Raw genomic sequence first — 43,576 nt, 5'->3', positions numbered from 1 at the left:
GCCGCGCTCTCCCACGCGAGGGTTCGCGCCGGTTCGACGGCCACCGGAGAGGCGGCGTCGGCGGACCGGCCCGGAGCCGCCGCCGGTGCGGGCCGCAAGGCAGTGGCCGACGTGGCGGCCTCCGTCGCCGGGCGGCCGTGGCCCTGAAACCCCCGAAATGGGCGCCGCCCGCCGGAAGAGCGTGCGTAAAACCTTGTAGAGGGGTTATTGGGGGGAGTCGAAGGGGGCGAGGAGCAGGCGGAGGAGGGCGGCGAGGGAACGCTGGTCGGCGGGTTGGAGGCCGGAGAGCAGGTCGCGCTCACGCCGCAGCAGGTCGGCGAACGCCGCGTCCACCCGCGCCACCCCCGTGTCCGTCAGCGAGACCAGCACGCCGCGCCGGTCCTCGGGGTCAGGTCGCCGCCGTACCAGACCCGCCTGCGCGAGCCGGTCGATGCGGTTGGTCATCGTCCCGGACGTCACCAGTGTGGCCCGTAGCAGGGCCCCGGGACTCAGCTCGTACGGCTTCCCGGCCCGCCGCAACGCGGTGAGCACGTCGAACTCCCAAGGTTCCAGATCATGTTCGGCGAACGCCGCCCGCCTGGCGCGGTCGAGATGTTTGGCCAGCCGTGACACCCTGGAGAGGACCTGGAGGGGCTCGACGTCGAGATCGGGCCGCTCGATCCGCCATGCCGCGACCAGCCGGTCGACCTCGTCATCCTGTGGCGTCATGACACAGAGTCTACTGTCTTGACATCGAGATATCTCTCTCGATATCAATTATCTCTATGTCAAGAGATATCTGGGACCCGGTGACCTACGCCGTCTACGCCGACGAGCGGTCGCGGCCGTTCATCGAGCTGATGTCCAGAGTCGGTGCGGTGGCTCCCGATTATGTCGTGGACGCGGGTTGCGGCAGCGGCGAACTCACCGTCATGCTGGCCGAACGCTGGCCGGACGCCACCGTCGAGGGCTTCGACGCCTCGCCCGCGATGATCAGCAAGGCTCGCAAGCTCACCGGCTCGGTGCATTTCGCCGTGGCCGACGTCGACACCTGGCACCCCGACCGTCCCATGGACGTGATCGTCTCCAACGCCGTCCTGCAGTGGGTGCCCTCCCACCACGGCGTGCTCGAACACTGGCTGGAGGAGCTGGCCCCCGGCGGCTGGCTGGCCTTCCAGGTGCCGGGCAACTTCGACGCCCCGAGCCACGTCGCCATCCGGGAGCTGTGCGCCTCCCGCGCCTGGTCCGACCGGCTCAGCGACCTCAACAGGACCAACCCGGTGGACGACCCGATCCAGTATCTCGACTTCCTCAACGACGGCGGCTGCCAGGTGGATGCCTGGGAGACCACGTACGTGCACCTGCTCCAGGGCGAGAACCCGGTCCTCGACTGGGTCTCCGGCACGGCCCTGCGCCCGATCTTCGACCGGCTCGACCCGGCGGAGCAGCGGCGGTTCAAGGCCGACCTGGCCGGGCCGCTCGCCGAGGCCTACCCGGCCAGAAGCTACGGCACCCCCTTCCCTTTCCGTCGAATCTTCGTAGTCGCCCAGAAATGACCGGGGCTCAGGAACGACCCGTGGAGACCCAGACATGACGATCAAAGCTCTGCACCACGTCCAACTCGCCGCGCCCAAGGGCAGCGAGCCCGAGCTGCGCGCCTTCTACGGCGACGTGCTCGGCCTGCGCGAGGTCCCCAAGCCGCCGGAGCTGGCCAAACGCGGCGGCGCCTGGTTCCGCGGCGACGGCGTGGAGATCCACCTCGGCATCGAGGACGACTTCAGGCCCGCGCGCAAGGCCCACCCGGCGTTCCTGGTCGAGGACCTCGACGCCTACGCCGCCAGGATCCCCGGCGCGGTGCCCGACGACCTCTTCCCGGGCTACCGCCGCATCTACGTCACGGACCCCGTGGGCAACCGCATCGAGCTCCTGCAGGCCGTGTGATGTTCACCTGCAGGTGGCATCATGGTCCGATATCGGACACTTGTGAGGTGCAGTGGGCATCGAGATCGAGGACAAGTTCGACGTTCCGACCGACTACACGATCCCGGACCTGAGTAGCCTGGCCCAGGTCACGGGCCCGCGCAGTCATCAGCTCGTGGCGCTCTACTACGACACGGCCGACCTGCGGCTGGCCGCGCGCGGCGTCACGCTCAGACGCAGGCGCGGCGGCGACGACGCGGGCTGGCACCTGAAGCTGCCCAAGGCCAGGGGCGTGCGCCAGGAGATCACCTGCCCGCTCACCCGCAGCACCAAGGTCGTGCCGCCGGAGCTGGCCGAACTCGTCCGGGCCTACGCCAGGGGCGCGGAGCTCCAGGTGGTGGCCGAGCTCGACACCCGACGCAGCGTCACCCTGCTGCACGACGGCGGCACCCGGCTGGTCGAGATCGCCGACGACCGCGTGAAGGGCACCGTCCACCGGGACGGCAAGGTGCTGCGGTGGCGCGAGGTCGAGGCCGAGCTGCTGGCCGAGGATCGGCGCGACCTGCTGGCCAAGGTGGGCAAACGGCTGCGCAAGGCCGGGGCGAGCCCGGCGGGCAGCGCCAGCAAGCTCGCCCGGCTCCTCGAACCCGCCCCGCCCGCCAGGGCCGCCACCGAACCCGGCACGGCGGGCGAGACCGTCATCGACTATCTGTCGAGCCAGGTCGCCGCCCTCCTCAGCCAGGATCCGCGGGTGCGCAGGGCCGAGGAGGACGCCGTCCACCAGATGCGGGTGGCCTCGCGCAGGCTGCGCAGCGCGCTCAAGGCGTTCAAATCGGTGGTGACCGGCACGGAGCAGGTCCAGGAGGAGCTGCGCTGGCTCGGCACGGTGCTCGGCGAGGCCCGCGACCTGGAGGTGATCAGGGCCAGGTTCGCCGGGGAGTTGTCCGGCCTCGCCCCCGAGCTGGTCACCGGCCCCATCCAGACCCGGCTCGGCGCGGACCTGCGCGGCCGCGAGCAGGAGGCGTACGAGCGCATCAAGGACGCGCTCAGCGGCGACCGCTACTACACCCTCCTGGACGCCCTCGACGCCCTGATCGCCACCCCCGAACTGGGCAAGGCCGCCGCCAAGCCGGCGAAGGACAAGCTCACCGCCCTCGCCGCCGCCGGCTGGGACCGCGTGACCAGGGCGTACGAGGTAGCCCAGGCTACTGAGGACCCCGGACGCCGCGAGATCGCCCTGCACGACGTCCGCAAGGCGGCCAAACGCGCTCGATACACCGCCGAAGCCCTCGAACCCACCCTCGGCAAGGGCATGGCCAGGCTGGCCGAGCTGGCCGAGAACGTCCAGGAGGTGCTGGGGGCGCACCGGGACGGCGTGGTCGCCCAGGAGACGCTGGCCAAGGAGGCCGAGGGCGCCCGGCAGGCGGGCGAGGACACCTTCACGTACGGGCTGCTGATCGGGATCGAACGCAACACCGCCGAACGTGCCGAGGCCGATTTCCCCAGAGTCTGGGCGGAAACCGTGAAGGCGGTTAAGAAGGTTCTATGACGAACCTTCCGGCAATACCCTTCGCGCGCAGCGACCCCCTCGACGTTCCGGCGGCCTACCGGGAGCTGCGGGCGAGGGAGGGCATCGCGCGGGTGCGCACCGCGGTGGGCGACGAGGTCTGGCTGGTCACCGACTACGAGCAGGCACGCAGGCTGTTCACCGACAGCCGGCTGGGACGTTCCCACCCCGAGCCCGAGCGGGCGCCGCGCGTGTCGAACTCGGCCCTGCTCGGCGGGCCGCAGGGCGAGGCCGCCACCGAGAAGGCCGACCACGAGCGCCTGCGCAAGCTGCTCGCGCCCTCCTTCTCGGCCCGCCGGATGAGGCGGCTGGCCGGCGAGGTCGGCGTCCTGGTCGAGGAGCGGCTGGACCGCCTGGCCGGGCTGACGCCGCCGGCCGACCTGCACGCCGAGCTCTCCTTCCCGCTGCCCGTGCTGGTCATCTGCCGGCTGCTCGGCGTCCCGTACGAGGACAGGGAGTACTTCAGCGGCGTGTCCGCACGCATGGCGGACCTCCAGGACGAGGCGGCCGGCGTCGCGGCACGGGCGGAGCTGAGCGCCTACATGGCCGGGCTGATCGCCCGCAAACGGCACGAACCGGCCGAGGACGTCCTGTCGGACCTGGCGGGCGAGCTGGACGACGACGGCAAGATCGCCGAGCTGGCCGCCGGCCTGCTGTTCGCCGGGCACGAGACCACGGTCAACCGCATCGACCACGGCGTGCTCCTGCTGCTGGCCAACCCCGGCCAGCTCGACCTGCTGCGGTCGGACCCCGGGCTCGCGCCCGCCGCGGTCGAGGAGATCCTGCGCATGGCCGTGCCGAGCCTGCACGGCCTGCCCAGGTACGCCCACGAGGACATCGAGATCGACGGCCGCACGATCCGCCGCGGCGAGGCCGTCGTCCTCAATACCGGCGTGGCGAACCGGGACGAACAGGTCTATCCCGATCCCGACACCTTCGTCATCGGCCGTCCTGCGACCGACCCGCATCTCGCCTTCGGGTACGGCCCGCGGTTCTGCGTCGGCGCGAGCCTGGCCAGGGTGGAGCTGGAGGCGGTGTTCAGCCGGCTGTTCCAGCGTCTCCCCGGACTGCGCCTGGCCGTGCCGGTCGCCGAGCTGCCGCGCAACGAGGGCAGGGTCACCCAGGGGTTCGCCCGTCTGCCGGTCACCTGGTGAGCCGTCAGGTCGCGTAACGCTTTACCTGGTGAGCCGTCAGGTCGCGTAACGCTCCACGCCGACGACGCGCCCGCCGACCCGGTGCAGCACCGCGAACGCGCCCTTGCGCAGGTGCACGTCCTTGCCGCTCAGCGCGTGGATCAGGTGTGGCAGGACCTTGCCGTGGCTGCACACGGCGGCGGGCACGGCGAGGTCGCCGACCAGTCTCGGCGTCTTGTGCGGGTCCTGGCCCTCCTCGCTGAGCAGCGGCTCGGTCCTGATCTCGGTCCTGATCTCGGCCCCGTACGGCTCCAGCGTCTGGACGCACCGCCGGCTGGGCGAGCTGACCAGCAGCTCGGGCCGGTACGCGGGCAGCACGGTGGCCAGGGCGGCGGCCTGGGAGCCGCCGTGGTCGTCCAGCGGGCGCAGCGCGTCGTCGCCGTCCCACCGGCTCCTGGACCCGGCCGTGGCGTGCCGGACGAGCACCAGCGGCACGGTCGCGAGCGGCGCGGCGGCCAGGGCGCGCAGCAGCCCGGCGTCCCACTCGTAGGTCAGCAGCTCGCGAGCCCGGTCGACGGGCAGCCAGCGCAGCCCGTCGACCTCGTCGCCCGGCTCGAAGCCGGCGTCGGAGGCGACCCGCGCCGTCCAGTAGTCGACGCGCTTGAGCCGGCCGCCGCTGAGGTAGTGGATCGGCGGCAGGGCCCGGCCCAGGACGGCCGTCAGGCCGGTCTCCTCGGTGACCTCGCGCAGGGCGGCGGCGATGACGTGCTCGCCGCTCTCCAGCTTGCCCTTGGGGAAGGTCCAGTCGTCGTAGCGCGGTCGGTGGATCACCGCCACCTCGGGGCTGCTCTCCGCGCCCCTCCAGACCACGGCTCCGGCGGCCCGGAGCAGGTCAGTCGTCAACGGTCCTCCATCGCCTGGTGCCGACGAGGTGGCTCTGCAGGTCCTCGCCCTGGTGGCGGATCCAGGTGCCGTCGGAGTTGAGCCACCACGCGTTCGTGGTGTCGGCCATGGCCAGGTCCATCAGCTCGATCAGGTACGCCTTGTGCTGCTGGGAGGTCACCTTGACCAGCGCCTCGACGCGGCGGTCGAGGTTCCTGCGCATCAGGTCGGCGCTGCCGATCCACACCTCGGGACGCCTGCCGAGGCCGAACTCGTACACGCGGGAATGCTCCAAAAAGCGCCCCAAAACCGACCTTACGCGGATATTTTCGGACAAATTGGGGATTCCGGGGCGAAGGATGCAGATTCCGCGCACCCACAGGTCCACCGGCACCCCAGCCCTGGACGCCCGGTAGAGCGCGTCGATGATCGGCTCGTCCACCAGCGAGTTCGTCTTGATCCTGATCCGCGCCGGGCGGCCCGCCTGCTGGTGGGCGATCTCCCGGTCGATCCTGGCCAGCAGGCCGCTGCGCATCGAGTGCGGCGCGACCAGCAGCCGGCGGTAGGCCGAGTGGTTGGAGTAGCCGGTCAGGTGGATGAACAGGTCGGTGACGTCCTCGCCCACCAGCGGGTCGGCGGTGAGCAGGCCGAAGTCCTCGTACTGGCGGGCCGTCTTGGGGTTGTAGTTGCCGGTGCCGATGTGGCAGTAGCGGCGCAGCTCGCCCGAGGGCTCCTGCCGTACGACGAGGGCCAGCTTGCAGTGGGTCTTCAGGCCGACCACGCCGTAGACCACGTGGCAGCCGGCCCGCTCCAGCTTCCTGGCCCAGGAGATGTTGGCGTGCTCGTCGAAACGGGCCTTGATCTCCACGACCACGACGACCTGCTTGCCCGCCTCGGCCGCGTCGATCAGCGCGTCGACGATGGGGGACTCGCCGCTGGTCCGGTAGAGGGTCTGCTTGATCGCCAGCACCCGCGGGTCGGCCGCGGCCACCTCGATGAAACGCTGCACGCTGGTCGCGAACGAGTCGTACGGGTGGTGCAGCAGCACGTCGCGCTCGCGCAGGGTGGAGAAGAGGTCGTCCTCGGCGTTGATCACCTCGGCCGGCACGAACGGGCGGAAGCTCAGCTCGCCGCGGTCGAGGTCGGCGATGGCGTGCAGGCCGGTCAGGTCGAGCGGGCCGGGCAGCCGGTAGATCTCGTGCGGGGCCAGCTCCAGCTCCTCGATGAGCGGGGCCAGCACCTCCGGCGTGATCGTCTCCTCGACCTCCAGCCGCACGGGCGGCCCGAACCGCCGCTTGAGCAGCTCCTTCTCCAGCGCCTGCATGAGGTTCTCGGTGACGTCCTCGTCGACGTCGAGGTCTTCGTTCCTGGTGACGCGGAAGACGTGGTGCTGGAGGATCTCCATGCCCTTGAAGAGCTGGCCGAGGTGCGCCGCGATGACGTCCTCCAGCGGCACGAACCGGTCCTTCGACGCCGGCACGAACCGGGGGAGCTGCGAGGGCACCTTCACCCGCGCGAAGACGGTGTGGTCGGTGATCGGGTTACGCACCAGCACGGCCAGGTTGAGGCTGAGCCCGGAGATGTAGGGGAACGGGTGCGCCGGGTCGACCGCCAGCGGCGTCAGCACCGGCCTGATCCGCTCCCTGAACAGCTTGCGCAGCTCCGTGCGCTCCTCGCGGCCCAGGTCGTCCCACCGGACGATCTCGATGCCCTCGGTCGCGAGCTGGGGGCAGACGCGGTCGTGGAAGGCGGCGGCGTGCCGCTTGGCCAGGGAGTCGGCGATCGTGGCGATCCGGGCCAGCTCCTCGCGCGGCTTCAGCCCGCTCTTGGTGCGCAGCAGCAGCCCGGTGGCCATGCGCCGCTTGAGGCCGGCCACCCGTACGCGGAAGAACTCGTCCAGGTTGCTGGCGAAGATGGCCAGGAAGCGCACCCGTTCGAGCAGCGGGATCGACGGGTCCTCGGCCAGTTCGAGGACGCGCTCGTTGAACTGGAGCCAGCTTTCCTCGCGGTTGAGGAACCGCTCCTGTGGCAGGGGCAGGTCGTTTCCCGATTGCAGCGGTTCCGCGGACATATGGCCTATATTGCCCCGATTGGTTGAACGGAACGTTAACGTAGCCGCAACGAACTCACTCTGGCTGTTCGGCCTGCTCCAGGCGTGCGGCGCGCTCGGCGAGCCTGGCCTCCCGCTGACGGATCTTCTCCTCGCGCTCGCGGGCCTTCTCCGCCTCCTTCAGCAGCCGCTCGCGCTCCTTCAACTCTCGTACCCGGGCTTTCTCCGCGTCACGCAACTCTCGCTGGCGAAGCTTCTCGGCTTCCTTGAGCTCCTTCTCGCGGGCCTTCTCGAATTCGCGCAGATCCTTGTCGCTGACGCGCGGTTTGGCGGCGGCGGCGGCCTGGTTGCGGGTGGCCACCGAGATGACCGGGCTCGGGTTCAGCCCGGTCAGTCCGTTCCACGCCAGGTTCACCAGGTGCGCGGCGACCTCCTCGCGGCCCGGCTTGCGCACGTCCAGCCACCACTGGCCGGTCAGCGCGACCATGCCGACCAGCATCTGGGCGTACATCGGGGCGAGCTTGGGGTCGTAGCCGCGGCCGGCGAACTCGTCGGCCAGGACGTCCTCGACCTGGCTGGCGATCTCGCTGATCAGGCTGGCGAACGTGCCCGTGCCCGAGGCCGCGTGCGAGTCGCGCACCAGGATGCGGAAGCCCTCGCTGCTCTCCTCGATGTACTGGAGCAGGGCCAGGGCGGCCCGCTCCAGCTTGATGAGGGAGTGGGAGGCGGCGAGGGCCGAGGTGATCATGCCCAGCAGCTTCTGCATCTCGCGGTCGACGACGACCGCGTAGACGCCTTCCTTGCCGCCGAAATGCTCGTACACCACAGGCTTCGACACCTGCGCGGTGGCGGCTATCTCCTCTATAGAGGTCCCGTCGAACCCCTTCTCGGCGAACAGCGTGCGGCTGATCAGGATCAGCTGCTCTCTGCGCTCTCTACCGGACATGCGCCTGCGAGATCGGGGTTCGGTCACGGGTTCCATAATGACGGCCACGGACGAATGGCCGTTCATCGGCTGATTCTCGTCAGGCAATGCGCTTCGCCGCCAGGCGTTCTGGCGTCGGCCAGCGCACGTCGTACACCCAGCCCGCCCGTTCGAACAGGCGGATCAGGCCGGCGCTGAGGTCGATCTGGCCCTTGAGCGCGCCGTGCCGGGCGCAGGTGGGGTCGGAGTGGTGCAGGTTGTGCCAGGACTCGCCGAACGACGGGATGGCCAGCCACCAGACGTTGCGCGACTTGTCACGCGTCTGGAAGGACTCCTCGCCGAAGACGTGGCAGATCGAGTTGATCGACCAGGTCACGTGGTGCAGCAGGCCGATGCGGATCAGCGAGCCCCAGAACAGCGCGGTCAGGCCGCCCTGCCAGGACCAGGTCAGCAGCAGGCCGAGCACGCCGGGCAGCAGGACGGAGACGAGGGCCAGCGTGGGGAACCACTTGTGCAGCTTCTGGATGTCCTCGTCCTTGCACAGGTCGGGGGCGTACTTCTCGCGGTTGGTGCGCTCGCTCTCGAACAGCCAGCCCATGTGGGCGTACAGCAGGCCCTTGGACATCGACCTGAAGCCGGGGCCGAAGCGCCACGGCGAGTGCGGGTCGCCCTCCTTGTCGGAGAACTTGTGGTGCTTGCGGTGCGTGGCCACCCAGTCCAGCACGGACATCTCCAGCGACAGGCTGCCCGCGATGCCCATCGCGATCTTCAGCGGCCGCTTGGCCTTGAACGAGCCGTGCGTGAAGTAGCGGTGGAGCCCGACGGTGACGCCGAGCCCGGAGACGACGTAGAAGACGAAGGCGATGACGATGTCCGTCCAGCCGAGTCCCCATCCCCAGGCCAGCGGGACCGCCGCCGCGAGCGCGACCAGGGGCAGTCCGACCACGAGTGCGAACGTGATGATCTCTGCCCTGGACTTCGGTTCTTCTTCGAAGTCGGGCTTCGGGGCGGGGGAGGAACGCTCGGCGAGAACGGTCATGGGCTACCTCCAACGACATGTATGAGGATGTATGTCCAGGCTACGCCACCGTAACCTACGCCATCGTAAGTAAGGAAGCCCTAAGTGTGGATGTCACTTAGCTGACGGCCGGCGCGCCCAGGTGAGTGGGTTTCGTGGCTTGCGGCTTTTGGGGCGGTCTGTTATGTGACCAGCGCGCCGACTACCCCCGCGTGTCCCCGGTATTCGCGGCACCGGAGATGTGCGAGAGAATTGGGGGCGCATACGCCCGTGCGGGCTCGGTATCGTAGGGCTGTGTGTCGGACGCCACGGCGTCCGGTCCGTCCCGGATCGTCTAATCGGCAGGACAAGTGGTTTTGGTCCACTTTGTAGGGGTTCGAGTCCTCTTCCGGGAGCCTTGACAGCCATCCCGCGACTCCCCGCGCGAGAGAGTTCCGAACCGGGCAGGTATCCTCACGGTGTCGGGAGGGTTGCGGCGCGGTAGCCGCGCCGACGACCCTGATCCGTCCAGTCACAGGGAGCCTCAGTCCGTGAGTGTGCCGCGCCCGGCAGCCGTCATCGTCCTCGCCGCGGGCGAGGGCACCCGGATGAAGAGCCAGACCCCGAAAGTCCTCCACGAGCTGTGCGGCCGCGCGCTGGTCGACCACATGCTCGCCGCCGCCCGCGACCTCGATCCCGAGCGGCTCATCGTGGTCATCGGCCACGCGCTCGAACAGGTCGGCGGCCATCTGGCCGCCACCAGCCCCGACGCGCGCGCCGTCGTCCAGCGTGAGCAGCGCGGCACCGGCCACGCCGTCCGCACCGTGCTCGAAGAGGTCGGCACGATCGCCGGCACGATCCTGGTCACCTACGGCGACGTGCCGCTCATGCAGGCCCGCACGCTCGCCACGCTGCTGGCCAAGCACGCCGCCGACGGCAACGCGGTCACCGTGCTGACGGCCGAGGTGCCCGACCCGACCGGCTACGGCCGGATCGTCCGCGACCCCTCCGGCGCCGTGCTGGAGATCGTCGAGGAGAAGGACGCCGACGACGAGCAGCGCGCGATCAAGGAGATGAACTCCGGCATCTATGCCTTCGACGGCCTGCTGCTCGCCGACGCCGTCAAGCGCGTGTCCACCGACAACGCCCAGGGCGAGGAGTACCTCACCGACGTCCTCGGCATCCTGCGCGGCGACGGCCACCGGGTCGGCGCCTGCGTGGCCGCCGACTACGTCGAGGTCGAGGGCGTCAACGACCGCGTCCAGCTCGCCTTCGCCCGCAAGGTGCTCAACCAGCGGCTGCTGGAGCAGCACATGCGCGCCGGCGTCACCGTCGTCGACCCGGCCACCACGTGGGTCGACGTGGGCGTCGAGATCGGGCCCGACGCCGTCGTCCACCCCGGCACCCAGCTCCACGGCCGCACGGTCATCGGCGCCGGAGCCGAGGTCGGCCCGGCCACCACGCTGACCGACACCCGCGTCGGCGAGCGCGCCGTCGTGCGCAACGCGGTCTGCGACGGCGCCGAGATCGGCCCCGAGGCCAACGTCGGCCCCTACGCCTACCTGCGCCCCGGCACCGTGCTCAGCCGCAGGTCGAAGGCGGGCACGTTCGTCGAGATGAAGAACACCAAGGTCGGCGAGCGCTCCAAGGTGCCCCACCTCACCTACGCAGGCGACGCCACCATCGGGGAAGACGTCAACATCGGCGCCTCCACCGTCTTCGTCAACTACGACGGGGTCGACAAACACCACACCACCGTGGGCGACGGCGCGTTCGTCGGCTGCGACACCATGCTCATCGCCCCCGTGACGATCGGCGAAGGCGCCAACACCGCGGCCGGGTCCGTGATCGTCAGCGACGTACCCCCAGGGGCGATGGGCGTGGCCAGGGCGCGACAGCGCAACATCGAGAAATGGGTCCTGCGCAAGCGCGCGGGCACCAAGTCGGCCGCCGCCGCCGAACGGGCGCTGGCCGAGCGAGCACAGCAGGAGAACGAACAGTGACCAGCATCAAACAGCCGGGCGAGAAGAACCTCATGCTCTTCTCCGGCCGGGCCTATCCAGAGCTGGCCGAAGAGGTCGCCGAGCACGTCGGCGTCTCACTCACCCCCACCAAACTGATCGACTTCGCCAACGGCGAGATCTACGCCCGCTACCTGGAGTCCGTCCGCGGCTGCGACGCGTTCGTGATCCAGAGCCACACCGGTCCCATCAACAAGTGGATCATGGAACAGCTCATCATGGTCGACGCGCTCAAGCGGGCCTCGGCCAAGCGCATCACCGTGGTCATGCCGTTCTTCGGCTACGCCCGCCAGGACAAGAAGGGCCGCGGCCGCGAGCCCATCACGGCTCGGCTGATGGCCGACCTGTTCAAGACCGCCGGCGCCGACCGGCTCATGTCGATCGACCTGCACACCTCGCAGATCCAGGGCTTCTTCGACGGTCCCGTCGACCACCTGTTCGCGATGCCGGTCCTGGAGAGCTACCTGAAGAACAAGCTCGACCTGGAGAGCACCACCGTCGTCTCGCCCGACACCGGCCGCGTCCGCCTGTCCGAGCGCTGGGCCGACACCCTCGGCACGCCCCTGGCCTTCATCCACAAGCGCCGCGACCTCGACGTGGCCAACTCCGTGAAGGTCAGCGAGGTCGTCGGCAAGGTCAGCGGGCGCACCTGCGTGCTGATCGACGACATGATCGACACCGCCGGCACGATCTGCAAGGCCGCCGACGCCCTCTACGAGCAGGGCGCGACCAACGTCATCGTCGCCGCCACCCACGCGGTCTTCTCCGACCCCGCCGTCGACCGGCTGAAGAACTCGCGCATCTCCGAGGTCATCGTGACCAACACGCTGCCGCTGTCGGAGGCCAAGCGGTTCGACAAGCTGACGGTGCTCTCGATCGCGCCGCTCATCGCCCGCGCCGTCACCGAGGTCTTCACCGACGGCTCCGTCACGAGCCTGTTCGAGGGCGACACCTGAGCGAGTAAGCTGTACGGGTTGCGCTCGTAACGCCTTCCGCTAGGGCGGGTGAGGGGGAGCGCGCCACAATCCGATCTCTGCATCCCTAGGAGATGTCATGTCTGAAGTACGTATCGCCGCCGAGCCGCGCACGGTGTTCGGCAAGGGCGCCGCCCGCAAGATCCGCCGCGCCGACAAGGTGCCCGCCGTCCTCTACGGGCACGGCATCGACCCCAAGCACCTGACCCTGCCCGGTCACGAGGTGCTGCTCGCCCTCCGCACGCCCAACGTGCTGATCCGCCTCCAGGGTGAGGGCGTCGACGAGCTGGCCCTGCCCAAGGGCGTGCAGCGCGACCCGATCAAGGGCTTCGTCGAGCACGTCGACCTGCTCCTGGTCAAGCGCGGCGAGAAGGTCACCGTCGAGATCCCGGTCACCACCACCGGCGACGTCAACTCCGAGGGCCTGCTCGACCAGCAGCTCGTCTCGGTGGCCGTCGAGGCCGAGGCCACCCACATCCCGACCGGCGTCGAGGTCGACGTCGAGGGCATGGAGGTCGGCACCGTGATCACCGCCGCGCAGCTCGACCTGCCGTCGGGCGCCACGCTGGCCGCCGACCCCGAGGCCGTGGTCCTCCACGTCATCGCCAAGCCGACCGAGGAGCCCGCCGCGGAGGCCGCGGAGGCCGCCGAGGGCGAGACCGCCGAGGCCGAGGGCGAGGGCGAGAGCGCCGAGGCCGCCGCCGAGTAAGCACGTACCGCGAAAACGGGGGTGGCGCGAGGCCGCCCCCGTTCCGCTGTAAGGGGAGCGCACATGGACCGCTGGCTGATCGTCGGACTGGGCAATCCGGGGCCCGAATACGCGGGTAACAGGCACAACGCGGGCTTCATGGTGCTCGACGAGCTGGCCGCGCGGGCCGGCGGGCGCTTCAAGGCGCACAAGAGCAGGTCCGAGGTGCTGGAGACGCGGGCGGCCGTGCTGGCCAAGCCGCTGACGTACATGAACCTGTCGGGCGGGCCGGTCAAGGCGCTCGCCGACTTCTACAAGATCGGCCCCGACCGGCTGATCGTCGTCCACGACGAGCTCGACGTCCCCTACGGCGCGCTGCGCGCCAAGCTCGGCGGCGGCGACAACGGCCACAACGGGCTCAAGTCCATCACCAAGGTCCTCGCCACCCGCGACTACCTGAGGGTGCGCTTCGGCATCGGCCGGCCGCCCGGCCGCATGGACCCGGCCACCTTCGTGCTCCGCGACTTCGCCACCGTCGAGCGCAAGGATCTGCCCTTCCTCGTCGACCGGGGCGCCGACGTCGTCGAGTCGCTCATGGCCCGTGGCCTGGAAGCCACCCAGAACGACTTCCACCGGGCTGATCTCCACATTTCCGGCCCTCCGCGCTGATCGCCGCATAGAACCGTTCGCCGCCTGTCGCGCCGCACGCGCGGCTAGCATCGGTGACTGTCCGTTCGGGAACGGGCACACAGAGGCGTGCCACCGCCCGGAGCGACGGCGGGAGCGGAGCGGGGGAAGACGGCATTTGGCGACCGAGGCCGCCTCACGGAGTGAGGCAGGAGAGCCCGTGAAGTCCGGCGAGGCCCTCTCGTGGCGGGTCAGCCCGGTGACTCCGGCGTGGATGCGTTCCTACCGGTTCCGTGCCGTGGTGGGCGATCTGTGCGGGGCGGGCATCGGGTCCGCCGCCGCCTTCTGCGGCAGGTTCGGCGGGTTCACCCCTTACGTGCTGCCGTACCTGCTGGTCAGCGTGGCGCTGCCGTGGGTGTGGATCTGCGCGGTCGCGCTCAACCGGGCCTACGAGCCCCGCATGATCGGCGTCGGCTCCGAGGAGTTCCGCCGCGTCGTGCACGCCGGCGTGGCGCTGACCGCGGCCACCGCGATCGGCTCGTACGTCACCAAGACCGACGTCGCCCGCGGCTACGTCGTGCTCGCGCTGCCCCTGGTCACGCTGCTCACGCTGGTCGCCCGCTACCTGCTGCGGCGCTCGCTCAACCGGCGCAGGGCGGCCGGGGCCTGCATGCGCCGGGTGGTCGCGGTCGGCCATCCGGCCTCGATCGCCGAGCTGGTCCACCTCTTCCGCAGGGAGCGCCATCACGGCATGGACGTCGTGGCCGCCTGCCTGCCCTACGGCGAGCCGCCCGGGGTGCTGACCGAGGTGCCCGTCGCGGGCGACTTCGGCGACGTGCCGCTGGTCGTCGACCAGGTGCGCGCCGACACCGTGGCGGTGCTGGCCTGCCCCGAGATGGACGGCGACGCGCTGCGCCGGCTGGCCTGGCGGCTGGAGCGCACCCACACCGAGCTGGTGGTCGCCCCCGCCCTGATGGACGTCGCCGGCCCGCGCACGATGATCCGGCCGGCCGCCGGGCTGCCGCTGCTGCACGTCGAGCACCCCGAGCTGACCGGCGCCCGGCAACTGGTCAAGAACGTCTTCGACCGCGTCGTCGCCGCCGCGCTGCTGGTGCTGCTGTCGCCGCTGCTGGCGGCCCTGGCCGTGGCCGTGCGCGGCACGAGCCCGGGGCCCGCGCTGTTCCGCCAGACCCGCATCGGCAAGGACGGCAGGCCGTTCACGATCCTGAAGTTCCGTACCATGCGGCGCGGCTCGGAGCAGCAGAAGATCACTCTCGTCAGCGACCACGACGGCGTGCTGTTCAAGATCCGCAACGATCCGCGCGTCACGCCGCTCGGCACGCTGATGCGCCGCCACTCCCTCGACGAGCTGCCCCAGCTCATCAACGTGCTGCTCGGACACATGTCGCTCGTCGGCCCCCGCCCGCCCCTTCCGGAGGAGGTGGCGCGCTACGGTGACGACGTGCGCAGACGGCTTCTGGTGCGTCCGGGGCTGACCGGGCTGTGGCAAGTGAGCGGACGATCTGACCTATCGTGGGAGGAATCCGTCCGTCTCGACCTGCGTTACGTGGAGAACTGGTCCCTCACGCTGGACCTGCAGATCCTGTGGAAGACTTGGTCGGCCGTCGCCCGCGGGCAAGGAGCATATTGATGACGATTCGCGACGACCACGCCGTGGCCGGCGACCTGGCGACGGAGGCGGGCGAGAGGCTGCTGCAGGTCCGCGAGCGCACCGGGTTCGGCGACTCCGCGGCGCTGCGCGCGGAGGGCGACCGGGCCGCGCACGTGTTCCTCATGGAGGCGCTGGCACGGTTGCGTCCCAGTGACAGTGTCCTGTCCGAGGAGGCCACCCGCGAGGAGCGGCTCGACCCGCGCCGGCTGGGCGCCGAGCGCGTGTGGATCGTCGATCCCCTCGACGGCACGCGCGAGTTCGCCGAGGAGGGCCGGTCCGACTGGGCGGTGCACGTCGCGCTGTGGGAGCGCGGCAAGCTGACCGCGGGCGCCGTGGCGCTGCCCGCGCAGGGCCGTACGCTGACCACCGCCGAGCCGCCCGCCCTGCCGGCCTTCGAGAAGGGCCGCTTCCGCATCGCGGTGAGCCGCACCCGTCCGCCGGAGTTCGTCCAGAAGCTGGCCTACCTGCTGGGGGCCGACCTGGTGCCGATCGGCTCGGCGGGGGCGAAGATCTCCGCGGTGCTCACCGGCGAGGTCGAGGCGTACGTGCACGCCGGCGGCCAGTACGAGTGGGACTCCGCGGCCCCCGTCGCCGTCGCGCAGGCGGCCGGGGCGTTCGCCAGCCGCGTCGACGGCTCGGAGCTGACCTACAACCAAGCCGACCCGTCACTACCGGATATCCTGGTTTCCCTACCGGAGCTGGCGACATCCCTGCTCGCCGGAATTCGGGACCTGCATCGCTAACCGCCGGAGGAAGCGCCCATGCTCCAGCGCGACTACACGACGTCGCAGCTCGACGTACTCGAAGCCGAGGCCATTCACATCATGCGCGAGGTGGCGGCGGAGTTCGAGCGGCCGTGTCTGCTCTTCTCCGGCGGCAAGGACTCGATCGTCATGCTCCGCATCGCGGAGAAGGCGTTCTGGCCCGCGGCCATCCCGTTCCCGCTGATGCACGTCGACACCGGGCACAACTTCGACGAGGTCATCGAGTTCCGCGACCGCCGTTCCGAGGAGCTGGGCGCGCGCCTGATCGTGGCCAGCGTGCAGGAGTCGATCGACAGCGGCCGGGTGGTCGAGGAGACCGGCCGGCGCGCCTCGCGCAACCGCCTGCAGACCACCACGCTGCTCGACGCGATCGAGGAGCACGAGTTCGACGCCGTCTTCGGCGGCGCCAGGCGCGACGAGGAGAAGGCCCGCGCCAAGGAGCGCGTGTTCTCCTTCCGCGACGACTTCGGCCAGTGGGACCCGAAGAACCAGCGCCCCGAGCTGTGGAACCTGTACAACTCCCGCATCCGCAAGGGCGAGCACATCCGGGTCTTCCCGCTGTCCAACTGGACCGAGCTCGACATCTGGGACTACATCCGGCGTGAGGGCATCGAGATCCCCTCGATCTACTTCTCGCACACCCGCAAGGTGTTCGAGCGCGACGGCATGTTGCTGCCCGACTCCGACGTCGTGTCCCGCGGCGACGACGAGCCGCTGTTCGAGGCCGTCGTGCGCTACCGCACGGTCGGCGACATGACCTGCACCGGCGCCGTGCAGTCCACGGCCGCCACGGTCGAGGAGATCATCGAGGAGATCGCGGCCACCCGGATCACCGAGCGGGGGGCCACCAGGGCCGACGACCGCTCGTCCGAGGCCGCCATGGAGGACCGCAAGCGAGAGGGCTACTTCTGATGGACATTCTTCGCTTTGCCACCGCGGGAAGCGTCGACGACGGCAAGTCCACCCTCATCGGACGGTTGCTCTTCGACTCCAAGGCCATCTTCGAGGACCAGCTCGAAGCGGTCGAGCGCACCTCCCGCGACCGCGGCACCGAGTACACCGACCTGTCGCTGCTGACCGACGGCCTGCGGGCCGAGCGCGAGCAGGGCATCACGATCGACGTGGCCTACCGCTACTTCGCCACGCCCAAGCGCAAGTTCATCATCGCCGACACGCCCGGCCACATCCAGTACACCAGGAACATGGTCACCGGCGCCTCCACGGCCGACCTGGCGATCATCCTCATCGACGCGCGCAAGGGCGTGCTGGAGCAGTCGCGCCGGCACGCGTTCCTGACCTCGCTGCTGCGCGTGCCGCACCTGGTGCTGGCCGTGAACAAGATGGACCTGGTCGACTACTCGCAGGAGCGGTTCGAGGAGATCCGGGAGGAGTTCACCTCCTTCGCCTCCAAGCTCAACGTGAGCGACCTGACGTTCATCCCGATCTCCGCGCTCAACGGCGACAACGTCGTCTCGCGTTCGGAGAACATGCCCTGGTACCTCGGCACGTCGCTGCTCCACCACCTGGAGAACGTGCACATCGCCTCCGACCGCAACCTGGTCGACGTGCGCTTCCCCGTCCAGTACGTGATCCGTCCGCAGAAGGCCACCGACCACGCCTTCCACGACTACCGCGGCTACGCGGGCCAGGTCGCGGGCGGGGTGCTCAAGCCGGGCGACGAGGTGACCCACCTGCCGTCCGGGCTGAGCACGCGGATCGCCTCGATCGACACGTTCGACGGGCCGGTGGAGGAGGCGTTCCCGCCCATGTCGGTCACGCTGCGCTTCGAGGACGACCTCGACATCTCGCGCGGCGACATGATCGCCAGGCCCAACAACCAGCCGCACGCGGCCCAGGAGCTGGAGGCCATGGTCTGCTGGATGGCCGACGGCCTCAAGCTGACCCCGCGCACCAAGCTGACGATCAAGCACACCACCCGCACGGCGCGGGCGCTGGTGCGCGACCTGCACTACCGGCTCGACGTCAACACGTTGCACCGGGACGAGGAGGCCACCGCCCTCGGCCTGAACGAGATCGGCCGGGTCTCGCTGCGGGTCACCCAGCCGCTGTTCGTCGACGACTACGCCCGCAACCGGCTGACCGGCGGCTTCATCCTCGTGGACGAGGCCACCAACGGCACGGTCGGCGCAGGCATGATCATCGACGCCAGCTGAGCGTCCCGGAACGGCCCGGCGACACCACGCCGGGCCGTTCGCCGTTTCGGTAGATCTTTGCGGGGTTTCCTGACCATCTGATTACCCTCCGCGCTAGGGTCGTCGCATTCCGTGTTGGCGACGTGTGAAGGCCCTCCCCCTGTGACCGACCGCGCATCCGCCACCCGAGTGATCTTCCTCGGTGGCCTCGGCCGTAGTGGCACCACTCTGCTGGAGCGGCTGCTCGCCGAGCTGCCCGGCGTCGTGGCGCTCGGCGAGGTGGTCCACCTGTGGTCGAGGGGCGTGCTGGCCGGAGAGCCGTGCGGCTGCGGCGCCGCCTTCGCCGCCTGTGACTTCTGGCGGCAGGTGGGCCGGGCGGCGTTCGGCGGATGGCGGCCGTCGGTGGCCGAGCGGGTGCTCGCGTTGCGGCAGCGGGTCGATCGCACCCACCGGATGGGGCGCATCGCGCATCCCGACCTGGCCGAGTACGCGCGGGCCTACCGGAGGGTCTACGAGGCGACCGGCGCGCCCGTCGTGATCGACTCCAGCAAGCACGCCTCCCTCGCCCACTGCCTGGTCGCGGCCGGCATGGACGTCCGCGTCGTGCACGTCGTCCGGGATCCGCGGGCGGTGGCCCATTCCTGGCGCAGGACCGTCGAGCGGCCTGAGGACGGGCGTCCCATGACCCGCTGGGGGCCGCTGCGCACCTCCCTCCACTGGACGGCCCAGAACGCCGGTCTTGAGCTCCTCGCCCGCCAGGGGGCCCGCGTGACCCGGGTGCGCTACGAGGACCTGGTCGCCGACCCGGAGCCCACGCTGACCGCGCTGGCCGGCTTCCTCGGGCTCGACGTGCCCGGCCTGCCGTTCCTGGAGGGCACGACCGCGCGGCTCGGGCCAGCGCACACCGCGTCCGGCAATCCGATGCGGTTCCAGGTCGGGGGGATCCGGCTGCGGTGCGACGACTCGTGGCGTGCGGGGCTGCCCGTCCGCGACCGGCGGCTGGTCACCGCGCTCACCTGGCCCCTCCGCGTCCGGTACGGCTACCGGGAGGTCGCCGCGTGAGCGCGCCGCCGTCCGTGGGGGTGGTGATCCCGACCCGCGGCGACCGGCCCGAGCTGCTGCGCGAGGCCGTGGCGGCGGTGCTGGCCCAGGACTATCCGGGGCGGCTGGCCGTGGTCGTGGTCGACGACGGCGGACGCGGGCGCCCGGGGGCGGAGCTGGGCGTGCCCGTCCTGGCCAACCGGCGTGCCCCTGGGCTGCCGGGGGCGCGCAACACCGGCATCGCTGCCCTCGACACCGATCTCGTCGCCTTCTGCGACGACGACGACCTGTGGCTGCCGGGCAAGCTCGCCGCCCAGGCGCGGGCGCTGGCCGTGACCGGGGGCGAGTTCGCGAGCTGTGCCATCGAGGTCGAACACGCGGGGCGCCGGGTGGCCAGGCTCGCGGGCGCCGACACGGTGACCGCGGCCGACCTCCTGCGGTCGCGCATGGTGATGGTGCACTCCTCGACGTTCCTGTTCCGGCGCGGGGCCCTGTGGGCCGACGAGAGCGCCCCCGGGGGCCAGAACGAGGACTGGGACCTCGCCCTGCGCGCGGCCCGGCGGCGGCCGATCACGCACGTCGACCGGCCGCTCGTCCGGGTGCGGTGGGGTGGTTCGTCCTACTACGCGGCCCGCTGGGCGGACCGGATCGCCGGGCTCGACTGGATGCTCGACCGCCATCCCGAGCTGGCCGCCGACCGGCGCGGCGCGGCGCGGGTCTACGGCCAGCTCGCCTTCGCGTACGCGGCGCTCGGGCGGCGGCGCGCGGCGGTGCGGTGGGCGGTGCGCGCGTTCGGGGCGCGGCCGGGTGAGCCGCGGGCGCCGATCGCGCTGGCCGTCGCGGCGGGGATCGTCCCGGCCGCGACCGTGCTCGGGCTGCTGCACGGACGGGGGCACGGCATATGACCCCGCCCAGGACCCGCATCCCCGCCGTCCCCGTCCAGCGCCCGTCCACCCCGAACCCCGCTTCCGACTCCCCGCCCGCCCGCGGCCATGCCGCCGAGGCCGCGTCCGCCCGGACCTACGCGTCGGGGGCCGGGCATGCCGCCGAGGCCGCGCGGGTCCGTGCGGCCGGATCGCCCGTGGTCGGCCGGGGCCGTGGCGCCGAGCCGGGGGCTGCGCGCTCCCTCCCGTCCGAGCGCCCGGCGGGTCGCGGGCCCGCCGAGGCCGGGCGTCGAGGACGTGCCGGGGAGCGCGTGCGGGTCGGCGGCGTCGGGCTGGACGTCGTCACCGAGGCCGACGTGGTGCGCTGGGTGGCGGCCGAGGCCGCGGCCGGACGGGGCGGCCGCATCGTGACGCCCAACGTCGACATCTGCCGGGCCGTCGCCCGCGACCCCGCCCTCCAGGAGCTCGTGGGCTCGGCCGAGATCGTGGTGGCCGACGGCATGCCGCTGGTGTGGGCGGCCAGGCTGCTCGGCACCCCGCTGCCCGAACGGGTCACCGGCGCCGACCTGATCTGGTCGCTCAGCGAGGTGGCCGCGGCCCGCAACTGGCCGGTCTACCTGCTCGGCGGGCCGCCGGGGGTGGCCGAGCTGGCCGCCGACGAGCTCAGGAGCTGCCGTCCCGGGCTGAAGGTGGCGGGGGTGCACGCGCCGCCGTACCACTTCGACGACACGGCGGAGGGGAGGCAGCGGGTGCGGCGCCGGGTGGTCGCGGCGCGGCCCCGCCTGGTGTTCGTCGGGCTGGGCTTCCCCCGGCAGGATCTGCTCATCGCCGAGCTGCGCGAGGAGCTGCCGCAGGCGTGGTTCGTGGGCTGCGGGGCGGCCATCGCCTTCGCCGCCGGCACGGTCCAGCGGGCGCCGCGCTGGATGCGGCGGGCCGGGCTGGAGTGGGCGTTCCGGCTGATGAGCGAGCCCGGCCGGCTGGCGCGGCGCTACCTCGTGGACGATCTCCCCTTCGCGGTACGCCTGCTCGCCGGCTGCCTGCTGACCAGGCTCAGGCGGTGAGGGCCCGGACCCGGGCCGCCTCCGCAGGGGTGAGCCCCCGGGCCGCCGTGGCGAGGGCGTGACGGGAGTCCATCGGACGGAAGGCCGTACGGGACAACCCCGACCACGCGAACGCCGCCGACCGGCGGGACGGCGTGGTGCAGGCCCGGACGATCCGGCGTTCGGCGGACGGTGACCACGGCAGCCCCGCGTGGGCGTAGAGATCCCGGAAACCGGCGACCGGATCCTCGGCCAGCGACTCGTACGAGGCGACCAGGACGCCGGGCGTGGCGGCCAGAACCGACCGCGCGGCCCGCCACAGAGCGGCGGTCGTGGCCAGGTCGTCGGCGGAGCCGAGCAGCCGATGCAGGCCCAGCAGCCCGGGATGGTCACGGACGAGCAGCGGCTGGCCGAGCAGGTCGCCGACATCGAACCGCCACCCGAGACGACGCCAGCTCGCCACGAACGACACCGGATCGCGGACGAGGACGATGACCGCGCACCCCAGCCGCCGGGCGAACCAGCCCGCCGACAACACCGCGAACGGGTCGTCGAGCAGCGCCCGCCGCCCGGCCAGGCGGCCGAACGCGAACGCGGTGCCGTAGCGCGCCAGCCGGGCCAGGTCGTAGGGGGAGCGGTTGGCGCGCAGCTCGGCGAGCCAGTGGTAGCGCAGGGCGACCGTGTCACGGAAGGCGGGCAGGAAGTCGGCGGCGTTGTCGTCGCAGATGTACTGGAACCGGTGGGCGACCTCGGCCCGCAGCACGCCGGGGCAGCGGCCGGGCGGGTGCTGCGGGTTGAGCGGCTCGTTGACGTAGACCAGGCCGCCGCCGGCGGTGAGCATCTTGCCGGCCCAGCTCGTGCCGCTCCTCGGCAGGCCGGTGACCAGGACGGGCGCGCTCACGCGGCCGCCGCCCAGGTGCGCGGGCGCAGGGCGGGCAGGGTGTGGCGGCCGAACGGGCGCAGGCCGTAGCGGTGGTGGAGCTGCCACAGCGGCAGCAGATTCTTCACGATCACTCCGCCCGACCAGCCGACGACCGCGCCGAACGCCCCCTGGGAGGGGATCAGGGCCAGGTCGAGCGCGACCGTGCAGGCGACCGCGGCCAGCAGGTTGAGCAGGCTGGCCAGGGTGTGGCCGGCGGCGGTCAGGACGACGTCGACCATGCCGCAGGCGGAGGCCACCAGCATGGTCCCGGCCAGGACGAGGGCGATGGGGGCGGCGGCGCCGTACGCGGGGCCGAAGACGCGCAGCAGCCACGGCGCGAGGACGGCGTAGCCCAGCCACACCGGCCAGGTCAGCAGCACCAGCCAGATCGTGGTGGCCTGGTACAGCTCGCGCGCCCGGCCGAGCTCCCCGTCGGCGAGCGCCCGGACCAGCCGCTCCTGCACGGCCTGCGCCAGCCCCTGGTTGGCGAGCTGCCCGACGACCCGGAACCGGGTGGCGGCCGTGTAGACCGCGGCCTGGGCCGGCCCGCCGAGCAGGGCGACGACCACGATGTCCAGCCGCTGGAACACCGCCTGGATGGCGCCCGCGGCGGACCGGGGGGCGGTGTACCGCCACAGGTCACGCCCGGTCCCCGGCAGGTACGGCGTGCGCGGCGCGCGTCCGCGCAGGTCGGCGAGGGCCAGGACGAGCAGCGGCAGGAAGGGCAGCGCCCAGGCCGCAGGCAGCCACTGCGGCGCGTGCGCGAGCGCGGCCCAGGTGACGAGCACGAGCTGCGCGGCGGGCAGCAGCACGCCGTCCAGCAGCACGGTGGGCCGCATCGAGCCGAACCCGCGGGTGGCGGCCAGCGCGATGTCGCCGAGCACGATGACCGGCAGGGCCCAGGCCAGCAGCCCGATGCGCGGCTCCAGCAGCACCCCGGCCGCGCAGGCGGCCAGCGCGCACGGCACCATGGCCGCCCGGAAATATCCGGAGATACCGCGATAGCCGTACGTCCTGGCCCGCGCGATGAAGTACACCAGGCCGTTGCCGGCGTCCAGTTTGGCGATGCCGGCCGCCATCAGCGCCAGGGCCGTCACGCTGAAGAACGCCCCCGCCTGCGCCGGGCTGAACGCCCTGGTCACCACCACGGCCACCAGGAACTGCGCCAGCGCGCTTATGCCGGCCCCGGTCAGCCCGGCGATCCCGCGTCGGACCATCACCGGCGCCACGACGGCTCACCGCCCAGCCAGCGCGTCAGCCGTGCGTCGTAGGGCTCGAAATGGTCCCTGAGCGCCTGTTCCAGCACCCGGGGCACGGGCCGGGGCAGCGGCCGGCCGTTGTGCCGCTCGAACGTCGGATAGCCCAGGTGCGGCACCGTCAGGAACTCCAGCACGCGGTCGTAGGCGGTCTCGGGCTCGGCGAAGAACCGGTGACTGTCGAGCACCAGGATCCGGTCGCGGCCGAAGAGCGGTTCGAGGCGGTCGAGCTGGTCGGCGTACCGGCCGCGGGCCAGGTAGGCGTGGTGGCGGTGGGAGTGGTGCTCGGAGAACGGCGACACGCGCAGGCTCTCCTCGGCCCCGGCCAGCCGCTCGGCCTCCAGCTCAAGGGCGGATTCGAGGTGCGACTCGGACTCGAAGCCCCTGGCCAGCTCGTGGGCGTGCGCCGAGCAGGCCCGCTCGACCGGGTCGCGGACCAGGACGATCAGCTTGACCCCGGGCAGGTCGGCGGCGATCCGCTCACCGGCCAGCGGATGGAACAGGTAGTAGGGGGACGACTCGAACGCCTGGGTGCGGCCGCCGTACCGGTGGGCCAGCAGCGCCGCGCCCGCACGCAGCGGGAAGTGCGCCTGGTACCAGGCCATCGGCCGGTGGTAGCCGACGTCGAAGTAGTGGACCCCCTTGTGCAGGACGGGCTTGAGCAGCAGCGGGTGCTGGGCCAGCGCCCGGTAGAGCGAGGTCGTGCCGCACCGCTGCGCCCCCACGATCAGGAACGACGGCAGCACCCGCGCGCTCGACGTGAACCGGCCCGCCAGGCGCGAGAAGGACAGCACCGGCCGCTTCATCGTCCTCATGGCAGCAGCTCCTCGTGGTCGACGGCCGGGTTGAGCCAGGTCTCGGGCGGGCCGAGCGGGCAGTGGCCGTCGGCGGCGTGCCGGTCGGCCAGCACGATGAGGTAGCGCAGCGCCGTCCGCCGGGCCTCGGCCGACGACAGGCCGAGCGGGGCCAGCTCGCGGGGCGCCCTGGCCACGCAGGCGCGGGCCGCCGTGGGCGGGTCCATCCTGCGCAGCGCCCGCTGGAAGAGGTGGTGCGCGGCGTCGAGGCCGTAGGGGACGCCGGTCTCGTACCGCTCCCAGTCCCAGACGAGCAGCCGGCCGTCGGCGGAGGGGCAGATGTTCCACGGGGACAGGTCGCCGTGCCAGGCCGGGACCGGACCGCCGGTGACGGCGATCTCCATGATCGCGGCGTGCAGCAGGGCCGGGGGCACCCGGCGGCGCCGTACGGGCAGCGGCGAGAGCGCCAGCACGGGCAGGCCGCGCCACTCGCCGTGGTGCAGCACGTCGGGCACGACGACGGTCTTCAGCGGCGCCGCGGCCAGCCCGCGCAGCGCGGCCGCCTCGCGGCCGACCAGCTCGCGGGCGAGCGGGCTGTCGCCGACCTTCACGTACGCCAGCAGCCGCCCTCCGGTACGGGCCTCCAGGACGGGCTTGCGGTTGGGCCGCAACGCCGGACGCACGTGGAGCACGACCTCCACGGGCGCGTCGAAGACCTCGCCCAGATAGGCCGCGACGGACCCCTCCAGCGGCACGGTGACCGCGCCCCCCACGTGCCACCAGCGCCGCGGGGCCAGCCGGCGGGGCAGCACCCGGTGCGGCAGCACCGAGTACGGCCGCGGCGACCCGGTACCGGGGAACAGCAGGCGCACGGTCTCGCGGAGGTATCCGAGCCGCGCGGAGGCGTCCTTCATGCGTTTCTCCACAGCAGGGCGAACGAGATGAGATAGAGGCTCAGCGGCGTCACCAGGCCGTCGTAGACGAACATGTAGAGCAGCACGAGACCCATCACCAGCACCCCGGCCAGCCCGATCGGGGAGCGGTCGGCCCAGTGGCGGCGGATGGCGCCGAGGAAGAACGCCACGTAGAGGGCGGCGCCGGTGAAGCCCTGGGTGATCAGCAGCAGCCAGAGCTGCCCGTCGCTGCCGAGCGGCGGGTGACCGCAGGCCGCGCACCACTGGGTCTTGCCCGTGGTGATCGAGCGGTGGTTGCCGAGCGAGTTGCGGGTGTTGCCGTAGCCGATGACCGGCGAGTGGCGGGCCGCGGCGACCGTGGCGGTCATCGTGAAGGCCCTGACGTCGTTGGAGTGCGGTTTGTCCAGCCGCTGGGCGAACACCGAGGCCAGCGGACTGAGCGCGAACACCACCAGCCCGGCGGCCACCGCCCCGCACAGCACGACCCTGGTCCGGCCCGCCACCCGCACGATCAGGTACGCCACGGCCAGCCCGAGCCCGATCCACAGGCCGCGGTTGAGCGAGTACACGACCGGGACCGCGGCCAGGGCGATCACCAGCACCGCCAGCACCCGGCGGCCCCGCCCGCCGTACGTCCACCAGCCGACGACGAACCAGATCAGCAGCACCGACGCGTTGCTGCCCCACGCGTTGGCCCACTCGAAGGGCGCCTCCGGCCTGGGGGAGGAGTAGCCGAGCACCTTCTGGGTCTGGGCGGCCGTGGGATGGATGAGGTTCTGGACGAAGGAGTTCTCGCTGATCCAGCCGGGCAGCAGCAGCTCGACCGGCGAGGTGAAGGCGAAGTGCGGGACCAGGACGCCGAGCAGGCCGCCGGCGACCGTCGTCAGGAACAGCACGCCGAGCCAGCGCACCAGGCGCAGCTGCGGCAGCTCGCGCTCGGTCAGGTTGCCCAGGTAGAGCACCATGACCAGGACGGACACGTACAGGGCCAGGCGCATGGCCCAGCCGATCAGGCGGCCGGCGCTGAACCCGCCGTACGTGCCGGGCGGCAGCTCGTCCAGCATCATCGCGCTCAGCAGATAGCCGGCCAGCAGCAGCAGCCACAGGCCGAACCCGTGGGGGACCCGGACCGGCCGGCGCCGCCACAGGATCACCGCCATCGGCACGGCCAGGACGATCACCGACAGGCCGCCGAACCCCAGCGCCCACCAGATCGGGTAGCCGAGCAGGAGCGCCGCGATCGGCCAGGCTGGTCCTGTCACGGCTGCTTGCGCTGCCGGTGGTGGAACGACTGCATGGGCGTGGTCTCGGCAGCCAGGCTCACCTCCAGCTCGCCGGTGGCGACGAGCTTGCCGAGCGAGGTGTGGGTGCGCGGCTCCAGCAGCGGGACGAACTCCGGCACCGCGTCGGTCGCCGTCACCACGCCGACGACCGGCACGTCGTGCCGCTCCAGATGGCGGGCGGCCGCCGTCACCTCCGGCGAGGTGACCCGGCCCAGCCCGACCAGCAGCAGCGCCGCGTCGGCCCGCGCCAGGTCGCGGACGTCGGAGCCGTCGAGCACCGACAGCGGCGCGCTGATGGCCAGCGGCTCGGCCAGCGAGGAGGCGTAGAGGTCGGCGGGCAGCGACCGGACCAGCAGCCGCTGGCCGGGGCAGGCCGCGACCACGGCGCAGGCCAGCTCGTGCAGCACGCCGTGCTCGCGGGAGGCGGACAGGTCGGTCAGCACGGGCAGCCCGGTCAGCCGCTCGACGTCGGCGGCCGTGCGCAGCCGGGTGTCGAGCCGGTCGCGGGCGTAGGCCGCCGCCGCGCCGAGCAGCAGGCCGGCCATCAGGCCGGTGCCGAGGTAGAGCGGCAGGCTGGGGGAGCTCGGCCGGGTCGGCGGCAGCGCCTCGCTGATGACCGAGCCGGGGGTCACCGCGATCGTGCGCAGCGCGTCGTACTTGAGCGTCAGGCTGGCGGCCTGCCGGTTGAGCACGCTCTGGCGCTGGGTGGCGATGGCGTGCTCGGCGCTGCCCTTGGGCAGGCGGCCGACCTCTTTGATGGCCGCGTCGAGGCCGGTGTTGACCTGCTTGAGCTTGGCCAGCACCGCCTGCTGCCGCTCGGCCGTCGCGGCCTGAGCGCTCTCGCGCCTGTTGGCCAGGTAGGCGTCGGCGTAGGCCCGCGACTGCGCGGCGGCGGCCACGGGATCGGCGTCGGTCACCGAGACCCACAACACGGCCGAGTTGGGCGGGACGGAGACCTCGACCGGCTGCGGCGCGGCGATCCGCAGGGCCTGGGCGACCCGCGCCGAGACGACCGCCGACTGGGCGATCTGGGCCTCGGTGTCGAGGTTGAGCGGCTCGCGCTGCCGGTTGCTCACCTGGTTGCCCTGGTCTTGACCGTCGACGGGCGTGACCAGGACCTGGGTGATCGCGGTGTAGGCCGGCGGGGTGGCCCGCAGCAGGGCGAGCCCGGCGGTGCCGCCGACCACGACGCAACCGACGAGCAACAGCCACCGCCTGCGCAGCAGGGAGAGGTGCTCGTCCAGGTCGGCGCCCGGACGGCGCGCCTGGAAGTCCGGCGACGGGCTCATGGGGACGGTCTCCTGGAGGGGATGCGCGCTGTCGCGGGTGGGCAACGCTGCGTCACTCGGCGCAGTGTGCGCCCACTATAGGCCGGACGGATATTACCCAAGTCGAATACTGAAGATTTTTTCCGGTACGGCCGCGAAGATGCCCCTTTTTAAATGGATATTTCCAGAAAATGTGGGTGGGGGGTCGGGTGCCGTGAGCTGGGCAGACGAGCACACTGGCTGAAGTTCGAGGAATGGCATGGCAAGGTTCAGGTTTGATAGGCGGGGGTCCGTCGACAAGGGGGTTGGAAGGCGTTGCAGCTTCGGGGCTTTTCTCATTTCGCGTCTTTCGCGATGAAGTGTCACTTCGCGTCTTTCGCGACGAAAACCGCAATCACCTGCGCGGTGCTCGCCCTCCTGGCCGCCTGCTCGACGGCCGAGGGCACGCCCGCCCGGGTCGACACCAGCACGGCCGAGCTGGCCGGCGCGCCCTCCTGCGCGGTCACCGCCAGGCTCATCCCCTCCTGCGGCGCCTGGTGGGGCGTGGCGCCCGAGGTCTTCACCGGCGCTCCGGTGGCCGAGGCGCTGCGCGGGGCCGAGTCGCGCATGGGCGCCGGCGCGGACGTGCTGCACGTCTACCATCGCGGCAGCGAGCTGTTCCCGACCCCGCAGGAGATCGGCCTGGCCCGCGACCCGGGCCGGCCCCGGCTGCTCATGATCAACTGGAAGCCGTCGCTCGACCGCACCTGGGCCGACATCGCCGACGGCGCCCTCGACCGGCGGATCGACCGCCTGGCCGACCACCTCAGGCGCACCTTCCCCGAACGGTTCTTCCTCACCCTCCACCACGAGCCGGAGAACGACGTCGACGCCCGCTCGGGGTCGGGCATGCAGGCCGGCGACTACGCGGCGATGTTCCGGCACGTCGTGCTCAGGCTGCGCGAGCGCGGGGTGAAGAACGCCGTGACGGTGATGACGTACATGGGCGCGCCCAACTGGGCGGCCAAGCCCTGGTTCGAGGATCTCTACCCCGGTGACGACGTGGTCGACTGGGTGGCCATGGACCCGTACGCCGACGACCGGGTGCGCGACTTCGACGGGCTGGTGAACAAGACCCGCAAGGAGTACGGGAGCTGGCCGGGGTTCTACCGGTGGATGCAGGCCCGCTTCCCCGGCAAGCCGGTCATGGTGGCCGAGTGGGGGGTCTTCGAGCGGCCCGCCGACCGGGCCTTCAAACGGCGCTTCTTCGAGTCGGTGCTGAGACAGATCAAGCGGTATCCGCAGATCAAGGCGTTGCTGTACTTCGACTCGCCGCAGGCGCCGCGCGGCAACACGAGCTTCGACTCCGATCCGGGCGCGGCCCGCGCCTTCACCCAGCTCGCCCGCGACCGCTACTTCCGCTCGACCCGCGTGCCGCGGCCCTAACGCCGCGCTGCCTGGGGAGCCTCGACGGCCGCGGCCCCCTCGCCGCGCCGGGCCAGGCCGCCGGCGCGCAGCCGCCAGCCGGCGAAGGCGACCGCGCAGGCGGCGACGAGCAGCCAGACGGTGACGGCGTTGCCGACGTCCAGGAGCTTGAGCGCCGAGGCGAGCAGGACGATCGCCAGCAGGGCTCTGATCAGCCCGCCCGGGGCGCGTGAGGAGATCCGCGCGCCGAGGTAGACGCCGGGGATCGAGCCGATCAGCAGCGAGAGCGTGAGCTCCAGCTTGAAGTCGCCGAACATCAGGTGGCCGAGCGCGGCCGCCGCGACCAGGGGCACGGCCTGCACCAGGTCGGTGCCGACGAGCTGGTTGGCCTTGAGCGCCGGATAGAGCACGAGCAGGGCCACGATGATCAGCGAACCCGATCCCACGGAGGAGACGCCGACCACGAGCCCGCCTACCGTACCGACCAGTAGGGTCGGAATTGGGCGCACGACGATCTCATGGGCGTTCGACGAGCCGCCCCGCGCGCCGAGCCAGCCCTTGACCGCCATGCCGACGACGGCCAGCAGCAGCGCCACGCCCAGCGCGTACTTGACCGCGTCCGTCACGGCGAACGCGCGGGCCAGGAACACCCCGCAGAACGCGGCCGGCACCGACCCGGCGCACAACCAGCCGACCAGCCGCAGGTTGACCGTGCCCCGCCGCAGGTGGACGACGCTGCCGACCGGCTTCATGACGGCCGAGGCGACCAGATCGCTGGAGACCGCGGCCAGCGGCGGCACGTTGAAGAACAACATCATCATCGGGGTCATCAGGGCCCCGCCGCCCATGCCGGTCAGGCCGACCACGATCGCGACGACGAAGGACCCGGCGACCAGTGCGAAGTCGATCAACGTACCCACCCTCCGGACTGCAGCGCCCCCAGGACCTGGGAGACGGCCGCCTCGATCGAGATGTGCGTGGTGTCGATCACCAGGTCGGCGTCGTCCGGCTCCTCGTAGGGGTCGGAGACGCCGGTGAACTCGGGGATCAGGCCGGCGCGGGCCTTGGCGTACAGGCCCTTGCGGTCGCGCCGCTCGCACTCCGCCAGCGGCGTGGCGACGTGCACGAGCAGGAAGTCGGCCCCGACGGACTCGACCGTCTCGCGCACCTCCTCGCGGGTGGCGGCGTAGGGGGCGATGGGGGCGCAGATCGCCAGGCCGCCGTGGCGGGCGGCCTCGGCCGCGACGAAGCCGATGCGCCGGATGTTCAGGTCGCGGTCGGCCTTGGAGAAGGTCAGGCCCTTGGACAGCAGGTGGCGCACGACGTCGCCGTCGAGGTAGGTGACGGTGCGGGTGCCGAGCTCCAGCAGGGCGTCGCGCAGGCCGCGGGCGATGGTGGACTTGCCCGAGCCGGACAGGCCGGTGAAGAAGACGACCAGGCCGCGGCGGTGGGGCGGGCCGGGGAGCGTGACGGGCTCGGGGCCCGCGTAGTGCTCGGTGGCGCCGTAGGCGGTGGCGACGTGCTCGCGCAGTTCGAGGTCGATCTCCGGCTCCGCGCGCGGCGCCAGGGGGACCGGGACCACGAGGGTGCCCTCCGGCAGTTGCGTCTTGGCGCGCAGCGCGGCGCGGACGACGCCGGGGCCTGCCTCGCCGTACGACAGGGGGAGCAGCACGATCACCGCGTCGAGCTCCTTCGCGGTGGCGACGATCTCGGTGAGGTCGTCGAGCGGCCCGCGCATCGTGACGGCCAGCGCGGGCCGGCCGCCGAGCTCGGCCCTGACCTCGGCGGGCGTGCGGCGCAGCCGGGCGAAGGGGCCGTGCTCGGGCGCGCCGAGCGCCTTGAGCGGACCCGAGGTCAGGCCGTCGGCCTCGCGCGCGGTCACGGTGAGCACGGCCAGCGGCAGGCCCTCGGGGTCGAGCAGCCGCACCTCGTCGCCGGGCGAGACCTCGGCGGGCAGGTGGAGGGTGACCGGCGCGGGCCAGGGGGTGCCGTCGGCGAGCGTGCCGCGCTCGTGCACGGCGTGCACGTCGTCGTGGCCCAGGAAGCCGGTCAGCGGCTCGAACGCCCCGGACAGCAGCAGCTCAAGGTCGGCCAGCTCGTGCGCGTCCGGGGTCCACTCCACGGTTCCGACATCCCAACTATTCCGATTGAATTGGTAGGAAAGGAGTCTAGTCGCTCGGACCGTCCTGTCGCTAGAGCAGCCGGGCGAAGTGATGCTGGGGCTTCCTGATCACCATCGTGATCTCGTCGTGGGAGGCGGGGTAACGCCCGCCGCTCAGCCGGTCGACCAGCGCGACGGCGGCGGAGCCGAGCCGGCCGGCGCGGGCCGGGCCGCTGACCCGGCGCTCGTCGTCGGTGATCATCAGCCCGCGGCTGAGACAGAACGCGTGCATGCCGTCGCTGGAGGCCAGCGGCTCGTAGACGACGGGCAGCGGGCCCGGCGTGCCGGGGGTGACCAGCGTGCGCCACAACGCCCGGCGCAGCCACGACGGCGTGAGACGGTCGAGCAGCCCGTAGGCCGACTTCCTGTCGCGCATCCGCAGCAGCACCAGGCCGCCCGGTCGCAGCGACTGGAGCAGGCGGTCGAACACCAGCTCGGCATGCTGGACGCGTTCGAGCAGGAACGACAGATGGATCACGTCGTAGGCGCGGTGCTGGAGTGGCACGCAGCGCAGGTCGCCGAGCGACCAGGCCACCAGGTCGGCGCGCTCCTCCACGACGTCTCTGATGACCGGGTGGTCCTCGTCGGCGCCCGTGGCCCTGGCCTCCAGCGGCTCCACGTCGAGCGGCTCGTCGTGGGCGCACCCCGCGACGAGTATGTCGAGCCGCCGGCTGTACCGCCCGGCCCAGTGCTCGCGGATCCGTTGACCGAAGAGGTCGCCTCGCTGGGCGACTGATCGCACCTCAGACATGTCACCTACAGTAATCAATCGAGCCGTCTCGGTTAGGCACTTCCCTGCTAGCGTCCTGCCCCGTGGACGGGCAGGTTTACGTGGGGAACGCCAATATCGACGCGGCCGGCGACCGGGGCTGGCTGCTCGGTCACTTCAAACCCTTCGGCGACCCAAGACACAGTGAAGAAGTCGAGATCAAGTGGGGCGTGCACCCGGCGGGCGACGAGCGCGCCCAGTGGGTCAGGGGCGAGGAGCGCACCGCCCTGCTCGTCCTGATCAGCGGCCGGTTCCGGGTGGAGCTGCCGGGGCGCGGCGTGCTGCTGACCGAGCCGGGCGACTACGTGGTCTGGGGCAAGGGCGTGGACCACTCGTGGGTCGCCGAGGAGGAGTCGGTGGTGCTCACCGTACGCTGGCCGTCGGTCCCCGGTTACCGGGTGCCGCACCCCGAGTAGGCTGGGTGGAGACCCCCGCGACCTGACCCGGCCGGGGGTAGTTGTGTTGCCGTCGTGGGGCTGTGGGCGTATCTGATGAGTCTTTCCGGACTGCTTGACCTTGTGGCCCTGGGGGCCGGGGCCGACCCGAAGCTGACCGCCGCGCTCGAAGAGGGCGGCGACGTCTCACTGATCGCGCCCTCGGCGTTGCGGCCGTTCGGCGTGGCCGCGCTGGCCGCGCACGATCAGCGCACCGTGCTGGCCGTCACCGCCACCGGCCGGGAGGCCGAGGACCTGGCGGCGGCGCTGACGAGCCTGCTCGAACCGAGCTCGGTCGCGGTGTTCCCGGCCTGGGAGACGCTGCCGCACGAGCGGCTCTCGCCGCGCAGCGACACCGTGGGCCAGCGCCTGGCCGTGCTGCGCAGGCTGGCGCACCCGGTCAAGGGCGACACCGCCGCCGGGCCGCTCGGCGTGGTGGTCGCCCCGGTCAGGGCGCTGCTCCAGCCGATCGTCAAGGGGCTCGGCGACCTGGAGCCGATCAGGCTGCGGGCCGGCGACGACGCCGATCTCGACGAGGTGGTCGAGCGCCTGGTCACCAACGGCTACCACCGGGTCGACATGGTGGAGAAGCGCGGCGAGGTGGCCGTGCGCGGCGGGCTGCTCGACGTGTTCCCGCCCACCGAGGAGCATCCGCTGCGGCTGGAGTTCTGGGGCGACACGGTCGAGGAGATCCGCTGGTTCAAGGTGGCCGACCAGCGTTCGCTGGAGGCGGCCGAGGACGGCCTGTTCGCGCCGCCGTGCCGCGAGCTGCTGCTGACCGGCGAGGTCAGGGCGCGGGCGCGGGAGCTGGCGCAGCAGCACCCGGCCCTCGCCGAGGTGCTCGACCAGCTCGCCGACGGCATTCCGGTCGAGGGCATGGAGGCGTTCGCGCCGGTGCTGGCGGGGGAGATGGACCTGCTGCTCGACCACCTGCCGGTCAGGTCGGCGGTGTTCGTGTGCGACCCCGAGCGCATCAGGGGCCGGGCAGAGGAGCTCGTACGCACCTCGCAGGAGTTCCTGGAGGCGTCCTGGATCAACGCGGCGGCCGGCGGCGAGGCGCCGATCGACCTGGGCGCGGCGGCCTTCCGCACGCTGGAGGAGATCCGCGGCCACGCCGACGCGCTGGGCCAGCCGTGGTGGACGATGGCGCCGTTCGGCAACGGCGTCGAGCTCGACGCCCATGACTCCGAGGCCTACCGGGGCGACACCGCCAAGGCGCTGGCCGACATCAAGGGCTGGCTGGCCGAGGACAAGGCGGTCGTGCTGCTCAGCGAGGGCCACGGGCCGGCCGAGCGCATGGTCGAGCTGCTCAAGGGCGTCGACGTGCCCGCGCGGTTGCAGCGTTTCCTGGACAAGGCGCCCGAGCCCAAGGTCGTGCACGTCTCGACCGGCCTGATCGAGCACGGGTTCATCACGCCGCGCCTGGCCGTGCTCACCCACCTCGACCTGGTGGGCCAGAAGGCGTCCACCAAGGACATGCGCCGGCTGCCCTCGCGCCGCCGCAACATGGTCGACCCGCTCCAGCTCAAGGTCGGCGACCACGTCGTGCACGAGCAGCACGGCGTCGGCCGCTACGTCGAGATGGTCCAGCGCACGGTCCAGGGCGCGACCCGCGAGTACCTGGTCATCGAGTACGCCAAGGGCGACCGCCTCTACGTGCCCACCGACCAGCTCGACGAGGTCACCCGCTACGTCGGCGGCGAGGCGCCCACGCTCAACCGCATGGGCGGCGCCGACTGGGCCAAGGCCAAGTCCAAGGCCAAGAAGGCGGTCAAGGAGATCGCCGGCGAGCTGATCAGGCTCTACTCGGCCCGCATGGCCTCGCCGGGCCACGCCTTCGGCGCCGACACGCCGTGGCAGCGGGAGATGGAGGACGCCTTCCCCTACGCCGAGACCGGCGACCAGCTCGAAGCCATCGACGAGGTCAAGCGCGACATGGAGCGCGGCGTCCCGATGGACCGGCTGATCTGCGGCGACGTCGGCTACGGCAAGACCGAGATCGCGGTGCGGGCGGCGTTCAAGGCCGTCCAGGACGGCAAGCAGGTGGCCGTGCTGGTGCCGACCACGCTGCTGGTGCAGCAGCACATGTCCACCTTCACCGAGCGGTTCTCCAGCTTCCCCGTCGCGATCAGGCCGATCTCGCGCTTCCAGACCGACGGCGAGGTCAAGGGCACGCTGGAGGGGCTGCGGTCGGGCGCGGTCGACGTCGTCATCGGCACCCACCGGCTGTTCAGCCCCGAGGTGCGCTTCAAGGACCTCGGGCTGATCATCATCGACGAGGAGCAGCGCTTCGGCGTCGAGCACAAGGAGGCCATGAAGCACCTGCGCACGCAGGTCGACGTGCTGGCCATGTCGGCCACGCCGATCCCGCGCACGCTGGAGATGGGCCTGACCGGCATCCGCGAGATGTCCACGATCCTCACGCCGCCGGAGGAGCGGCACCCGATCCTCACCTTCGTGGGGCCGTACGAGGAGAAGCAGATCGCGGCGGCGATCCGGCGCGAGCTGATGCGCGACGGCCAGATCTTCTTCGTGCACAACCGAGTGGCCTCGATCAACCGGGTGGCGGCGCGGCTGCGCGAGCTGGTCCCCGAGGCGCGCATCGCGGTCGCCCACGGCCAGATGAACGAGCACCAGCTCGAAAAGATCATGGTCGGCTTCTGGGAACGCGAGTACGACCTGCTCGTCTCCACCACGATCGTCGAGTCCGGCCTCGACGTGCCCAACGCCAACACGCTCATCGTCGACCGGGCCGACAACTACGGCCTGTCCCAGCTGCACCAGCTCAGGGGCCGGGTCGGGCGAGGCAGGGAACGCGGTTACGCGTACTTCCTCTACCCGCCGGAGAAGCCGCTGACGGAGACCGCGCACGAGCGCCTGGCCACCATCTCCCAGCACACCGAGATGGGCGCGGGCATGTACGTCGCGATGAAGGACCTGGAGATCCGCGGCGCGGGCAACGTGCTCGGCGCCGAGCAGTCGGGCTTCATCGCGGGCGTCGGCTTCGACCTCTACGTGCGCCTGATGGCCGAGGCCGTGCAGGAGCAGAAGGCGAAGCTGTCCGGGGCCGAGGTCCAGGAGGAGCAGCAGGACGTCAAGGTCGAGCTGCCCATCAACGCCCACATCCCGCACGACTACGTCACCTCCGAGCGGCTGCGGCTGGAGGCGTACAAGCGCATCGCGGCCATCACCGCGCCGATCCACATCGACGAGGTCCGCGACGAGCTCACCGACCGCTACGGCAAGCCGCCGGTGGAGGTGGAGAACCTGCTGGAGGTGGCCCGCTTCCGGATCAAGGCGCGCTCGGCCGGGCTCACCGACGTCACGCTGCAGGGGCAGAACATCAAGTTCGGCCCGGCGCGGCTGCGGGAGTCGCAGCAGGTCAGGCTCGACCGGCTGTACAAGAAGGCGGTCTACAAGCAGGCGGCCGAGACGCTGCTCGTGCCGGTGCCCAAGACCAAGCCGCTGGGCGGGCAGCCGTTGCGCGACCTGGATCTGCTCAAATGGTGCGGCGACCTGGTCGAGGCGATGTTTCTTGAGCCCGCGCGGGTAAGCTAAGCGCGGTTTTTGTTCGGAAAGGGACGCATGTGAAGTCGATTCGAGTGGCTGTGGCCGCCGGTGCGGTAGGACTCGCCGCGCTGACCGCCTGCTCTTCGCCCATGGAGGCCGGAGCCGCGGCCGTGGTCGGGAGCGAGCGCATCTCGGCCCGCGACCTGACCAAGAACGTTCAGGAGTACGAGGCCGCCCTCAAGCGCGCCAACGTCTCGGCCGAGCAGCTCGGGGTGCCCGTCACCCAGTTCGTGCTCTACCGGATGGCGAACGAGAGCGCGTTCAGGCAGCTCGCGGCCAAGCACAACGTGCAGGTCAGCGAGAGCGAGGTCGACAACGCGCTCAAGGACCCGGGCCAGTACCAGTCGCCCGAGATCAACCTGATCGCCAGGGGCGTCAGCCCGGCCGACGCGCGTGGCTACCTGCGCGCGGAGCTGGGCGCGGTCAAGGTGCGCAACCAGCTCGGCGGCGCCCAGGACCAGGCCGCGCAGGAGAAGTTCGTCAAGGAGCTGACGAGCATCAAGCCGGTCTACAGCCCGCGTTACGGCGAGTTCAGCCAGCAGGGCTTCGTCGATCCGGGCCGGTTCGGCAAGTCCTCCCAGCAGGCGCAGCAACAGCAGCAGGGCTAGCCCGATGCCGCTGATCGTCGTCACCACCTCGCCCAGGGTCGCGCCGGGCCTGCTGAGCGACCAGGCCTGGCAGGCGCTGCGCTCGGGGCCCGTGCTGACCGGCTCCGCCGGTCATCCGCAGCTCCCCTATCTGGCCGCCGCCGGGATCGAGGCGGAGGTCGTCGTGCCCGACGCGGTCGCGCTGTCCAGGCGGGCGGTGCGCGAGCGGGTGGTCTGGCTCGCCGGTGACGACGAGGACTTCATGCGCGCGATCGGGCGCGCGGCCATCGCGCTCGACGAGCCGCCCCTCATCGAGGTCGTGCCCGGTTCGTACGACCTGCCCGGCTCGCGGGTGCTCGACCTGGTCGCGGTGATGGACCGGCTGCGCACCGAATGCCCGTGGGACCGCAAGCAGACGCACGAGTCGCTGGTGCCGTACCTGCTGGAGGAGTCGTACGAGGTCCTGGAGACGATCGAGCAGGGCGACTACCCGGCGCTCCGCGAGGAGCTCGGCGACCTGCTGCTCCAGGTGGTCTTCCACGCCCGCGTGGCCGAGACGTTCGACATGGACGACGTCGCCGCCGGGATCGTCGAGAAGCTCGTCCGGCGGCACCCGCACGTGTTCGGATCGGTGCGGGCCGAGAGCGCGGACGAGGTCAACGACAACTGGGAGGCGATCAAGGCGGCCGAGCGGGCGGCCAAGGGCGGCGAGTCGTCGGTGCTCGACGGCGTCCCCATGGGCCAGCCCGCGCTCGCGCTGGCCGCCCAGCTGCTGCGCAGGGCCGAGCGGGCCGGTGCGCCCGAGGCGCTGGCGGCCGCGATCGGCCAGGGGGTGGCGCGCGAGCTGTTCGACCTCGTACGCCGGGCGCAGGAGGCCGGGCTGGACCCCGAGGCCGAGCTGCGCGCCGCGGCCCGTGCCTACCGCGACCGCGTACGCGCGTGGGAGTCCAACGCCTGACCGCCCTGCTTGTCGGAAGAAGTCACCCAATGCCAGGATCCTCGGGGGCTTGAACCGGCGAGCCGAGGGGGACTGGTGGTGGAGCTGAGACCGCTGCGCTCGGGGGAGCCGCGGGAGGTGGCGGGCTACCGCCTGCTCGGCCGGCTGGGCGACGGCGGCCAGGGATCGGTGTTCCTCGGCCGCGACGCGGGCGGCGGCCACGCGGCCGTCAAGGTGCTGCATCCGCGCCTGCTGGGCGACGAGCGGGCCACCCGCCGGTTCCTGCGGGAGAGCACGACCGCCGCCAAGGTGGCGGGCGCGCGCACGGCGCGGATCTACGGCAGCGGGCTGGCCGAGGGGCGGCCGTACATCGTCAGCGAGTTCATCGACGGGCCGTCCCTGCACGACCTGGTCCTCGACGGCGGCCCGCTGACCGGCGGCGAGCTGGACCGGCTGGCGGCCGGCACGATCACGGCACTGACCGCCATCCACGGCGCGGGCATCGTGCACCGCGACTTCAAGCCGAGCAACGTGCTGATGGGCCAGGACGGCCCCCGCGTGATCGACTTCGGCATCGCCAAGGACCTGGACGTCTCCACCACGGCGAGCAGCGTCGTCGGCACGCCGGGGTACATGTCGCCGGAGCAGATCGCGGGGGAGAGCGCGACGGCCGCCTCCGACGTCTTCAGCTGGGCGGCCACCATCGGGTTCGCCGCCACGGGGGAGCCGCTGTTCGGCCGGGACTCGATCCCGGCCGTGCTGAACCGGATCCTGCACGCCGAGCCGGACCTGCGCGAGGTGCCCGAGCCGCTGCGCGCGGTGCTGGCGGCGTGCCTGGCCAAGGAGCCGCGGGCGCGGCCGTCGGCCGACGACGTGCTGGCGCGGCTGCTGGGCCGTACGGCGCCGCGCGGGCACGTCCGTGGGCATGTCCGTGGGGACGTCGGCGGGCACGTCAGTGGGCACGTCCGTGGGCGGGCGCGGCCCGGGGCGGGTGAGGTGCGGGAGGCGCCGTCCGGCGGGCGGCCGGTGACGCGGCGGAGGTGGGCCGCCGCCGGGGTCGGCGTGCTCGTCGTCGTGGGGGTGGTGGCCGGGGCGTTGTGGCGGAACGCCGGTCTGCCCTCCGGCGGCGGGGACGGCGGGCAGGCGGGGGCGTTCGGCGTCGAGCTCGGCCCCGAGTTCGGCCCCGAGCCGGGGGCCCAGGTGGCGGCGATGGCCATCGGTCACCACAAGGGCGCGCCCGTCGTCGTCTACGCCGAGCGGGCGGGCAACTCGATCGAGGTGTGGGACCCGCGTGCCGGCGAGCCGCTCGACCGGCTCGCGAACGCCGGCCCCACGCCGGTGCGCTCGCTGCTGCTGGTCCCGGTGGGCGGCCGGCAGACGGCGGTCTGGACGGGCACGGACGGGGCCGTGCGGCGCTGGCGCATCGGCGACGCCCGCCCCGGCACGTGGCACGCGGTGTGCCCGTCGGAGGCCCGCCTGGCGCCCGGCCAGTGGCGCAAGCAGCCCGCGGTCGTGATCGGCTGCCGCGACGGCCGGGTCGTGACGCTCGACCTGGCCTCCAACCGCGTCGTCGCCAGCACCAGGGCCGCCGCCGGCCCGGTCACCGCCCTGGCCTGGGACGAGGCCGGCGGCAAGGCCCTCGTCGGCACCGGCCGGGGCCTGGTGGGCGCGGCCGGCGGGCTGCTCGGCGAGGGCAAGGGCGAGGTGCGCTCGGTCGCCGCGTTCGGCGACGGCCACGCCGCCGTCACCACGGGCCGCTCGACCGCCGTGTACGACCTGGCCAGCGGCGCCTTCGTACGCGGCTTCAGCACGGGCGCGGCGGGCGCCGGCGTCACGGCCGCGGGCGGCCGCCGGATGATCGCCGGGGGCGGCGACGGGGTCACCGTCTGGAACGCCGACCGCGGCGAGCGGCTGGGCGGCCTCGCGCCGGGCAGGAAGATCACCGCCCTGGCGGTGGGCGACGGGCTGCTGGTCGCCGCGACCGGCGGCCGCCTCCAGGCCTGGAGCCTGTCCCCGGCCAGCTGACCCACGACGGGCCCGAGGCTCGGTGGCCGGACCGTGCCGTACCGGTGGGCCGGGGTACCGATAGGCTCTGATGGCATATTGCCTTTCGATTTAGGAGCGCAACCCGTGGCTACCATCGAGGTCGTTTACGCTCGCGAGATCCTCGACTCCCGGGGCAACCCCACGGTCGAGGTCGAGGTCGTGCTCGACGACGGCAGCAGCGGCCGCGCCGCCGTGCCGAGCGGGGCGTCCACCGGCCAGTTCGAGGCGGTCGAGCTGCGTGACGGCGGCAAGCGCTATGGCGGCAAGGGCGTGGAGAAGGCCGTGCTCGCCGTGACCGACGAGATCTTCGAGGAGATCAACGGGGTCGAGGCCGAGGACCAGCGCATCATCGACCAGATCATGATCGACCTCGACCGCACGCCCAACAAGGCCAAGCTGGGCGCCAACGCCATCCTGGGCGTCTCGCTCGCCGTCGCCAAGGCCGCGGCCGACAGCGCCGACCTGCCCCTGTTCCGCTACGTCGGCGGCCCCAACGCCCACGTGCTGCCCGTGCCGATGATGAACATCCTCAACGGCGGCGCGCACGCCGACACCAACGTCGACATCCAGGAGTTCATGATCGCGCCGATCGGGGCGGAGACGTTCCGCGAGGCCGTGCGCATGGGCACCGAGGTCTACCACGCGCTCAAGGGCGTCCTGAAGGAGAAGGGCTACGCGACGGGCCTGGGCGACGAGGGCGGCTTCGCCCCCAACCTGCCCTCCAACCGCGACGCCCTCGACCTGATCCTGGTCGCGATCGAGCGGGCCGGCTACGTGCCGGGCGAAGACGTGGCGCTGGCCCTCGACGTGGCCGCCTCCGAGTTCCACAAGGACGGCGTCTACACGATCGACGGCAAGGGCGTCTCGGCGCAGGAGCTCATCGCCTTCTACGCGGACCTGGTCGCCAACTACCCGCTCGTCTCCATCGAGGACCCCCTCGACGAGGAGGACTGGGAGGGCTGGAAGGCCATCACGGAGGCCCTCGGCGACAAGGTGCAGCTGGTCGGCGACGACCTGTTCGTCACCAACCCCGAGCGGCTGGCGCGCGGCATCGACGAGGGCACCGCCAACGCCCTGCTGGTCAAGGTCAACCAGATCGGCACGCTGTCGGAGACCCTCGACGCCGTCGACCTGGCCCACCGCAACGGCTACCGGTGCATGATGAGCCACCGTTCCGGCGAGACCGAGGACACCACGATCGCCGACCTGGCGGTGGCGGTCAACTGCGGCCAGATCAAGACCGGCGCCCCGGCGCGGTCCGACCGCGTGGCCAAGTACAACCAGTTGCTGCGCATCGAGGAGCTTCTCGACGACGCCGCCCGCTACGCGGGTCGCGCGGCTTTTCCGCGGTTCCGGCGCTAGTTTCGACTGACGGTCCGCGGCCTGGGAAGGTCTGACGGCCGCGGGCCGTACGTCGAAGGGGGTGTGCAGCATTGGCGAAGAGGCCGCAGCTGACCGGGCGGGCCGCCATCCTCGCGGTCGTGGTGTGCGCGATCGCGATGAGCCTGGCCTACCCTGTGCGCGAGTACATCAGCCTGCGCCGCAGCATCGCCGAGCTGCAGGCGGAGAAGGCCAGGGTCGAGGCCGAGCGGCAGACGCTGCTGGCCCGCGACCGGCAGAGCGACGATCCCAACTGGATCAAGCGCACCGCCAAGGAGCGGCTGCACTTCTGCGGCCCCGGCGAGAAGTGCTATGTGGTGATGGAGCCCGAGCAGGGCAAGGAGCAGACGGCCGTGAAGCAGCCCGTCGAGGTGCCGCCGTGGTACCAGACGCTGTGGGAGTCGGTGGAGGCCGCCGACAAGGGCACGGGCCGCAGAGCGGTGGAGAGCAGCAGTGGAAAGTGACGACGTCGAGGCGGTCCAGCGGCAGCTCGGCCGGCCGCCCAGAGGGCTGCGCGGGGTGGCACACCGCTGCCCGTGCGGCAATCCCGACGTGGTGGAGACCGCGCCGCGGCTGCCCGACGGGTCGCCGTTCCCGACCCTGTACTACCTGACCTGCCCCAAGGCCGCCTCGGCCATCGGCACGCTCGAAGGCTCCGGCCTGATGCGCGAGATGCAGGCCAGGCTGGCCAGCGACCCCGACCTGGCGGCCGCCTACCAGGCCGCGCACGACGACTACGTCGCCAGGCGCGACAAGGCGGCCCACGACGAGGGCATGGAGCCGCTGCCCCGCGACATGCAGAGCACCGGCGGCATGCCGCTGCGGGTGAAGTGCCTGCACGCCCTGGTGGCGCACGAGCTGGCGGTGCCGGGGAGCAACCCGTTCGGCAGGGAGGCGCTCGACGCGCTCCCCGACTGGTGGAGTGACGGACCATGCGTGTAGCCGCCATCGACTGCGGCACCAACTCGGTGCGCCTGCTCATCGCCGACGTCCGCGACGACACGCTGCACGACGTCGAGCGGCGGATGGAGATCGTCCGGCTGGGGCAGGGGGTCGACCGCACCGGCATGCTGGCGCCCGACGCGCTGGAGCGCACGTTCAAGGCGATGCGTTCCTACCGGGAGCTGATCGACCGGCACGGCGCGGTCGCGACCAGGGTGGTGGCCACGAGCGCGACCCGCGACGCGGGCAACCGGCAGGAGTTCGCCGACGGCGTCCGCGAGATCTTCGGCGTGACGCCCGAGGTCGTGACGGGGGCGGAGGAGGCCGAGTTGTCGTTCAGGGGGGCGACCAGGGGCCTGCTGCGCATCTCGCCGGAGACCGAGATGCCGCAGGGCCCGCTGCCGCCCTACCTGGTGGTGGACATCGGCGGCGGTTCCACGGAGTTCGTGGTCGGCTCCGAGCACGCCGAGGCCGCGCTGTCGGTGGACATCGGCTGCGTCCGGCTGACCGAACGCCACCTGAGGGACGCCGGCGACCCGCCGCCGGCCCCGGCGCTGGAGGCCGTCGTCGCCGACATCGAGGCGGCCCTCGACCGGGTGGAGGAGGCGGTGCCCGTCGAGCGGGCGCACACGCTGGTCGGCCTGGCGGGCTCGGTGACCACGATCGCGGGCATCGCCCTCGACCTGCCGGCCTACGACTCCGAGCGCATCCACCACTCCAGGATCACCGCCGAAGAGGTTCACGAGGTGACGCGGCGGCTGCTGGCGATGACTCATGGTGATCGCGCGCGGATTCCGGTGATGCATCCTGGGCGGGTTGACGTGATTGGCGCCGGTGCGCTAATTCTTGACCGGATCGTGCGTCGTTTTGCGTTTTCGCAGGTCGTCGTCAGCGAACACGACATCTTGGATGGAATCGCCTGGTCTCTCGCCGGCTGAGATAGCCAAATCCGGACATTTCCGATCTATGACCCGTGTTGAGCGTGCAATCACTATTGTGATTAGGTAAAGGCGCAAAACGGGGGCTTTGCCATATTGCTGTGCACGGAAGGTGACGGCGTGGCGACCGTTCCCGAGCGCGTCTTTTCCCTCACGGAATGGAGCACTCTCACATGATGTCTGTTGGGTTGGCACGTAAGGCGGCGGCGTTCGGCGCCTCCGCCGCCGTGCTGGCCGCCATGGCAGCGGGCCTGGTAGCCAGCCCCGCTCAGGCGGCGACCTCGGCCGCGGCCGGCAAGGCCGGCACGGCCACCGCGGCCAAGTCCTCCAAGTCTGGCAAGGTCTCGGTCACCACGCCGAAGGTCTCGTCGAAGGACTACCAGGGTTCCTGTCCGGTCAACCTCCGCTTCTCGTCCAGGATCTCGGTCCCGGTCAAGGGCAAGACCGAGCTCGCCTACCGTTGGCTCCACGGTGACGGGTCCAAGGGCAAGGTCCAGGTGGTCAAGCTCAAGGGCCACGGCACCAAGTCGGTCACCGTCAAGGAGTCGGTGACCTTCAAGGGTGACGTCAAGGGCTGGGAGGCCGTCCAGGTCCTCGGTCCGAAGAAGGCCACGTCCAAGAAGGGCTACTTCTCGGTCAGCTGTGCCGACCAGG

At 71.8% G+C, this 43,576-nt stretch carries 39 protein-coding genes, 1 tRNA gene and 1 pseudogene; 27 read left to right on the top strand and 14 right to left on the bottom strand.

Features of this window, described 5'->3' with window-relative positions; all coding sequences use genetic code 11:
• Positions 1 to 204: 204 nt before the first annotated feature.
• Positions 205 to 708, bottom strand: a complete 504-nt coding sequence (locus ACWCSD_RS09885; RefSeq protein ID WP_352321957.1) for a MarR family winged helix-turn-helix transcriptional regulator — start codon at positions 706 to 708, stop codon at positions 205 to 207.
• 56 nt (positions 709 to 764) lie between these two features.
• Here ACWCSD_RS09885 and ACWCSD_RS09880 point away from each other — a divergent pair, with 56 nt between their 5' ends.
• Genes ACWCSD_RS09880 through ACWCSD_RS09865 form a run of 4 tightly spaced genes read left to right on the top strand, consistent with a single transcriptional unit; the run spans position 765 to position 4,620 of the window.
• A complete protein-coding gene (locus ACWCSD_RS09880; protein WP_449913931.1) occupies positions 765 to 1,535 on the top strand; it encodes a trans-aconitate 2-methyltransferase in 771 nt (256 codons plus the stop codon).
• Between the two features lie 34 nt (positions 1,536 to 1,569).
• Positions 1,570 to 1,920 carry a VOC family protein gene (locus ACWCSD_RS09875; protein WP_397218593.1) on the top strand — a complete coding sequence of 117 codons (351 nt, stop codon included), beginning with the start codon at positions 1,570 to 1,572 and terminating at the stop codon, positions 1,918 to 1,920.
• Between the two features lie 52 nt (positions 1,921 to 1,972).
• The gene (locus ACWCSD_RS09870; RefSeq protein ID WP_449913930.1) at positions 1,973 to 3,448 is read left to right on the top strand and encodes a CYTH and CHAD domain-containing protein; all 1,476 of its coding nucleotides are present in this window, start codon (positions 1,973 to 1,975) and stop codon (positions 3,446 to 3,448) included.
• Complete coding sequence (locus ACWCSD_RS09865) at positions 3,445 to 4,620, top strand: cytochrome P450 (protein WP_449913929.1); 1,176 nt, start codon at positions 3,445 to 3,447, stop codon at positions 4,618 to 4,620. Before ACWCSD_RS09870 ends, ACWCSD_RS09865 begins: the two co-directional genes overlap by 4 nt.
• A gap of 36 nt (positions 4,621 to 4,656) precedes the next feature.
• Here ACWCSD_RS09865 and ACWCSD_RS09860 read toward each other — a convergent pair whose 3' ends face one another.
• From ACWCSD_RS09860 to ACWCSD_RS09845, 4 genes are all read right to left on the bottom strand, one after another.
• A complete protein-coding gene (locus tag ACWCSD_RS09860) occupies positions 4,657 to 5,502 on the bottom strand; it encodes an NUDIX hydrolase (protein ID WP_449913928.1) in 846 nt (281 codons plus the stop codon).
• Positions 5,492 to 7,552, bottom strand: coding sequence for an RNA degradosome polyphosphate kinase (locus tag ACWCSD_RS09855; protein ID WP_387676927.1), 2,061 nt, complete (start codon positions 7,550 to 7,552; stop codon positions 5,492 to 5,494). The genes ACWCSD_RS09860 and ACWCSD_RS09855 overlap by 11 nt, the downstream gene beginning before the upstream one ends.
• Positions 7,553 to 7,607: 55 nt before the next feature.
• Positions 7,608 to 8,477 (bottom strand): TetR family transcriptional regulator, encoded by an 870-nt coding sequence (locus ACWCSD_RS09850; protein ID WP_449913927.1) that lies wholly within the window; start codon positions 8,475 to 8,477, stop codon positions 7,608 to 7,610.
• Between the two features lie 79 nt (positions 8,478 to 8,556).
• Positions 8,557 to 9,495, bottom strand: a complete 939-nt coding sequence (locus ACWCSD_RS09845) for an acyl-CoA desaturase (RefSeq protein ID WP_387676929.1) — start codon at positions 9,493 to 9,495, stop codon at positions 8,557 to 8,559.
• A 302-nt stretch (positions 9,496 to 9,797) separates the two neighbouring features.
• Between ACWCSD_RS09845 and ACWCSD_RS09840 the strand changes: the two genes are divergently transcribed.
• The 12 genes from ACWCSD_RS09840 (at position 9,798) to ACWCSD_RS09785 (ending at position 21,338) form a co-directional block, all read left to right on the top strand.
• Positions 9,798 to 9,869 (top strand) — tRNA-Gln (locus tag ACWCSD_RS09840).
• A gap of 135 nt (positions 9,870 to 10,004) precedes the next feature.
• Entirely contained in the window at positions 10,005 to 11,456 is a 1,452-nt protein-coding gene (gene glmU / locus ACWCSD_RS09835) for a bifunctional UDP-N-acetylglucosamine diphosphorylase/glucosamine-1-phosphate N-acetyltransferase GlmU (RefSeq protein WP_352353030.1), read from the top strand.
• Positions 11,453 to 12,430 (top strand): ribose-phosphate diphosphokinase, encoded by a 978-nt coding sequence (locus tag ACWCSD_RS09830; RefSeq protein ID WP_397161409.1) that lies wholly within the window; start codon positions 11,453 to 11,455, stop codon positions 12,428 to 12,430. Before glmU ends, ACWCSD_RS09830 begins: the two co-directional genes overlap by 4 nt.
• 97 nt (positions 12,431 to 12,527) lie before the next feature.
• Positions 12,528 to 13,157 (top strand): 50S ribosomal protein L25/general stress protein Ctc, encoded by a 630-nt coding sequence (locus tag ACWCSD_RS09825; protein ID WP_352353029.1) that lies wholly within the window; start codon positions 12,528 to 12,530, stop codon positions 13,155 to 13,157.
• Positions 13,158 to 13,220: 63 nt separating this feature from the next.
• Positions 13,221 to 13,805, top strand: a complete 585-nt coding sequence (gene pth, locus ACWCSD_RS09820) for an aminoacyl-tRNA hydrolase (protein WP_352353028.1) — start codon at positions 13,221 to 13,223, stop codon at positions 13,803 to 13,805.
• Between the two features lie 232 nt (positions 13,806 to 14,037).
• Entirely contained in the window at positions 14,038 to 15,414 is a 1,377-nt protein-coding gene (locus ACWCSD_RS09815; protein WP_364337899.1) for a sugar transferase, read from the top strand.
• The gene (locus tag ACWCSD_RS09810) at positions 15,414 to 16,178 is read left to right on the top strand and encodes a 3'(2'),5'-bisphosphate nucleotidase CysQ (protein ID WP_397161407.1); all 765 of its coding nucleotides are present in this window, start codon (positions 15,414 to 15,416) and stop codon (positions 16,176 to 16,178) included. Before ACWCSD_RS09815 ends, ACWCSD_RS09810 begins: the two co-directional genes overlap by 1 nt.
• An 18-nt stretch (positions 16,179 to 16,196) precedes the next feature.
• Positions 16,197 to 17,111: a sulfate adenylyltransferase subunit CysD gene (gene cysD, locus ACWCSD_RS09805; protein ID WP_352321984.1), complete on the top strand. Its 915-nt coding sequence runs from the start codon at positions 16,197 to 16,199 to the stop codon at positions 17,109 to 17,111.
• Positions 17,111 to 18,373 carry a sulfate adenylyltransferase subunit CysN gene (gene cysN / locus ACWCSD_RS09800; RefSeq protein WP_352321986.1) on the top strand — a complete coding sequence of 421 codons (1,263 nt, stop codon included), beginning with the start codon at positions 17,111 to 17,113 and terminating at the stop codon, positions 18,371 to 18,373. The genes cysD and cysN overlap by 1 nt, the downstream gene beginning before the upstream one ends.
• Positions 18,374 to 18,514: 141 nt before the next feature.
• Positions 18,515 to 19,414 carry a sulfotransferase family protein gene (locus ACWCSD_RS09795; protein WP_358294547.1) on the top strand — a complete coding sequence of 300 codons (900 nt, stop codon included), beginning with the start codon at positions 18,515 to 18,517 and terminating at the stop codon, positions 19,412 to 19,414.
• Positions 19,411 to 20,298 (top strand): glycosyltransferase family 2 protein, encoded by an 888-nt coding sequence (locus ACWCSD_RS09790; protein ID WP_449913925.1) that lies wholly within the window; start codon positions 19,411 to 19,413, stop codon positions 20,296 to 20,298. The genes ACWCSD_RS09795 and ACWCSD_RS09790 overlap by 4 nt, the downstream gene beginning before the upstream one ends.
• Positions 20,295 to 21,338 carry a WecB/TagA/CpsF family glycosyltransferase gene (locus tag ACWCSD_RS09785; RefSeq protein ID WP_397161400.1) on the top strand — a complete coding sequence of 348 codons (1,044 nt, stop codon included), beginning with the start codon at positions 20,295 to 20,297 and terminating at the stop codon, positions 21,336 to 21,338. Before ACWCSD_RS09790 ends, ACWCSD_RS09785 begins: the two co-directional genes overlap by 4 nt.
• Here the strand turns inward: ACWCSD_RS09785 and ACWCSD_RS09780 are convergent.
• From ACWCSD_RS09780 to ACWCSD_RS09755, 6 genes are read right to left on the bottom strand one after another with little or no spacing between them, the layout of a single operon-like run.
• Complete coding sequence (locus ACWCSD_RS09780; protein WP_449913924.1) at positions 21,328 to 22,218, bottom strand: sulfotransferase; 891 nt, start codon at positions 22,216 to 22,218, stop codon at positions 21,328 to 21,330. The genes ACWCSD_RS09785 and ACWCSD_RS09780 overlap by 11 nt on opposite strands.
• On the bottom strand, positions 22,215 to 23,456 hold the full coding sequence (locus ACWCSD_RS09775) for a lipopolysaccharide biosynthesis protein (RefSeq protein ID WP_449913923.1): 1,242 nt from the start codon (positions 23,454 to 23,456) through the stop codon (positions 22,215 to 22,217). The genes ACWCSD_RS09780 and ACWCSD_RS09775 overlap by 4 nt, the downstream gene beginning before the upstream one ends.
• The gene (locus ACWCSD_RS09770; protein WP_364337702.1) at positions 23,456 to 24,310 is read right to left on the bottom strand and encodes a sulfotransferase; all 855 of its coding nucleotides are present in this window, start codon (positions 24,308 to 24,310) and stop codon (positions 23,456 to 23,458) included. The genes ACWCSD_RS09775 and ACWCSD_RS09770 overlap by 1 nt, the downstream gene beginning before the upstream one ends.
• Positions 24,307 to 25,203: a hypothetical protein gene (locus tag ACWCSD_RS09765; RefSeq protein WP_449913922.1), complete on the bottom strand. Its 897-nt coding sequence runs from the start codon at positions 25,201 to 25,203 to the stop codon at positions 24,307 to 24,309. The genes ACWCSD_RS09770 and ACWCSD_RS09765 overlap by 4 nt, the downstream gene beginning before the upstream one ends.
• Positions 25,200 to 26,465: a hypothetical protein gene (locus ACWCSD_RS09760; protein WP_397161391.1), complete on the bottom strand. Its 1,266-nt coding sequence runs from the start codon at positions 26,463 to 26,465 to the stop codon at positions 25,200 to 25,202. The genes ACWCSD_RS09765 and ACWCSD_RS09760 overlap by 4 nt, the downstream gene beginning before the upstream one ends.
• Positions 26,462 to 27,775 carry a Wzz/FepE/Etk N-terminal domain-containing protein gene (locus ACWCSD_RS09755; protein ID WP_397161389.1) on the bottom strand — a complete coding sequence of 438 codons (1,314 nt, stop codon included), beginning with the start codon at positions 27,773 to 27,775 and terminating at the stop codon, positions 26,462 to 26,464. Before ACWCSD_RS09755 ends, ACWCSD_RS09760 begins: the two co-directional genes overlap by 4 nt.
• Before the next feature lie 384 nt (positions 27,776 to 28,159).
• Between ACWCSD_RS09755 and ACWCSD_RS09750 the strand changes: the two genes are divergently transcribed.
• A complete protein-coding gene (locus ACWCSD_RS09750) occupies positions 28,160 to 29,179 on the top strand; it encodes a glycoside hydrolase family 26 protein (RefSeq protein ID WP_397161387.1) in 1,020 nt (339 codons plus the stop codon).
• Here ACWCSD_RS09750 and ACWCSD_RS09745 read toward each other — a convergent pair.
• The 3 genes from ACWCSD_RS09745 to ACWCSD_RS09735 form a co-directional block, all read right to left on the bottom strand.
• Entirely contained in the window at positions 29,176 to 30,069 is an 894-nt protein-coding gene (locus ACWCSD_RS09745; protein WP_397161385.1) for a sulfite exporter TauE/SafE family protein, read from the bottom strand. The genes ACWCSD_RS09750 and ACWCSD_RS09745 overlap by 4 nt on opposite strands.
• Complete coding sequence (cysC, locus tag ACWCSD_RS09740; RefSeq protein ID WP_449913921.1) at positions 30,066 to 31,280, bottom strand: adenylyl-sulfate kinase; 1,215 nt, start codon at positions 31,278 to 31,280, stop codon at positions 30,066 to 30,068. The genes ACWCSD_RS09745 and cysC overlap by 4 nt, the downstream gene beginning before the upstream one ends.
• Before the next feature lie 70 nt (positions 31,281 to 31,350).
• Complete coding sequence (locus tag ACWCSD_RS09735) at positions 31,351 to 32,070, bottom strand: methyltransferase domain-containing protein (protein WP_358294524.1); 720 nt, start codon at positions 32,068 to 32,070, stop codon at positions 31,351 to 31,353.
• A 62-nt stretch (positions 32,071 to 32,132) separates the two neighbouring features.
• On the opposite strand from ACWCSD_RS09735, the gene ACWCSD_RS09730 reads away from it, so the two are divergent.
• The 10 genes and pseudogenes from ACWCSD_RS09730 to ACWCSD_RS09685 all read left to right on the top strand — a co-directional run.
• Positions 32,133 to 32,504 carry a cupin domain-containing protein gene (locus ACWCSD_RS09730; protein ID WP_358294522.1) on the top strand — a complete coding sequence of 124 codons (372 nt, stop codon included), beginning with the start codon at positions 32,133 to 32,135 and terminating at the stop codon, positions 32,502 to 32,504.
• 75 nt (positions 32,505 to 32,579) lie between these two features.
• Positions 32,580 to 36,080, top strand: coding sequence for a transcription-repair coupling factor (gene mfd / locus ACWCSD_RS09725; protein WP_449913919.1), 3,501 nt, complete (start codon positions 32,580 to 32,582; stop codon positions 36,078 to 36,080).
• 23 nt (positions 36,081 to 36,103) lie between these two features.
• Positions 36,104 to 36,700: pseudogene (locus ACWCSD_RS09720) on the top strand (SurA N-terminal domain-containing protein); the annotation flags it as partial.
• Positions 36,701 to 36,704: 4 nt separating this feature from the next.
• Complete coding sequence (locus ACWCSD_RS09715; RefSeq protein ID WP_352353011.1) at positions 36,705 to 37,637, top strand: MazG family protein; 933 nt, start codon at positions 36,705 to 36,707, stop codon at positions 37,635 to 37,637.
• A gap of 75 nt (positions 37,638 to 37,712) precedes the next feature.
• Positions 37,713 to 39,641, top strand: coding sequence for a protein kinase domain-containing protein (locus ACWCSD_RS09710; RefSeq protein WP_449913918.1), 1,929 nt, complete (start codon positions 37,713 to 37,715; stop codon positions 39,639 to 39,641).
• Between the two features lie 105 nt (positions 39,642 to 39,746).
• Positions 39,747 to 41,024, top strand: a complete 1,278-nt coding sequence (gene eno, locus ACWCSD_RS09705; RefSeq protein WP_358294516.1) for a phosphopyruvate hydratase — start codon at positions 39,747 to 39,749, stop codon at positions 41,022 to 41,024.
• 71 nt (positions 41,025 to 41,095) lie between these two features.
• On the top strand, positions 41,096 to 41,506 hold the full coding sequence (locus ACWCSD_RS09700) for an FtsB family cell division protein (RefSeq protein WP_352323568.1): 411 nt from the start codon (positions 41,096 to 41,098) through the stop codon (positions 41,504 to 41,506).
• Positions 41,496 to 41,984: a DUF501 domain-containing protein gene (locus ACWCSD_RS09695; RefSeq protein WP_352323567.1), complete on the top strand. Its 489-nt coding sequence runs from the start codon at positions 41,496 to 41,498 to the stop codon at positions 41,982 to 41,984. Before ACWCSD_RS09700 ends, ACWCSD_RS09695 begins: the two co-directional genes overlap by 11 nt.
• A complete protein-coding gene (locus ACWCSD_RS09690) occupies positions 41,975 to 42,922 on the top strand; it encodes a Ppx/GppA phosphatase family protein (protein ID WP_449913914.1) in 948 nt (315 codons plus the stop codon). Before ACWCSD_RS09695 ends, ACWCSD_RS09690 begins: the two co-directional genes overlap by 10 nt.
• Before the next feature lie 188 nt (positions 42,923 to 43,110).
• The coding region (locus ACWCSD_RS09685) for a hypothetical protein (RefSeq protein WP_449913913.1) at positions 43,111 to 43,576 on the top strand (466 nt) is incomplete at its 3' end.

It is taken from the genome of Nonomuraea sp. NPDC001684, from assembly GCF_053596515.1.
The sequence above is the reverse complement of the archived record's forward strand: the minus strand, read 5'-3'. Positions and strand labels throughout refer to the sequence as shown.

Bases quoted from the DNA above. Each gene is read 5' to 3' on its own strand.
- ACWCSD_RS09885 (WP_352321957.1), bottom strand. From the start codon at position 708: ATGACGCCACAGGATGACGAGGTCGACCGGCTGGTCGCGGCATGGCGG.
- ACWCSD_RS09880 (WP_449913931.1), top strand. From the start codon at position 765: ATGTCAAGAGATATCTGGGACCCGGTGACCTACGCCGTCTACGCCGAC.
- ACWCSD_RS09875 (WP_397218593.1), top strand. From the start codon at position 1,570: ATGACGATCAAAGCTCTGCACCACGTCCAACTCGCCGCGCCCAAGGGC.
- ACWCSD_RS09865 (WP_449913929.1), top strand. From the start codon at position 3,445: ATGACGAACCTTCCGGCAATACCCTTCGCGCGCAGCGACCCCCTCGAC.
- ACWCSD_RS09855 (WP_387676927.1), bottom strand. From the start codon at position 7,552: ATGTCCGCGGAACCGCTGCAATCGGGAAACGACCTGCCCCTGCCACAG.
- ACWCSD_RS09850 (WP_449913927.1), bottom strand. From the start codon at position 8,477: ATGTCCGGTAGAGAGCGCAGAGAGCAGCTGATCCTGATCAGCCGCACG.
- ACWCSD_RS09845 (WP_387676929.1), bottom strand. From the start codon at position 9,495: ATGACCGTTCTCGCCGAGCGTTCCTCCCCCGCCCCGAAGCCCGACTTC.
- ACWCSD_RS09825 (WP_352353029.1), top strand. From the start codon at position 12,528: ATGTCTGAAGTACGTATCGCCGCCGAGCCGCGCACGGTGTTCGGCAAG.
- pth (WP_352353028.1), top strand. From the start codon at position 13,221: ATGGACCGCTGGCTGATCGTCGGACTGGGCAATCCGGGGCCCGAATAC.
- ACWCSD_RS09815 (WP_364337899.1), top strand. From the start codon at position 14,038: ATGCGTTCCTACCGGTTCCGTGCCGTGGTGGGCGATCTGTGCGGGGCG.
- ACWCSD_RS09810 (WP_397161407.1), top strand. From the start codon at position 15,414: ATGACGATTCGCGACGACCACGCCGTGGCCGGCGACCTGGCGACGGAG.
- cysD (WP_352321984.1), top strand. From the start codon at position 16,197: ATGCTCCAGCGCGACTACACGACGTCGCAGCTCGACGTACTCGAAGCC.
- cysN (WP_352321986.1), top strand. From the start codon at position 17,111: ATGGACATTCTTCGCTTTGCCACCGCGGGAAGCGTCGACGACGGCAAG.
- ACWCSD_RS09785 (WP_397161400.1), top strand. From the start codon at position 20,295: ATGACCCCGCCCAGGACCCGCATCCCCGCCGTCCCCGTCCAGCGCCCG.
- ACWCSD_RS09775 (WP_449913923.1), bottom strand. From the start codon at position 23,456: ATGGTCCGACGCGGGATCGCCGGGCTGACCGGGGCCGGCATAAGCGCG.
- ACWCSD_RS09770 (WP_364337702.1), bottom strand. From the start codon at position 24,310: ATGAGGACGATGAAGCGGCCGGTGCTGTCCTTCTCGCGCCTGGCGGGC.
- ACWCSD_RS09765 (WP_449913922.1), bottom strand. From the start codon at position 25,203: ATGAAGGACGCCTCCGCGCGGCTCGGATACCTCCGCGAGACCGTGCGC.
- ACWCSD_RS09755 (WP_397161389.1), bottom strand. From the start codon at position 27,775: ATGAGCCCGTCGCCGGACTTCCAGGCGCGCCGTCCGGGCGCCGACCTG.
- ACWCSD_RS09735 (WP_358294524.1), bottom strand. From the start codon at position 32,070: ATGTCTGAGGTGCGATCAGTCGCCCAGCGAGGCGACCTCTTCGGTCAA.
- mfd (WP_449913919.1), top strand. From the start codon at position 32,580: ATGAGTCTTTCCGGACTGCTTGACCTTGTGGCCCTGGGGGCCGGGGCC.
- ACWCSD_RS09715 (WP_352353011.1), top strand. From the start codon at position 36,705: ATGCCGCTGATCGTCGTCACCACCTCGCCCAGGGTCGCGCCGGGCCTG.
- ACWCSD_RS09690 (WP_449913914.1), top strand. From the start codon at position 41,975: ATGCGTGTAGCCGCCATCGACTGCGGCACCAACTCGGTGCGCCTGCTC.